Genomic DNA, 57,671 nt, shown 5'->3' on the forward strand with positions numbered 1-57,671 from the left:
TGAGCCTTTTCCATCCTCACTCTGAGCTGGCCAGATGCAGGGCGAGGACGGCCCGGACGAGGCTGGTGACGCGGGCGGTCGAGCACCGGAGCTTGCGGAGGAGCCGCCAGGATTTGAGGGTGGCCATGGCCTGCTCGACGAGTGCGCGAATCTTCGCGTGGGACCGGTTGACGGCCTGCTGACCGGTGGAAAGGGTTTCCCAGCGGCCCCAGTAGGGGGTGCGAACGGTCCCGCTGGCACCCCGATATGCCTTGTCCGCCCAGCACTTGATGTCGGCTGCGGCAAGGGCGTCGACGATGCCGTGCTCGCGGGCCGCGCGGACATCGTGGACGGCGCCGGGCAGGGCCGGCGAGGCCCACAGCAGCCGGCCGAAGGGATCCGTGAGGACCTGCAGGTTCATCCCGTGTTTCTTGTGTTTCCCGGAGTAGAAGGGCCGGTCCGCGGCGATGCGGTCGGTCGGCAGGAGTGTGCCGTCGAGGATCACGAACGCCTTCGTCGACGCGACCCGGATCGCGTCGGCCAGGGTGGGCGCGAGGCCTGCCAGGAGTTCGACAGCCTCGGTGGCATACCGGTAGGCGGTCGTGGTTCCGATACCGAATCCGGCCGCGAGCGTGTTTCCCATCCGCAGGTGGGCGAGTGCGAGCAGGGCCTGGCGGCCGGGGTTCAGACGCCTCCAGCGGGAGCCGATCGCGCGACGGTGCTGCCGCAGACGGGCGGACAGAAAGCGCAGGGCAGAGCTGGACACGTCGACGCCCGAAGGGTAGACAAGCATGCGAAGCCTCTGGTGGAGACGGTTCTCTTGGTCGAAAACCCATCTACCAGGGGCTTCACCACGTTGTCATCCCAACTGGCTCGCTGCTGCCACAAGTTGGAAAGGTCTCACTGAGAAGCTGTAGACGGCGAGTGCTCTGATCTGCGTATATGCGGGAGACGATGGTAAGGGGGCCGAGGGAGTCACCCTCGCTATGCTCGTCCAGCGGTACGTGGAATTATCCCCGCTTGCGCGGGACGGACCCGACCACCACCGGTATGCCCGGCATCGGGCACGGACCACCCCCAGCTTGCGCGGATCACACCCGCTCGCGCGGGCCGGAGGGATCGTCGGCATGTACGGCCTTGGCAAAGGCGGAGTCACCCCCGCTCGCGCAGGTTGGAGCCGATCTGCGAACACGCCGCCTTGGTGCTGCTCAGGCTCGGGACTACCAACGAAGCTGGGCCACCAGCGGTGCTGATGCTCCTATTGATCGTCAAGCATGGGGGCGCTCACCGGAGCGAGGTACCTTCACTCCATGTCACTCACTCCCGACAGCGAGGTCCGCAGCCGGGACGAGCTGGTCGCCTTCATCCGAGAATTGCACCAGGACTACCTCCGCCGGGGGCACGAATGGGAGAACCAGTGCCTCGATCACTTCCTTGAAGCTCTCGCGGCGTGGATGGAGGACTCGCGGGCTGGTATCGAAACTTCGGGAAGGAGCTTCCGGAAGACGGGGATTGGACCTTCCTGGCCAGGGCACTTCAGGCCGCCAGCGTCTATGAGTGAATCCGCTCCTGGAGCGGTCAAGCCGCGGTGAGCCAGTCCCGGTAAGCGCGGGCCACCAAGACCGCCGAGATCGCCATGACGAGCTCTATCGAGGTCGCACCCCACGGCCTCCGCATCAACGCCGTGTGCCCCGGACTCGGTCAGCTCCGGGGTGTACCGGACGTCCTTGAGGGGCGCTGTGGGCTGTGCGCCGAACGTTTCCACCACGGTGCCGCTGGTGTCGACGTGCACGATCTGGAGGGCGACGCGGGTGTCCTGTTCGTGCAGGTCGATCCGCACGCCGGGGGAGCCGCCTTCGGGCTTCATGTCCACGATCCGCTCGTCGGGTATCCGGCGCGCTTGAGTGCGGCTCGCACATCGGCGGCGTTTTCGCCCGTGTCCTTGAGACGTGCGCTTGCCGGGCGAAGCGTGTGTTTTACGTTTGCAAGCCAAGAGCTTCGGGGACCTCGTTGGCTATGGCTGAATACAGCGACAGCATTACCGTGCACGTGCCGTCGGCCCGGCTCTTTGCCTATCTGGCTGATGTGGAGCACCTGCCCTCCTACATGCCGCGGCTGACTTCCGTGCACCCTCATGAAGGCGACCAAGTCACCGTCACCGCCCATATCGAACCCGCCGACGCCCCGGAGCAGGACGTGACCAGCGAGGCGTGGGTGCATGTGGTCGAGGAGGGCAAGAGCCTGGAATGGGCCGCGCCCAGCCCGCACGACTACCGGGGTAGGGCGCACGTGGACGAAGGTGAGGACGCCGGCACCTGCCGCCTGACGGTGGAGTTGCACACCAGGCACACGGGCGAGCAGGTCGAGCACCGCCTCAAGGAGGCACTGAGCGGTATCAAGCAGGCGGTGGAAAAAGTTGAACGATGAACTGGGTGTCAGCGTGGAGGGTTTGGTCGACCCCTTTGCGCGAGTGCCGGTTTGCCACTGGGGCGCCGGGCGTAGCCGGGGCCCTGGGCATTCTTCCGGCTGCGCGGGGCGCGGGCCGGGAGGCGTGTCGCATTCTTCAACGCTGCCGATGGTGATGTGGCACGGTCGTACGTCGCACCAGCAGACGAGCCGGTCCGTCTCGGCGGGCGACTGCGTTCCGGCTGACCTGACGTCGGCCGCCGGCTTCGTAGCTGCGGTCACTCGGAGGTTTTGCGACGTACGGGAGAGGGCCTGTGCGTGCAGGCCGGGCGGTAGGGGCTGGTGTGCCAGCTTGCTGCGGCACACGCACGGGGTTGTGGGCACGACCCGACCGCCGTCAAGAGTGTTCTCGGACCGGGCATCATGTCGGGCCTTCGCGCTCACGACGTTTCAGTCCCCACCCGCCCGTCCCGACGGGCGTCCCGGGCCACTGCCTCCTGGCACGGGGCGCTTGCGGTCGTCGCGGCGTAGCGAGCCCGACACGCATCGGTAGCGGGCACTGTGGCTGCCGTCCAGTGGGCCTGCGGAGACTCTTCCCTGCGCAGCATGGGAAGAACGGGCTGGGCCCGGCCTGCCACGAGTGAACCCACGGCGGCCGGGCTCACCAGTCCGGCGAAGCGCTCATGGTGTACCGACACGCCCACTACGTTGTCGACTGGGGCCGCAACGAGCAGGTCCCGGTCAGCGGGGGCACTCGATGAGCTGTTCGGACCAGATCGTTTTGCGGTCCTGGCCATGGCGGCAGCCCCAGCGCTCGGCGATCTGGGCGACGAGAAACAAACCGCGTCCTCCCTCGTCGGTGGTGTGGGCGCGCCGTAGACGAGGCTGGGTGCTGCTGGAGTCGGTGACCTCGCACACCAGGACGTTGTGGCGGATGAGCCGCAGCTCCGCCGGTGCACGACCGTAGCGGATGGCGTTGGTGACCAGTTCGCTGACGATGAGTTCGGTGGTGAAGAGGAGATCCTCCAGCCCCCACGTGGTGAGTTGGCGGGTTGTCCATTCTCGGGCCTTGGAGACGGCGGCAGGGTCGGCCGGGATTTCCCAGTGAGCGGTGTTCTCCGCCGGGACGGCGCGGGTGCGGGCCAGGAGCAGCGTCGCGTCGTCGCGCGGCGCTTGGTCTGTCAGGTCGGCCAGGAGAGCCCAGCCGGTTTCGTCCAGAGCGCGATCCGGACGGCAGGACGCGGCGAGGGCATCCGTCAGGCCCCGCAGGCCTTGGTCGATGTCGCGGTCGCGGTGTTCGACCAGGCCGTCGGTGTAGAGGGCAAGGACGCTGCCCGGCTCGAGGTCGATCGTGGTGGTCTCGTACGGCATGCCGCAGATGGCGAGTGGTGGCCCCGGGGAGATCCGGACGACTTCGGCGGTCCCGTCGGGCCGGACCAGGACGGGTGGCGGGTGCCCGGCACTGGCTATGGCGCATCGTCGGGTGACCGGGTCGTAGACCGCGTACAGGCATGTGCCGCCGACGATGTGGTGGTCGCCGAGCGGTGCTTCGGCCGCGAGGCGCTGGACCAGGTCCGCGATCCGGGTGAGCAACTCGTCCGGCTCCAGTTCCAGGTCCGCGAGCGTCTGCATGGCGGCGCGCAGGCGGCCCATGGTGGCGCTTGCGGGCATACCGTGACCGACGACATCGCCGGCGACGAGAGCCAGCCGGAGAGAGGGCAGGGCAATGGCGTCGTACCAGTCGCCGCTGATCTCGGCTCCGCCGCCTGCGGGCAGGTAGACGCCGGCGGTCTCGGCTGCCGGAGTGTCGGTCGTGGCCGGTGGAAGGAGGAGCTGCTGCAGAGACACGGCCGCCCTGTGCTCGCGCGTGTAACGGCGGGCGTTGTCGATGGCGAGCGCACCCCGTGAGGCGATCTGCGTCATGAGATCGGTTTCGTCCTCGGTGAAGGGGTCGGCTCGGCCGCAGCGCCAGGCCGATATGGCGCCGAGCGTGAGCCCGCGGGCATGCAAAGGTGCCACCATCACCGAATGGGCGTCTTTCGGGACGAGATACTCGACGAGCTGCGGGTCGCTGACCATGGCGATGAAGTCGTCGAGGCCGAGGACGACTGTCTCGCCGTGCCGGAAGCTTCGCACCATGGGGTGGTCGGCAATGGGCGGGATGGGATCGCCGCGTTTGATACCGGCCGGCCACACTGCGGTGGCCGGAGCGAGGGCCGCGTTGCCCATGTTTCCACCGCCCAGCTGTTTCGAGGGTTCTTCACCGTCGAAAACGGAGTGTGCGAGGTCGACTGCGGCGAGATCTCCGAACGCGGGTGCGAGAACGTCCGCGAGGTCCTGTGCAGTACGCACGACATCCAGGGATCCTCCCACCCGCTCGGCCACCTCGCGGGCGAGATCCAGATGACGGCGGGCACGATGGTCGGTGCTGTCGATGTACAGGGCAGCGACCCCTGTCGGGAGTCCTCGCGCGTCTTCCAGACGGAAGGCGGACAGCGACAGCGCGTGCTGCCGTGCCGGATCGTGCCGCCAGCTCACCTGCTGGTTCCTGCGGACCACCGGGACACCTGTCTCGAGCACCTGGCGCAGTACTGCATCGAGGCTCTCGGCGTCCTCGGCGCACAGCACGTCGCCCAACCGCGTGCCGGGCTGTACCGGACGGCCGCCGGGAGTGTCCGGCGTGGCGTTCGTCTGCACAGTGGTGAGATCCGTGTCGTGCAGAGCGATCGTGATCCGGTTCTGTGCGGACAGCGCGCGCAGGAGCGCTGCGCCCTGCTCGTGGTCGTAGACGTGGTGCGTAGGGGCGGCCAGGACGAGGACCTCCGCCGAGCCCTCGACCCTCGTGGTTCGGAAAGTGACATCGATGGTGTCGCCGCGCTGGTGCCACAGCCGCACCCTGCCGGACTCCGGCATCTTCGTGGCGCCGCGCAGGTCGTCCGGGAGGTCGGCCACCAGTTCCTGCACGGGCCGGCCGCAGACCTCCTCGGCGGGAAACCCCGTCAGCTCCTGCGCTGTCCCGGTCCACCGCACCACCGCGCCTCGCTTGTCGAGCACGGCGGCTGCCAGGCCGTAGAAGGCGTGCAACCGGCCGCTGGGAACGGAACCGGAGATGCCCGCCGCTTCCTGGGAGGCGCCTGCCGAGCAGGCGTTCTTGACATTTTCTGTATCCATGTCTCTGGCTTCCTTGCGAGAGCTCGCGGCTCTGGAGATATCGGAATGCGGTGGCGGCCGACGGCCGCCCGGTCGGCAGCGAGTCACATCGCGGCCGTGGAGGGTAGGTCCTGTTCGGCCCAGACGACCTTGCCGTCCACGCCGGAGCGTGATCCCCACCTACGGGACAACTGCGAGACGAGGAAAAGACCGCGGCCGTTCTCGTCGAGGGTGTCGGGATGACGAGGACGTGGGTGGCTGGTGCTGCCATCGGAGACTTCGCAGGTCAAAACCTGGTGCTGGATGAGCCGTAGGTGGCTCGGTCCCTCGCCGTGGCGGATGGCGTTGGTGACGAGTTCACTGACGATCAGCTCCACATTGGTCACCAGATGCTCAAGCCCCCATTCGCTGAGCTGGCAGGCGGCCACCTGCCGGGCGGTACGGACGGCGGCCGGCTCGTCGACCAGGTCCCACGAGGCGACCTGGGCCGGTTCGAGTGCGCGAGTTCGTGCAAGGAGCAAGGTGACATCGTCGGCCGGGGGCTGAGCCGGCAAGGTCTCGATCACCTGCGAGCACAGGTCTTCCAGGGATCCACCGGTCTGCGCCAGGGCGGCGCCCAGGCGATCCAGGCCCGCGTCGATGTCGTCGTCACGGGCCTCGACCAGACCATCGGTGTAGAGCGCGAGGAGTGTTCCCTCGGGCAGTTCCAGTTCCACGGACTCGAAGGGGACCAGACCGAGGCCGAGGCCGAGCGGGGCTCCGGCGGGCATGTCGGGGAAAACGACATGGCCCTGCGGGTCGATGATCGCAGGCGGCGGATGTCCGGCCCGCGCCATCGTGCACCGTCGGGTGACCGGGTCGTAGACGGCATACAGACAGGTGGCACCCACCGCCGCGGGGACATGGTCCGGAGCGTCCGCGTCTTCCTCGCTCAGCCGCTTGACCGTGTCGTCGAGGCGCGTCAGGAGTTCATGGGGAGGCAGTTCCATGTCCGCGAGCGTGCGGACGGCGGTGCGCAGTCGGCCCATCGTCGCCGCGGCGTTGATGCCGTGTCCGACCACATCTCCGACGACCAGAGCCACCCGGGCGCCAGACAGCTTGATCACGTCGAACCAGTCGCCCCCCACGCCGTGCTCCGTGTCAGCCGGCACATAGTGCGAGGCCACGTCGAGGGCGGCACCACCATGTACACGGTGGGGCAGCAGGTCGCGTTGAAGCGTCAGGGCCGCGGTGCGTTGGCGAGCGTACTGGAGAGCGTTGTCCAGGCTGAGCGCGGCCCGGGTGACGAGCTCCTCGGCCAGGAGCAGGTCATCGTCCTGGAACGGTGTCAGTTCCGCGGAGCGGCCGAACAGCGCCAGTCCCAGCACGCAACGCCGCGCACGGATGGGCACGACCATCAGAGAATGGATGCCGCTGTCACGGACCTTCTGCGCCCGCGTCGGGTCGTGGTCGATCCATGGGCCGGCGTGGGTGTCCAGCACCGGTTCCAGGTGAGATTTGCCCGTGCGCAAGGCGGCCCCGAATGACGAGCCCGGGGGAACGTGGATCACCTCTTCGCGCACTGCCGGCAACTCGAGGACACCCAGGTCGACGGAAGCCACCCCGGCACGGCGCAACACAGGGCGGCGGCCGCTCGTGGCGGCGATCCGTGCCGAGGGCTCGAGTCCGAACGGAACCGACTCCAACAGGTCGACGACGGCGGTGTCGGCCAGCAGGGGTACGGCAAGGTCGGCCAGTTCCTGACCGGTCTTCATGAAATCAAGGGTGCTGCCGATGCGTGTGCCGGCCTCGCTGAGGATGGCCAGGCGCTCCCGGGCCCGCCGATTGCCGGTGACGTCCACGCTCATGGCGCACACCCCCATCGCCAGGCCGCTTGCATCCTGAAGGCAGAAGAACGAGGCCGAGAACGCGTGTTCCCGACGCCTGTCCGCCGACGACCACACCCGGTACTCGTGGACCATGGTGCTGCCGCTGTTCAGTACCTGCCGCATCACCACCTCGAGGGCCTCGGCTTCGACGGCGGGCAGTGCATCCCGCAGCCTGCGTCCGAACCGTCGGCGACGAGGAGTGCCGTCGTGGCGCTCCATGACGTCGTTCACCCAGGTACAGCGCAGCTCGGGGTCGTAGACGGCGATGCCTACCGGTGCGTGGGCAAGAAGGGACTCCCGCACAGGTCCGTTGGACGCCTCCGAGGACAGGGTGCCAATGTCGGTCACGGACACCAGCCACCGGGTACCGGCGTCCTGACCCCACAGGAGTGAGATCCGCAGCGTCATTTTGATGGTGTGGCCGTCGCGGTGGCGGACCATCACGGTGCCCGACCAGCCATCCTGGGCATGGCGCCGCTCGGCGAACGCTGAAGCACGCGAAGCGTCCTCGGCGGGCGGCAGCACGTGTACGGCGGAGCGGCCCACCACTTCCCCGGCCGTGTACCCGACAAGCTGCTCGGCGGCGTGCGTCCACCCCACCACGATCCCCTCCGCATCGAGCATCGCAATTGCGGCGTCGGGTATCTCTCGGGGGTTCACCGGCCCGGCGAGCGGCGTGCGGTCGGTGTTGGTCATCGCGTTTCATCCCATCGGTGCGGAGGTGTGAGGGAGCGTCGGCCTGCGGCGTGGGGGTCGATCTCGAGCCGTGGTGGCCGGGGTGAGGCTCGCCCCGTGGGACCGGTTCAGCGGCTCACCAGCACGGCAGCTGTCAGGTGGGCCGCTTTGCCCATATCTGACGAAAGTGTCAGATATGGTCGCTCCATCGTCAAGCCCCCCACTGCTGATTGATTCATCAAGTTTGATCGCGCAGGGGAGGTGGGGTGGACACGATGGGTCGGCTAGTGCAATGATGAATCCATCAGAAATGCTGCTCTTATTCACGGAGCATGCCGATGTCAGCCTCACGCAGGAACCGATTCGAACGCCGTCGTGCCGAGACCCGGCAGGCGCTCGTCCGCGCCGCGCGGCAGATCCTGGCCGAGTCCGGCCACACCAGCGCCAGCATCCATGCCATCGCGGAGCGCGCTGACGTTGGCTTCGGCTCCTTCTGCAACCACTTCGCAGGCAAGCCGGACCTGTTCGACGCAGCCGTGGCCGATGCACTTGAGGAGTACGGCCAAGCCGTTGACGAGCGCCTGCAGAGCGTCGACGATCCGGCCGAGCGCGTCGCCTGGGGCCTGCGGCTCAGCGCACGCATGGCCGAGTCGTACCCGGAGATCATGCGGATCCTGTGCCACAGCGAGCTCGGTCGCCTATGCGCCGGCCGGGGACTCGCTCCGCGTGCGAAGCGTGACGTGGCTCAGGGCATTGCCTCGGGCCGATTCACGGTGGTCGACCCCATGATCGCCTTGACCGCTCTGAACGGCAGCCTGCTGGCGCTCCTGGAGCTGTGGTTCAGCCGGCCCGAGGCGGACAGCGACCAGGCTGCAGGCGTAATGGCCGAGATGCTTCTGCACATGCTCGGCCTCTCCCCGGATGAGGCCCGTGACCTCGCCCGGCGGCCTCTTCCCGCTGCAGCGTGAAGAGGAATCCTGCAACCTCAGAGCCGGATCGGCAAATGACGGGGGCCACGAAGCATGGCGTTCTGCCGGTAGGGAGGCGGGTCCTGGACCAGACTTGCTGTGCCGAGGTGGGGGAGCAGCGCGCCGAGCGCTGAGAGGGCCTCAACACGGGCGAGGGGTCCGCCGTAGCACAGGTGAATCCCGCTGCCGAAGCCGAGGTGCTGGTTGTCCGGGCGGGTGGGGTCGAACCGGTCGGGCTCGTGAAACCGCTCGGGGTCGCGGTTGCCCGATGCCAGCACCAGAACGACGGACGTGCCTTCGGGGATCGTGGTGCCGGCGACGCGGATGTCGGCGAGCGGGATGCGCTCGCGCATGTGGACCGGGGGCTCGAAGCGCAGCAGCTCCTCCACCGCTTGCGGCAGCAGGCCGGGATCGCGGCGCAGCTGGTCCAGATGCTCGGGTTGGCGCAGCAGGGTGAGGACGCCGTTGGTGATCAGGTTGACCGTGGTCTCATGGCCGGCGATGAGCAGTAGCACGGCGGTTTCCGCGAGTTCTTCCTGGCTGAGCCGCAGGGTCGGATCCGGCTCGTTGACGAAGGCGGAGAGCATGTCGTCGCCCGGCCGGCCGCGGCGCTGCTCGGCGAGGTTCACCAGGTACCCGCCCATCTCGATCCGCGCCTGATCGCCGGCCTTGTCCGTCTCGGTGGAGTCCTCTCCGGGCCTGACGTCGGCGGCTGCCACCAGAGCATCGGACCAGGCCCGGAACAGCGGCTCGTCCTCGGGCGGCACCCCGAGCAGGCGGCAGATCACCGTGACGGGCAGCGGGTAGGCGAAATCGTCGACCACGTCGATCTGCCGGCCCGCCTCGAAGGACTTCATCAGTTCCTTGGTGATCTCGTCGATCTCGCCGCGCATCGCGTCGACCCGGCCCGGGCTGTGCGGGGGGCCGAAGGGCCGCATGGCCAGGGTGCGCAGCCTGTGGTGCTCGGGGTCGTCGAGCCGCAGGAACGGCGGCTTGTGAGTCACCTCGCCGCGGGCGCGGGGATCGACACTCATTCGCGGGTCATGGAGCAGATCGGCGATCGCGTGGTACGTGCCGACCAGGTAGCTGCCGTCCGTCTGACGCACCATGGGACCGGACTCGCGGAGTTCCGCGTACAGCGGGTAGGGGTTGGGGCGACTGGCGTAGTCGGTGATCCGTGCCAGCAAGGTCTCGGAGGCCATGATGGCTCCTCGTGGTTGAGCGGGCGGTGGGTCAGTCTGGGCTACACCACCATCAGCCGTCGATCGGGCAGGTGACCGGTGAGCGCGACGGTGGGGCCGTGAGACAGGCCCTTCGGATCGGGCACGTCGGACGGAATCGGGATGTCGGCCGCGATCGCACGGTCCTGGGCGCCGGCCGGGGGTGGGAACGGTGCTGCTGTCTCGATCAGGTGCCGGTAGTAGTCGAGCGACTTGGCCATGTCGACGGTGACCGCCGCGGTGACCCGGCCCTGGTAGCCGTAGACCATCGCCAGACGGCGCGCCTCCAGGGAGCCCTGGGCGATGACCACGTGGTCGGAGTAGGTGGGAACACCCACCGATTTGATGTTGAGCCCGAACTGGGTCGACCAGAACGACGGGACGGCCAGGTGCGGGCGCTGCAGGGGCCCCGGATTGACCATGTTGTGGGCCGCCACCTCGGCCTGCCCGACGGCGTTTCCCCAGTGCTCCAGCGAGAGCATCTGGTAGCCGAACAGCGGGTGGGGGAAGCGGGAGACGTCCCCGGCCACGAAGACGTCGTCGGTGACGATTCCGTACATGTTGAAGGCCCGGCATCCGGCGTCGCAGGCGATCCCGCGCGGGCCCGCCGCCAGACCGGACTCGGCCAGCCACTCGACGTTGCGGATCGCGCCCAACGCCACGACGCAGACGTCGGCGTCGACGCGGCTGCCGTCGGACAGTTCCGCACCGGTGAAGCTGCCGTTCCCGTGCAGGGCGGTGACTGTCACCCCAGTGCGCAGGTCCACGCCGTGGTTGCGCTGCATGACGGCCGCGAGCTTCGACAGAGTGCCACCGAGCGCGCCCACCAGGGGTGCGGGACCGCGTTCGGCGACCGTGACATCAAGGCCCCGTTCCCGGCAGGCCGAGGCGATCTCCGAACCGGTGAAGCCGCCGCCGATCACCAGCACGCGCTGCGGCCGGCGGCCAGCTGCTGGGCCAGTCCCCCGGCGTCCTCACGGGTGCGCAGGGTGAACACGCCGTCCAGGGCGGCTTCCTCCGGGTTGGGCCAGGGCCGCGCGCGGGTCCCCGTGGCGATCAGCAGCCGGTCGTAGGGCAGTGACTCGCCGTCCTCCAGCAGCACCTGCTTCCCGAGCAGGTCCACGCCGGTGGCACGTACACCCAGCCGCCAGTCGGCGTCCGGGTCCCGGCGCATCGGCAGCCCGGTGGTGTCCGCCGTCGCCTGGCCGAGCAGCACCTGCTTGGACAGCGGCGGCCGGTCGTAGGGCGGGTGGGGCTCGTCCCCCACCACGGTCAGTGAGCCGGCGAAGCCCTCCTCGCGCAGCGCCTCGGCAGTCCTCAGCCCGGCGAGCGACGCGCCGACGATGACGATACGGCCGTCCTTGAGGTCACCGGGCACCGCCGTTCACCTCCTCACCGAGGAGGATTGCCTGCACCGGGCATGCCGCCGCGGCCTGGCGCACACGCCCGACCTGGTCGTCGGGGACAGCGGTCGCGTACAGCAGTCCCTCCTCCCCGTGCAGCTCGAACACCTCCGGCGCGAGGAACACGCACTGCGCATAGCCCTGGCAGCGCGTGAGGTCGACAACGGTCCGCATCCTCATCACTTCCTCCGTTGTCTCACCCCCTCGTTTCCAGCATGGAGGCAGATGTGGACGCCCGCACGGCGCGCGGCTGCGAGGGCTTCGGACGTGTGGAGGTCCCGCCACGGGAGGGCGGTGGTCAGCCCAGTGCGCGGTCGTGGTTGAAGGCGGCGCTGACAAGGGCGAGATGAGTGAATGCCCGTGAAAGGTGCCCAGTTGCTCGCCGATGTGGCTGATCTCCTCGGCGTACAGGCCGAGATGGTTGGCGTGGGTGAGCATCTTCTCGACGGCCGAACGGCTTCGTCCAGGCGCCCGGTACGGGTGAGGGCCTCGACACACCCGAACGAGCAGACCGCTGCGCAGGCCATGCGGGTGGCGCGTTCGACGGCCACTGGGCACACCGGATGCTACGGCTGATCGCGGCGAGGACCTCGAACAGTTCGACGGGGCCCCGTCGGCGACGCAGTGGCTTGGGCCTGCTGAGCGTCGTCCGGGCAGTCCCGACGTGTGTTCTCGCGGTCGCCGTCGGCCGTGCGGGCCACCGTCCGCCGCCTCGATATTTCCATACAATGTATGGTAACCCTGGAGAGGGCCTTCCGTGCGCCGCATGGAAAGGCCTGCTCCCATCAACGCCAGGCGCCTCACCTCGCCTGCACAACCCGCCGCCGGTGCAGATCGCACCAGCTGGGAAGGAAACACCTTGAAGAAGCACACGAACCGCATCGCCGTCACCGCTTCCTCCGTGGTGGCCGCGGGTGTCGCCGCTCTCGGTGCCGGGGGCACCGCTTCGGCCGCGACTCCTGCCTCCGCGTACGTCCAGCGTCCGGCCGTCAGTGTCAATGCCGACGACTACCGCTGGGACCACGGTGTCGGCTACCTGCTCGAGCAGGGGTACTCCTGGGACGAAAGCCGTGGCCTGCACAAGGACGGCCCCTTCAGCGATTCGGCCCGCCATGGACGCGATGGCCACTTCTGCCGCTGGGACGGCGAGGAGCGTGGCTGGAAGTGCGACAGGTCGTACCGGCACGACGGGAACCGCTACGAGCACGACAGTCGGGACCGGCACCACAACGACGGGAACCACGGTGACCGGTGAGCCGGATGCCGCTGTCGCCCTTGGGCCCGGGCCGTGCACCTGCCGACCGGGACACCGAAGTCGCGAACCCGCTCGCGGAAAGCTGAGAGAGGGCCTCCCAACTTGCCTGCGGAATAGATCTGTTGTATGCCCGTTCGTCCGCTGTTGCCGGACGAAGGATTCGGGCACGGTCTCCACCGCGGCACGCCGACCTCTGACCACCATGCACCGAAGAAGAGGAACCCATGTCCCAGTACCAGCTTCGTGTCTACACACTGTGCAGCGCCAAGGCGCTCATCGCCTACGGGAACGTCTGGGCCAAGCACATTCCCGGTCTGGCCAAGCACCGGATCACCACACACGGCGTCTGGACGGTGGCAGCGGCTCCCGGGAGTGGGGCACCCCAGCTGTGCGCCCTCGTTTCCTACAGGGACACCGACGACATACAGGAGCGGCTGCAGGCGTACCTGGCCAGCCCTGAGTTCCACGCTGACATGGAAGGCTTCGACGTCAGCCAGATCGTCGACGTCTCCGAGTCCGTACTGACGCCCACCCCCGACTCACCCTTGCGGTGACAGGGGGCCGAGCCTCGAAACGACTCGCCCGGGGAAAGCCTCGCCGAAGCCCCGAATGCACCAAGGAGGCCGGTCCCCGGCCGGGCCGTTGCCGCGCAAGAGCCCTCGACGCTCCACGGCTGGCCGGCAGCTTCGGGCGTGCCGCCGGTACGGTCCACATCACCTATTCTCCCGGCGCGGTCCCCAGCTCGGTGGTCAGTGATCCCGACGGCACGGAGCGGTCCGGGCGCGCAGGCCGTGAGGGCGCCCGGGGCTCGGTCCCGAGCATCCCGTCGACCGACTGCCCATGCGTGAACCGGACGGCTGCGGTTCCTGGGACCGTACGAAGCCGGGAACCGCGCAGACCACCCAGGCGAGCGAACCGGCGGCAAGGGTGAGCGCGAGGCGGCCTGGGATGTCGGCGAAGGCGCGGCGACGGCGACGAACGCGACGGGACGACGTGGCCCGGAGCGCCTGTCCGGATGGCCTCGCGCACGAGTGTGTGGGCAGCGGCGAGGTGGGCCGTCACAGCACCCCGGACCGCGTTGCTGCTGGGGGCCGCGGTCCCCGGAGCCACCGCTCAGGACCATGCCGAGCACCGCACGGGCCAGGGCACGGGGCCGGCCGTGCCCGTGGAGCGCGTACGTGGATCTGCCCACGTCGTACGCCATCAGGTCGACTCGGCGCACAGCCGGCAGGACGGGGCCGGGCCCGGCCATCGCGAGCCGGACACTGATTGCTGCCTGGGGACAAAGACCGGCTCGCCCGACCGCGGGCCTGCCTCAGCCGCAACGCCTCGGCCGGCGCCCTGGCGGTCACCATCGGTGAGGCGGCTGTCCAGGCCCGTGATGATCGTGTCCAGCACCAGGCGGAACATGCGGTCCTCCTCCTCGGGGCCTGTGTTCGGGGGCCCTTCCTCGCCGGCGGCGGGGGCGGTGGGCTCGAGGTTCGACCACTGGTGGAGCGCGCCGTTGAGCTCGGCGATGAGGACACCGATGACGACGGCGCACATGAGAGCAGCGACCTGCCGGACCTCCGAGTGCGGTACCCCTGCGGCGTCCAGCGTCCTGGTGAGCGCCGCCCAGAACGGGTCTTCGGGCTGGATGAAGTCCGGCTGGCTGAACGAGTAGGCCATGAGGTTGGGGTGGCGGTGCGCCAGCGTCCGGAAATCCGTCGCGAGCAGACGTATGCGCTCCTGCCAGGGAGCGTCCTCCAGAGTCACGGTGCGGAACTGGGCGCCGACCATCCTCGCCACGCCGCGTAGCAGGGCCTCCTTGTTCGGGAGGTGGTGGTACAGCGACATCGGGTTCGCGTCCAGGGCGGTCGCGAGTCTGCGCATGGTGAGCGCCTCGACCCCCTCCGCGTCGATGAGCCGCAGGGCGGCGGCATGGATTCCGGCCTCGGTCAGAGGCACGTCCCTCTTCCTTGTGCCCCGTGGGGGACGCTTCTCCTTTGACATACGACGTACGGTATCGGTTTCGTACGGCGTACGGAAATGAGCTCCGCCACACGGCGACGGAGTGGCCGCTTCGGCCGGTCGGGGTTGCGCTCGCTTTCCGTACGGCGTACGGTATCAATTCCATACGGCGTATGTTTCTGTGGGGCAGCACGGCATCGACCGGCGCCCTTGCTCATCCCTCCACAAAGGAGCAAGCCATGACCACGTCATCCGCGAACGACCTCCGCCCCATCCGGTCCCCGCGCGGGATACCCCTGCTCGGCCACACGCCGCAGATCCCCGGCACCAATCCGGTGGAGTACTTCGGCGAGCTGTCCAAGCAATTCCCCGAGGGCCTGTACGGCATGGACATCGCCGGCATCGAGCAGGTCTTCGTCTACGACCCGGACCTGGTGGCCGAGGTCTGCGACGAGACACGGTTCTTCAAGCAGATCGAGAAGACGCCGCTGGAGCACGTCCGGGACTACACGGGGGCGGGCCTGTTCACGGCCCACCAGCGCGAGGAGGAGTGGGCCATGGCACATCGGATCCTCCTTCCGGCCTTCAGCCAGCGCGCCATGAAGAACTACTACGGGCAGATGCTGGAGATCGCCCAGAACCTGGTGGGCAAGTGGGAGCACAGGGAGGGGCAGCCGGTCAATATCACCGACGACTACACCCGGCTCACCCTGGACACCATCGCCCTTACGGGGTTCGGCTACCGGTTCGACTCTTTCGCCGACGAGGAGCTGCACCCCTTCCTCAACGCGCTTCTGGAGGCGCTGATCGAGTCGCTGCGGCGCTCCCAGGAGCTGCCGGTGATGACCAAGCTCCGCAAGGCCGACGCCAAGAGGTACGGCGAGAACATCCGGCTGATGCAGGACCTGGTCGGCAGTGTGATCAAGGAGCGCCACGAGGGCAGGGGCAGCGCCGAGGAAGACCTGCTGGGTCTGATGCTTGAAGCGACCGACCCGGAGACCGGCGAACGGCTGTACGACGACAATGTCCGTGACCAGGTGGTGACGTTCCTGATCGCCGGTCACGAGACCACCAGCGGCCTGCTGTCGTTCGCCACGTACTCGCTGATGCGCAACCCGCACGTGCTGGCCCAGGCCTACGCCGAGGTGGACCGCCTGCTGCCCGGCGACACCGTCCCGGACTACGACACGATCATGCAGCTGGATGTCATCCCGCGCATCCTGGAGGAGACCCTGCGCCTGTGGGCTCCCATCCCGGCGATCTCCAAGGCGCCGCTGGAGGACACCGTCATCGGTGACCGCTACGAGCTGAAGAAGGGAACACGGGTCAACCTCCTCATGGGCCCGCTGCACACCCACCCCAAGGCGTGGGACCGGCCGCACGAGTTCGACATCGACCGGTGGCTGCCTGAGAACCGGGTCCAGCAGCACCCGCACGCCTACAAGCCGTTCGGCAACGGCGTGCGTGCTTGCATCGGCCGGCAGTTCGCGCTGACCGAGGCCCGCCTGGCCCTCGCGCTGGCGCTGCAGAAGTTCAAGTTCTCCGACCCGAACGACTACAAGATGGACGTGCGGGAAGCGCTGACCCGCAAGCCCGGCGACTTCAACCTCGTTGTGCGGACCCGCCAGGATCACGAGCGGACCGTGTTCGGCCCGATGGACCTGAAAGGCGACGACGACCAGCGATCGGCCACGGTCAGCGGTGTCGGGGTGAACCTGACCATCGCGTACGGCTCCAGCCTGGGCAGCTGTGAGGACCTGGCGCGCACCATCGCCGACCGCAGTGAGCGCTCCGGTTTCGGCACCACGCTGACCAGCCTGGACGAGCTGGGCGACAATCTGCCCACCGAGGGTCTGCTCGTCGTCGTGGCCGCCAGTTACAACGGCAAGGCCCCCGACAACGCCCAGCGCTTCGACGATCTGCTCGCCGCCGGACTGCCCGAGGGCTCACTGGCGAACGTGCGGTACGCGCTGCTGGGTGCCGGCAACACTCAGTGGGTGGCCACCTATCAGGCCTTCCCCAAGCGGATCGAGGAAGGCCTGCTGGCCGCCGGCGCCACCCCCGTCGTCGAGCGCGGCATCGCGGACGCCGCCGGTGACTTCGACGGCATGGCCACGCGGTGGATGGACACCCTGTGGGCCACTCTGGCCGAGGAGTACGCCGCCGACACCTCCCAGGCCAGCGGCCCCCGCTACCAGGTCCAGCTGCTCACCGAGGCGGACGTGCGCCCCGCCATCGTCTCCGAGCAGGCGTACCCGCTCACCGTGGTGACCAACGACGAGCTCGTGGCCGACGCGACCGGCCTGTGGGACTTCAGCATCGAGCCGCCGCGCCCGTCCGCGAAGTCCATAACCTTCGAGCTGCCCGAGGGCGTCACCTACGACACCGGCAACCACCTGGCCGTCTTCGCCAAGAACGAACTCGCTCTGGTGGAGCGCGCCCTGAGGCGGCTCGGCGTCGACTACGACCAGGTGCTCCGGCTCGACCAGCCAGCCGGTGGCCGCACCCACCTGCCGGTCGGCACCCCGGTCACCGCCGGCCTGCTGCTCACCGAGTTCCTGGAGCTGCAGGACGTGGCCACCCGCTCCCAGATACAGACGCTCGCCGAGCACACCGAGTGCCCGTGGACCCGGCCGCAGCTGCAGGCGTACACGGCCGACACCCAGGAGGCCGAGGAGCGCTACCAGAAGGAGATCCTCGGCAAGCGCATCTCGGTGCTGGGCCTGCTGGAGCGCTTCGCGGCAGTCGAACTGCCGCTGGCGGTCTTCCTGGAGATGATGGGCCCCATCCGTCCCCGCTTCTACTCCATCTCCTCCGCCCCGTCGGCCAACCCGCGCCACGTACGCCTGACCGTCGGCCTGCTGGAGGGCCCGGCCCTGTCCGGCGACGGCCAGTACCGCGGCACCTGCTCCTCCTACATCGCAGGCCTCGAGCCCGGTGACGTCGTCTACGGCTACGTCCGCGTGCCCTCCCCGACCTTCGCCCCGCCCGCCGACCCTGCCACGCCGCTGATCCTCATCGGCCCCGGCACCGGCATCGCGCCACTGCGCGGCTTCCTGGAAGAGCGGGCGACACAGCACGCGAACGGCACCCGGGTGGGCCTGTCCCAGGTCTTCGTCGGCTGCCGCCACCCGGAGCACGACTACTTCTACCGCCAGGAGATGCAGGACTGGCAGCAGGTCGGCATCGCCCAGGTGCACACCGCCTACTCCGCGGTGACCGGCCACCCCGCCCGGTTCGTGCAGAACGCCATCGCGAACGCCGCAGACACCGTGTGGCAGGCCATCCAGGACGGCGCGTACATCTACGTCTGCGGTGACGGCCGCCGCATGGCCCCCGCCGTCCGCGAGGCCCTCGCCGCCATCTACCGCCAGAACACCGGCAGCGACGACGAGACCGCCCAGCAGTGGCTCGCCCAGCTCGAAGCGGACGAGCGCTACCAGCAGGACGTCTTCGCCTGACCGTCGCACGCCGTCAAGGCGCGCCGACCCCAGCCGCCGGGAGGCGTGCGGACGTCCTGCCTCCCCCGCACGTCTCCCGGCCCCACCAGCCATTCAGACACCCCATGGCACCCATGGCCCGAACCACCGGGCCGTGCCGCTCACAGAAAGCAGATCACCATGGACACCATGCTCGCCGGACGCTTCCACCTGGACAGCAAGAAGTTCGCCGTGGAAGAGGTCCCGATCCCCGTGCCGGGCCCGGGCGAGGTCCTCATCGAGGTCAAGGCCGCCGGCGTCTGCCTCTCCGACGTCCACCTGCTCGACGGCTCCCTCGTCCCGCTGTTCGCCACCTCCGACACGGTCACCGTCGGCCACGAGGTCTCCGGTGTGATCCACACGCTCGGCCCCGACCTCAAGCGCGGCCTGGCCGTCGGCGCCCGCGTCACCCTGGAGGCCGGCAAGACCTGCGGTAAGTGCGCCGGATGCGTGCGCCACCGCCCCTGCACCCAGATGCTCACCGCCGGCATCGACTACGACGGCGGCTGGGCCGAGTATGTGATCGCCCGCGAGGACACCCTCATCCCCATTCCCGACAGTCTCCCCTTCGACCAGGCCGCGATCATCCCCGACGCGGTCTCCACCCCCTACGCCGCCGTCGTCGCCACCGCGGGCGTCCGTGCCGCCCAGTCCGTCGGTGTCTGGGGCGTGGGCGGAGTCGGTGCGCACAACGTACGCCTCGCCCGCCTGGTCGGCGCCGCCCCGATCATCGCCGTCGACCCGCTGCCCAGCGCCCGCGAGCGCGCGCTGGCGTTCGGCGCGGATCTCGCCCTCGACCCGACGGCCGAGGACTTCGCCGACCAGGTGTACGCGGCCACCGCTGGACGAGGCCTCGACTTCGCCTTCGACTGCGCAGGCGTTCCCGCCGTCCGCGAGCAGGCCGCCTCCGTGCTCGGCCTGGGCGGCTCCCTCATCCTGGTCGGCATCTCGCCCAGGCCCCTCACCATCACCGAGGGCCTGACCTTCAACTACATGGAGAAGCAGGTGCGCGGCCACTACGGCGGCACCCCCGAGTCCGTCTCCGAGCTGGTGCAGCTGACCGCAGCAGGCCGCCTGGACCTCGCCCCCTCCATCACCGACCACATCCCGCTCGCCGACGCGGCCGACGCCGTCCACCGACTGGAGAACAAGATCGGCGACCCGATCCGCCTCATCCTCGTCCCCTGACAGCTGTCCAGCGGGACATCAAAGCCACCTCGGGCAGGGGTGAGTGGGCGCCGGTGCTTGAGGGAGCGCCGGTGCCCACGGCTTTCCGAGGAGGCGTGGGCGCGGCAACTGGAGGACGGCGGTCAGCCCACTGCGCGGGCCAGGTCGAACATGGCACTGATGAGGTCGAGATGAGTGAATGCCTGGCGAAAGGTGCCCAGTTGCTCGCCGGAGCGGCTGATCGCCTCGGCGTACAGGCCGAGATGGTTGGCGCCACTGAGGCGGTGAGGTCGAGTGCGTCAGCCGAGCCCACGGCGGCCGCTCCGCTCCGTCACGGCTCCTCGCGGGTTCGTGCTACGTGGCTCTCCAGGCCGACGATCGTGGCGTCGAGCGCACAGTTGAACATCGCGTCGATCACGTTCTTCGCGGGAGCGGGGGGGTGTTCCCCGTCGGCGCCGACCGGCGCCGGCGGCAGGGTGGTCCACCGCTGCAGCGCTCCGGTGAGTTCGCTGAGCAGCAGCCCCGTGAAAACCGCGCACAGGGAGGCGGCGACGCGCGGGATCTCCGAGGCCGGCAGTTTCGCGGCGGCCAGGATGTCGATGAGCCCCTGCCAAAAGGGGTCCTCCGGCTGGACGTAGTCGGCTCGCGCGAAGGAGTACGCCATCAGTTTCGGATGGCGGTGCGACAGTTCACGGAAGTCGAGAGCCAGTCGGCGAAGACGGTCCTGCCAGGGGATGTCCTCCCGCTCTCCCGCGCGGAACCGCGAGCCGACGCTCTCGGCCACGCCACGCAGCACTGCGTCCTTGTTCGGCACGTGGTGGTACAGCGACATCGGATTCGCATCCAGCGCGGTCGCGAGCTTACGCATGGTGAGCGCCTCGACCCCATCGGCGTCGATGAGCTGCAGCGCCATGGCGTGGATGCCGTCCTTGGTGAGGGGGACGGCCCTCTTCCTGGTCCCCCGGGGAGCCTTCCTTGACTTTTCCATACATCGTATGGTATCAGTGAGCCGCCGCAGGCGGCTTCTCACATCCGGCGGCACCCTCGGTCAGGGCATCAGGTGAGGTTCGGCAGGGGGCGCCGGGTGACCTCACGGGCGTCGTCCGGGGGGACGCCGAGCATGCGAAGGACCATTTCGGCCAGGTCGGAGGCGGTCTCGTCGCCGTCGAGGTCGGGGCGGGCCAGCCTCAGCGCCACGAGGGACAGCAGGGTCCCGCCCATGGCGGACAGCGCCGTGGTCGCATCGGTGCAGGCGAAGCGGCCCGAGGCGATGCCGCGCTCCAGGTCACGCAGGGCTCTCGGGGCGAGTCCGCGTTCTGAGTGAATCTGGGCCAGACCGCGATCACGCAGGATCCGCATGAGTTCCGGGTGCGAGTCGGCCATCCGGGCCGTGAGCCGGAAGCCCGCCGCGACAAGCTCGGCCGGGTCCTCGATCCCCTCCACGCGCTCGTCGATGACCTGGCCGAACTCCTCCAGGGCGTCCGTCACGGCGGCGTCGAACAGGTCCGTCTTCGACTCGAAGTGGTTGTAGAAGGAGCCGAAACCGACGTCCGCGCGCTCGGCGATGGCCTGGATGCTGGCGCTGGTGTCCCCGGTCTCCGCGAGGATCTGCCGGGCCGCACGGACGAGTGCCTGACGAGTCTCGGCGCGGCGCCGCTCGAAGCGGTTCTTGGGAGGGGCTGACGTCGGCATGCGGCGAGTGTAACAACGCCACGATGAGTCTCGCATCACTGATGAAGTCATCAATTCTTTGGCCTCACCCTATTGACGATGAGTCTCAGCAAAGTTGATGATTTTCTCATTACGGCAATGTTGCTTGGAGGGCACCATGTTCGAAACCCCCGTTGACAGGGCCGATCCCCGGACGCCCCACCAAGATCTCCACAGCGAGCAGGGCGCCCTGCGCGGAGAGCACCCCGGACGAGCCCGCAATCCCGTGATCAAGGTGGCTGACCTGGCCTGGCTGGAGTTCGAGAAGCCGGATCTGGACCGGGCCGAGGTCTTCGCCCGTGACTTCGGGTTCGCGATCGCCGCCCGCACCGAGGGGGAGCTGTGGCTGCGGGGCACGTTCGCCGGCTCGCCGTGCATGGTGATCCGCAAGGGGATTGCGTCCCGCTTCATCGGGCCTGCGTTCCGTGCGGCCGAGCGTGTCGATCTGGACCGTCTGGCCCGTGACACCGGCGGGGACGTGCGGGACCTGGACGCACCCGGCGGCGGAAAGGCCGTCGGCCTGCTCGACCCCTCGGGCTTGCCGGTCCGGGTCGTGCACTGCGCCGAGCAGCTGCCCGCGCTGCCCCATCAGCAGCCGCTGATTCTCAACTTCGGTACTGATCACCGTCGGACGAACGCCACCCAGCGCCCGCCCCGTGAGCCGTCCCGCATCCAGCGGCTGGGCCATGTGGTGCTGGAGACACCGTTGTTCGCCCGCACCTTGGACTGGTACCTGGACACCCTCGGGATGATCGTGTCCGACTTCCTGTTCCTGGACGGTCAGCGCGGGCGCGGGCCGACGATGGCGTTCATCCGGTGCGACCAGGGCAGCCTGGCCGTGGATCACCACACGCTGGCCCTGCACCTGGGACCCGCAACCGGCTATGTCCATTCCGCCTACCAGGTCACCGACCTCGACGCGATCGCCGCCGGTGGGGAGTACCTGGCCGAACGCGGCTACCAGCGCAGCTGGGGCATCGGCCGGCACATCCAGGGCAGCCAGCTCTTCGACTACTGGCGCGACCCCGACCGCTTCATGCTGGAGCACTTCGCCGACGGCGACCTCTTCTCCTGTGACCTGGAGCCCGGCTGGGCGCCGATGTCGGCGAGCGGCCTCGCCCAGTGGGGCCCGCCGGTCACCCGTGACTTCCTGGGCACGAACCCGTCCCCCGCCAAGCTGCGCGAGGTCATGACGGCCCTGCGCGGCGACAACGAACTCGACCCCGCACGCCTGCTGGGCCTGATGAAAGCGATGAGCTCATGAGCACCAACGTTCTGCGCACCACCGACGGCTGGTGGGCTGTCCGGGGCGAGCGCGCCGTCCGCGTCGAGACCAAGGCGGTCACCACCGCCGAGCTGCTCGCCGACCGGGACGCGGTCCGCGAGGCCGCCGCCTCCGCCGGGAGCGGCACGCCCGTCGCCGACCTGGTGGCGCTGCCTCCGGTCACCACCCCGTGCCGGGTGGTCGCCCAGATGGTCAACTACCGCAGCCACGCCAAGGATTCGGGCTTCACCGGCGACATCCCGGCCACCTTCTTCCGCAAGGCGTCCGGCTCGGTCAGCGGCCCGCACGAGGAGATCGTCCGGCCCGCGCACGTGAAGTTCCTCGACTACGAGGTGGAACTCGGCCTCGTCATGGGCGCCCCCCTGCCCGTGGGCACCGTCGTCGAGGAGCGGGACCTGCCCCGTTACGTTGCCGGCCTTGTGCTGACCAACGACGTCAGTGCCCGCGACGTCCAGCTGACCAAGACCCAGTTCTACGAGAGCAAGTCCTATCCGACCTTCACGCCGACGGGGCCCTACCTCGCCCTGCTGGAGCCCGAGGACTTCGCCCACCTGCTCGACCTGCGGCTGCGGCTGTCGGTCAACGGCGTACCGCGTCAGGACCGCACGCTCGCCGACATGATCGTAAGGCCCGCCCAGGCGCTCACCCTGCTCGCCCGCTTTCAGACCCTCGACCCGGGCGACCTGCTGCTGACCGGCACTCCCGGCGGCACGGCCCTGAAAGCCCCGCTCAAGCCGATCGCCAAGATCAGTGCCTTGCTGCCCCCCTCGGTGAGGTGGAAGGCGTTCTTCAAGGGCCAGGCCAGGAACCCCCGTTACCTGCGCGACGGTGACCTCGTCACCGCCACGATCGCCACCGGGGACGGACGAATCGACCTCGGCGAGCAGCGGACCTCTGTGACGGGCGCCCCATGAGCGCCGCATCCCGGACACCGGTCGTGATCATTGGTGCGGGACCCGTGGGGGTCACGGCCGCTCTCCTGCTCGCCCGACGCGGAGTGCGCAGCGTCGTCATGGAACGACACCAGGACGTCTACCCCTTGCCGCGGGCCGTCGTCGTGGACGACGAGGTCCGCCGGATCCTGCAGAGTGTCGGCGTCCATGAGGAGTTCGCCGCCCTCGCCCGCCCGGCACGCGGGCTGCGGCTGCTGGACGCCCGGCACCGCGTGATCGCCGAGTTCGCGCGGTCCCCGCAAGGGCATCACGGCTTCCCGCAGACCAGCATGTTCGACCAGCCCGAGCTGGAACGCCTGCTGCGCGACGCCCTGGCGAACCGCCCCGAGTGCGAGCTGCGGGGCGGGGTGGAGGTCGTGTCCGTCACCCAGGACACCAATGGACCCAACGATGCGACCGGTCCGGTCCGGGTCACCTTCCGTCGCGACGGCAGCGATGAGGAGGAGCACCTGTGGACCGATGCCGTCCTCGGCTGCGACGGCGCGGGCAGCATCACCCGCGACGCCGTCGGCGCCGTATGGGAGGACCTGCACTTTCAGGAGAGCTGGCGGGTCATCGACGTGCGTACCAGCCGCCAGGTGCGCACCTGGGAAGGCGCCGAGCAGATCTGCTGCCCCACCCGGCCCGCCACGTTCATGCGCGTCGGCGAAGACCGCTACCGCTGGGAGTTCCGGCTGCCCGACGACCAGCCCCTGGACGGCCCGGACGGATGGGAGCGCCTGCGGAATCTGGTCGCCCCCTGGGCGGACCTGCCGTCCGACCCCTCCCTGGGCGACGACTTCGAGGTGATCCGGCAGGCGCAGTACACCTTCCGCGCCCGTCTCGCCGACCGGTGGCGCAGGGGGCGTGTCTTCCTGCTGGGCGACGCCGCCCACCTGACCCCGCCCTTCGTCGGGCAGGGTCTGTGCGCGGGCCTGCGCGACGCCCGCAATCTCACCTGGAAACTCGCTCGCGTCCTCCGTCAGGGCGCGGACGAGGGGCTGCTGGACACCTACGAACGTGAGCGCAAGCCACACGCTCGCCGCGTGATCCGCGTCGCGGTCGCCGTCGGCTGGGCCATGACAGGTGGGCAGGACCGCGGTGCTGCGGTTCGCCGGGCCGTCGTGGGCGCGGTCTGCCGTCTTCCCGGCGTGACCGCGGCGGTGAGCCGTGACCTCAGCCCCGCCCTGACCGCCGGCCCGCTGGTACGGCGCCGCCCCGGGCTCATCCGCCGCATGCCGGCAGGCACCTTCTGCCCACAGCCCTGGGTGCTGCACGACGGCAGGCGAGTGCGCCTCGACGACCTCCTGGGTGACTCCTTCGCCGTCCTGACCGCTGTGCCGCCCACTGCGCAGATGACGGCCGTGGCCACGGCGCTCGGCGCACGCACCATCCGCGTCGACGACCTGGGCGACGACGGCGCCCTGGCCGCCTGGCTGGCACGCGGCCGGGCCGACGCCGTCCTGCTGCGCCCCGACCGCGTCGTGATGGACACGGTCCCGGCCGGCACCGGCGACTTCACGGACACCGCCGCCTGGGCTCCCCTGCTGCACACGGCCCGCCGTCCCGCCGATGTCCGGCACGTCCCCTGACGAGGAGCACCACACCATGAGCACCCTGCACCCCACGCCGTATCCGGAACCCTTCTTCACTCCCGACCCGAAGACGGCCGCCCGCAGCCGCATCGCGGACTTCGCCCGATGGGCGGCCCGGCACCAGGGCGCCGAAGGAATCCAGGACCCCACCGACTACCAGGCCCTGTACCGCTGGTCCATCACCGACCTGGAAGGGTTCTGGGCCGCGGTGTGGGAGTACTTCGCCGTCGATGCGACGACTCCGTACGAGCGGGTACTGGCAGAGGAGACCATGCCCGGCGCCCGCTGGTTTCCCGGCGCCACCCTCAACTACGCCCACCACGCGCTGCGCAACCTGCAGCCGGACTCCCCCGCGATCACCGCGCTGAACGAGACCGGATCCGGCTACGAGATCACGGGTCAGCAGTTGCGCGCCCGGGTGGCTTCCGTCGCAGCCACCCTGCGCGACCTGGGCGTCGGACAGGGCGACCGGGTGGTGGGCTACCTCCCCCACACGCCCCACGCCGTCATCGCCTTCCTCGCCACCGCCAGCCTGGGCGCGGTGTGGTCGGTGTGCGGCCAGGACTACGCGCCCAAGGCCGCCGCCGACCGCTTCGCCCAGCTCGAACCCACGGTGCTGATCACCGCGGACGGCTACCTCTTCAACGGCACCACACACGACTGCCGGACCGCCTCACTCGAACTGGCCCGCGCCCTGCCCACGTTGAAGGCCACAGTGCGCGTGGACCACGTGGGGCTCGCCTGGCCCGAGGGCGGGCATCCGGGGCTGACGGTGCCCTGGGAAGACGCCGCCGCCCGCACCGAGCACCTCACTGTTGCCCCGGTGCCGTTCGACCACCCTCTGTGGGTCGTCTTCTCCTCTGGCACCACCGGCCTGCCCAAGGGCATCGTCCACGGGCACGGCGGCGTCCTGCTCGAACACCTCAAGATGCTCGGCCTGCACACCGACCTCGGCCCCGGGGACCGCCTGCTGTGGTACACCACCACCCACTGGATGATGTGGAACCTGGTCGTCTCCGCCCTGCTGACCGGTGCCGCCACCTGCACCTACGACGGCAGCCCGGCGCCGGTCGCGCGACCGGGCATCCTGTGGGAGCTGGCGGCCCGCCACAAGGTCACCGTCTTCGGCACCAGTCCGCAGTACCTGCTGGCCATGAGCAAGCTGGGCATCGAACCCGCCGTGCACGACCTGTCGGCGATCCGCGTCATCGGCTCCACCGGCTCCGCGCTGCCCGCCTCCGCCTATCCCTGGGTCCGCGACCACGTGGGCGCCGGCGTCCAGCTGGCCTCCACCAGCGGCGGCACGGACGTCGTCTCCGGCTTCGCCGGCAGCGCCCCGACGACCCCGGTCTGGGCGGGCGAGCTGTCCACTCCCGGCCTGGGCGTGGCGCTGGCCGCGTACGACGCGACGGGCACCCCGGTCCTCGACCGGCTCGGCGAGCTGGTCGTCACCCGGCCGATGCCGTCCATGCCGTTGCACTTCTGGAACGACCCCGACGGCAGCCGCTACCGTGCCGCCTACTTCGACGCCTACCCCGGTGTGTGGCGGCACGGCGACTGGATCACCCACACCTCCCACGGCTCGGTGATCGTCCACGGCCGATCCGACGCCACCCTGAACCGCAACGGCGTACGCCTGGGCAGTGCGGACATCCACGACATCGTCGAACGCCTCCCCGAGATCACCGAGGCCCTCGTCATCGGCGCGGAGGAACCCGACGGCGGCTACTGGATGCCGCTCTTCGTCGTCCTCGCCGACGGGGTCGGCCTGGACGACTCCCTGCGCGAGAAGATCCGCGACGCGATCCGCACCGGCGCCTCACCCCGCCACGTCCCCGACGAAATCCTGGGCGTACCGGCCCTCCCGCACACGAAGACCGGAAAGAAGCTCGAGGTTCCCGTCAAGCGCCTGCTCCAGGGCACCCCCGCCGAGCAGGTCCTGAACCCCTCGGCGGTCGACAACCCCGAACTGATCTCCTACTTCGCCCGCCTGGGCACCGAGCGGAGCAAGCGATCGACCCGGCCCACATGACGTCGACGGGCCGCAAGGCCACGTGACAGCCACCAGATCCCTGTGCCGCCCGGCTCCGCAGACCCCCGTCCCCACCGGGCGGTGCCGGGGCGGTCAACCCGCCCCGGCACCGCATCATCCACACAACGGAAGCAAGAGAGAAACCATGAGCACGACCGACCGCGAACCGCAGGCCCTCGACGCCCTCGACGACGCAGGGCGAAAGGTGCTGTTCACCGAGGCCCGCACCGCGAACACCTTTGCCGAGGTGGCCGTTGCCGACGACGAACTCGCCATGATCTGGGAACTCGCCCGCTGGTCACCGAGCGCCGCCAACGGCCAGCCTCTGCGCGTGCTCTTCGTGCGCACCCGCGAGGGCAAGGAGCGACTGGCCGAGCATCTCGACGAGGGCAACAGGGCCAAGACGCTTCAAGCGCCGGCCGTGGCGATCCTGGCGTACGACGTCGACTTCCACGAGCAGATGCCGACAGTCTTCCCGGCCCGCGGCGAGATGCTGCGAGCGGCGTTCGCCGACCAGATCCAGACGCGCGAGAGCCTTGCCGCCTACAACTCGGCACTGCAGACCGGGGTCTTCCTGCTTGCGGTGCGCGCAGCGGGGCTGGCGGCTGGTCCGATGGCGGGCTTCGACCGGGCCGGCGTGGACGAGGAGTTCTTCGCCGGTACCAGCTGGCGCTCGCATCTAGTGGTCAACATCGGTCACCCCGGTGCCGACCCGTGGTTCCCGCGGCTGCCCCGCGTGCCCGTCGAGGACGCCGTCGCCTGGGCCTGACGGCACTGTCGCCGCCTGGTTGCGCGGAATCGGGATCCGAAGTCCGAGCACCCGAGCGCGGTCGGCGTAGAGGTGAGAGGCGCCATGCCGTGGGCGCCGGTGCTCTCCTGAGCGTCGGCGCCCGGTTCGCCCCTGCCTGAGTGGCTGTGATGGACCGCCCCCGGCCGCGGACCACCGCGCGCGTGATCCGCTACGGGCGCAGAACAAGCGCCATCGTGTTCTGCAGCCTCTTCTCGACCGCGCCGGCGCGGATCCCGTCGCCCACTGGCCGGCACCGGCTCCGAGGCAGTCTTCGAGTTCTTCGTGGACGACGTCGCGCTCGCGTTCCCGTACCCCCTCGCTCGGCATGCCGGACCGTTCGAGGGCAAGGCCATCGCCGTTCCCTTATCTGCGGCAGATGCCCAGTTCACGGGGCCTGCACACAGCCCTCGCCGAAGCCGAGCGGGCCCTCACGGCATTCCCGCACCGGAAGCGGAACAATCGAAGCGCTCGGCACCGCCGGGCGGTGGAGTAGGTCGCCACCACGCTGCATCCCAAGGTGCGTCGGCAGCGCACCGATCACGCGCACAAACCGCTCTGGCAATGGTCCGACCCTACGACCAGATTGCGCACGAGCGGTTGAGCATCGCGAACATGGTCCGCGCCCCCTGGCCCAAGCCCGACCCCGAGACGCCCGGCGGCTTCATGCCGAACGGGCCGCAGCCAAAACCGGGTTGAACGAGAGTGTTCATGAGGCGGGTTGGGGGTTCTCCTGGGCATCCTCGCGCACAAGGCTGAAAGCGCCGGTCGCAAGCTGATCCCGATGGACCCCGCAGCACCTCCCGCACCTGCCCTGCCGGCGGGCCCGTGTCCGGCGAGAACCGCACCACTCAAGCAAAGTTCGAGTGCACCAGTTGCGGCCATACCGCCAACGCCGACCCGGTCGGCGCACTCAACGTCGCCAACAGGGCCGGGCTGGTCCTTCCCGACGTGGCCTCACCACCGACAGGACATGCCCCCGGATTCATCCGGGGGAGGAGTCACAGATGCCCCAACCGGTGGCTGCCGGCACCGGCGACGCCGTGCGGCCTCGGGGTCGCAGCCCGCCGCGGTGCTCCAGGGCTGGGGAACTCCCGGCCTCCTGCGTGCCTACGAGCGGGAGCGGCGGCCCATGCCCCTGTCAACCGTACGTCGCCCGACACAGCGTCGTGCGGGGAAAGCCGTCTACCGGGCCGCCGTGCACAGCGAATGGTGGCTCGGGCCGCGCCCGCCCAAGACTCGGCTCGGACATTGCCCGGGCGCGCGGCCACCGACGTGCTGCTGCGGGACGGCCGCGCCCTGTTCGACCTCTTGCACTACGGCTTCCCCTGCTGCGATTCGCCGACCCCGGCGTCGCACCCGCCTCCGAACGCTGCGTGCACCTGGCTAGCACGACGGAACTTCCCACTAGCATTTCCATACGTCGTATGGTTAACTCGGGGAGTGGTTCCGTACGGCGTACGGAACCTTGAGGCTTGCTGTAACAGCAAACTCTCGCGCTCGGTGACGCGAACGCAGGGCCAGCCGAAGCCGGCAAACGCTGTTGCATTCGCGCAGCGCCCCACGAAATGCACCAGTGACAGGAGCGCCGTCGCGTCGGCGGATCGCTCTCTAATTCGAAGGAGAAACCCGTGAGCAGCTTCAAGAAGCGCGTGTGTGTCGCCATCGCCTCCATTGCCGTGGCAGGCGGAGCCGTTGTCGGTGCCGGGGGTGCCGCGGCGGCCGCAACAGCGACGTCTGGGCATGCCCAGCGCCCGACCGTCAATGTCGAGGCCGACGACCGTTACTCGGGCTGCGACGGCGAGCACAGCCGGGATCGGAGCGACGACCGTTACGACGGCGAGAGCAGCTGGGATCGTAGTGACGGCCACCGCCGGGATCAGGGCACCAGGTCGTCGTGGGGCGGTCATGGTGGGGACCGCGACGGCGGGAGCCGCACCAACCACGACCGGCACGGCAGTGGCCGCTGACACGAACACGGCTCTCGTCTGGCAACCGAGGTTGCCTGCATCCCTGTGATGCCCCCGGCCGTGCGGTGGCTTCGTCAGCTCCTGCCGACCGGTCGGAAACCTGGCGACGGGCACGAGATGCAGCTCCTGTGAGCGTTCTCGTGCCGTCCGCCACCGGTCCCGCCGCAGCCGTCCTCGTGTGGTCAAGGCACCAGGAGCGAATCCATGAAGTCAATGAGAACCGTGATACAGGGTCTATCTGTCCGGCTTGTCGTCTCGCAGGAGATGTCCCTGTCCATGTGCATGAGGCTGCGGTACGAGCCCAGTGATCCTTATGCCGTTCGTGTCGCGTTCACCGCAGACGGAAGCGACGAGGCGGTGGAATGGATCATCGGACGCGATCTGCTGATCGATGGCCTGAAAGGCCCCGTCGGCGAGGGAGACGTCCAGATATGGCCAGCTGGCGAGCGCGACCGCGGTGCTGTGTACATCGTCCTCAAGCCGCCAGACGGTGTGGCGTTGCTCGAAGCTACGGCGCAGGACATCAAGAGGTTCTTGCACGAGACGGAGGCACTCGTGCCCAGAGGATCCGAGTCCGAGCGCATCGACTCGGACGCGATGCTGAGGCACCTCCTCGCCGAAGGCTGAGGTTCTCCTGCCCAGAACCAGGCTCTAGCTGCGATTGCAGCAAACGTGCCGTTGCAGGCCGAGACCGCCCTGACCAGCTGCCGTTTCCCCATGGGCGACGTTTAGCGTGTCCACCCTGAGGCTGGCACACTGAACTTGTGCTTCCGCTGATGGCCGCTGCTGATCAGAATGCGTCCTCATCGCTTTCTGCGGCCAGCGTTGTGTCGGTCAGTGCGTTGGTCTTCACCGTTGCCTCATTCTGGTGGATCAACGCCAGACAGGGGCGCCTGGAGACATGGGAGCCTCATTCCTTTGCAGCGATTTGCCACGGCTCCATGATTCGCCTGCGGCTTCCGCTCGTCTTTCACAACACCGGTGCCAAGCCGATAGTCGTGCACGACCTCATGCTGAGCTTCCCCGATGAGCCGGCCTCTCATCTTCCGCTCCTGTGGAAGTCTTCACCATCCCGTCTCCAACCCGGGCCAGACGAGGAACCGAAGTTGCCGGCCGGATTCGTTGTGGCCGGCAGAGAAGCGCAACAACTCTTCATCGAGTTCGAGGCACCGTTTTCCGGGTTGGTACCGGAGGCCCGTGACTACAAGGTCCGAATCCAAGTGAGGGTTGGCCACCGCAAGGGTTGGCGCTCGCTTCTGACGTTCACCTTGAGGACCACCAACATCATCTATCCCGACCGGTACACCGTCTACAACAACGTCCCTGTCGAACTGACGAAGGACGACCAGAGAAAGGCAGACGCTGCGCTCCTAGAGCTGCTGGAGGGGCATGAGAAGGGTTCTTCCGCCAAGGGCGAGACCAAACGGCGAGACTCTTCGAACGACGAGGGCAACGCCGGTACGGACCTGTAGATCGGGAAGATGGTCGTGAGCTCGCCAAGGGCGGACGCGTTGGTGCACTGCACGTACGGCACGTCGTGACGGCGTTGCGCCCGTCCGGTGCCCAGTCGCCGTTGCTCACTGCGCCCACGCCAGGCGCAGGTGATACATGGCGTTGGCGAAGGGCGCGCATCCCCTGCTTGTCTCCCAGCACACCCACCGGCCGCAGGCTCCCGGGTATGCAGCACTCTGCTGCCCGTCAAAGAGACCATCGGGCGTCGGAGAGGTCACTTGGACGGCGAGCGATCATGCCTTGAGGCCCGACTGCACACCCTCACCCGGCTCGCCGCCCACCGGGCTGCCGCCCGCGAGGCGCTCCAGGCCGCCGACGCCGCCTTCACTCACCTGCCCGCCCCCGTCACCACACCCGACGGCCACACCCCTCCCGCCTGGGACCATCGACCCAAGGGCGAGCTCACCCGCCGCGACCTCGCCGCCCGAATGGCTGCCGTACGAGCCCAGAATCGCCGCGCTCAGGCGAACAAGACCCCGCTGTCCGACACCGCCCGGCGTGTGATCGCCGCCCTCACCCGCGAGTCCCGGCTGCGCCGCGCCCTGCACTGGCGCGACGCCGCACGCGAGGACTTCCAGCGCGAGCGGGCCACCAACAGCGTCACCTCACTGGGCCAGGTCCGCAGCACCCTCTCGACGCGGCGTACCGCCGTGGCCGACCGCCGGCGTCGGCGCGCGCGGCGCTGGCCCGCGCCGACGCCGTCACCGACAAAATCAGTGCCGAGCTCCGCTTCCGTGAGCGCCTGCCCGACCACGCCCCGCACCGCCCCAACCACCGCGCACAGATTCCCGCCTGGGTCGCCGACTCCCCACGCCCTCACCCATCCCGACACCCCGGGCACTGGGCCGGCCACCTCGCCGAGCGCCACCGCATCCTGGCCAACTTCCCGCCCGCCTGGGCCCGCCCCCTCGGGGGGTCCGCCGCCCACCAGCGCTCCTCGGCGCCGTCACGCGTGGGCCACCACCGCCGCGCTGGTGGAACTGTGGCGCACCCGCCATGCCATCACCCATGTGCCCGGGCTGGGCCCGCGCCCCGCCGACCCCGCCACTGCGGCGGCCTGGGACGGCCTGGACGCCCGGATGCGGGCCTTGACCGGACGGCGCCGCCCGATGCCCCCGTCATGATCGGGGGCTCTCGGCCACCTCGATGCGCCACCGCCCGGCGGCCCCCTGCCCGACCATCCGGCCCTGCGCGACCCTTTCGGCATCGCACCTCTGTCCCACGGCGCCCTGGATGCACGCCTCGCGAGACGCGGCCTGGCCGCTGTGCTCGCCGGCGAACCCCTGCCGGATGCGTGGATGGAGTAGATCACCATCCCCGGCGACGACGAGGACGAGCAGCGCACCTGTGTATCCTCGCAGGTCAACGGCACCTTTCTGCTATCGAGGCGTCAGATCCCTTAATTTCGCCGAATACTCGGGGTTAGGCCTCGCGGGCGCCCTCATACATTTCGTCGATGACCCGGGCGTACTCGCGCTCCACGACGGGCCGTTTGACCTTGAGGCTCGGGGTGAGTTCGCCGTGCTCGATATCGAGATCGCGCGGGAGCACAGCGAACTTCTTGATCGTCTGCCACCGCTGCAGGTCGCCGTTGACCCGCTGGACGAAGCCATCGATCAGCTCGCGGATCTGCGGCGAGGAGACGGTCTCGGCATACGAGCGGTCGCCGTGGCCCTGGGACGCTGCCCACGACATGATCGCGGACTCGTCCAGGGCGATCAGGGCGGAGCAGAAGTTGCGGCCGTCGCCGATGACCAGGATGTTGCTGACGAACGGGCAGATGGCCTTGAAGCGGCCCTCGATCTCGGTGGGCGCCACGTACTTGCCGCCCGAGGTCTTGAACACGTCCTTCTTGCGGTCGGTGATCCGGACGTAACCGTCCTTGTCCACCTCCCCGATGTCGCCGGTGCGGAACCATCCGTCGCTCTCCAACACCTCCGCGGTCTTCTCCGGAAGGTTGTGGTAACCGCGCATGACACCGGGGCCTCGCAACAGGACCTCGCCGTCCTCGGCAATGCGCACCTCGGTACCGGGCAGCGGTCTGCCGACCGTGCCGACCCGGTAGTCGTCTACGGGGTTGACGGTGCAGGCCGCACTGGTCTCGGTCAGTCCATAGCCCTCAAGGATGTGCACACCGGCACCGGCGAAGAAGTAGCCGATGTCCGGGGCGAGGGCGGCACTGCCCGAGACGCTGCCGCGCAGGTTGCCCCCGAAGGCCGCGCGGATCTTGCCGTACACCAGCCGGTCGGCGACGGCGTGCTGCACGGCGAGCGACAGGGGCACCCTGCGCCGTCCGGTCGCCGCCCTGCTCTCCTGTTCCGTCCGGGCATAGGCGCGGGCGACCTTCGCCGCCCAGAGGAAGATCTTGTACTTGGCACCCCCCTCGGCTCTCGCCTTTCCCGCGATGCCGTTGTAGACCTTCTCGAAGATCCGCGGCGCCGACGCCATCAGAGTGGGCCGGACGGCGGGCAGGTTGGTGATGATCCGGTCGATCCTCCCGTCCACCGCCATCACGTGGCCGGTCCTGACCTGACCGGAGATCAGGGCCTTGCCGAAGACATGGGACAGTGGCAGCCACAGGAACTGCACGTCGTCGGAGCGCAGCAGCCCGCTCGCCTCCTGAGCGACCCCCTGGTATGACCAGCAGTCGTGCACCAGGCGTACGCCCTTGGGGCGGCCCGTCGTGCCCGAGGTGTAGATCAGGGTGGCGAGCTGTTCCCGCTCGATGGCCCGGACCGTCTCCTCGACCGCATCCGGATGCTGATCCAGGTACGCCGTACCCCGCTTCTCCAACTCGGCGAGGGAGAGCACCTCCAGCCCCTCCACCCGGGGGAGGTCCGCCCCGGGGTCGAAGAGGATCGCGTGGCCGAGCCCGGGCAGGCGTTCGATGTCGGAGGCGAACTTGTCCAGCTGGACCGCGTTCTCGACGAAAATCGCCCGACTGCCGGAGTCGGCGAGGATGTACACCGTCTCGTCGGCATGGGTACTGGGGTAGACGGCGGTGGTGGCGGCGCCCGCGCACATCGCCCCCAGGTCGGCCAGGATCCACTCGACCCGGGTGGAGGAGGAGATCGCCACCCGCTCCTCGGGCCGCACCCCCAGGGCCAGCAGGCCGGCTGCGATCGCCCTCACGCGTTCGGCGGTCTGCGCCCAGGTCAGCGAGTGCCACTGCTCGGCGTCGGCAGCGCCGTCGCCGGCCGGCACGGGATAGCGGTATGCCTCCCGGTCGGGTGTGGCTTCGACTCGTGAGAGGAAGAGATGCGCCACGGAAACCGGGCGGTTGTCGACAAGGGACTGCGCGGAACTCACATTGACCTCCGGGCCCGGGGGCGCCGTTTTCGAGCGGTTTACTGACAGGTAACTCGCAAGCGATGGTCACACTAGGGGGAAGTCTGCCTGCGCGTAAGGGGCTGGGAGCCGGCCTGATCGCAGCCGGAGTCGCCACGATCCCGTTCAGAGGCTGAGCACGAGCTTGCCGCGGACCTGGCCGGTCCTGCTGATCAGCTGCGCTTCTGCGGCCTTCTCCAGGGGCAGGACGTCCTGGACCTCGACGCGGACTGCTCCTGAGTCGATGAGCTGCCCGATGCGGCGCAGCGCCTCGCCGTCCGGAGCGACGATGACGCGCCGCCCCGTGATACCCGGCACGCGGTACGTCTCGTCGATCGGTTCCGGCAGGGTGATGAGCACGCCGCCCGGACGCAACAGCCGCCACGACTCCTGCTGCGTGCGGCCGCCGACGGTGTCGATGACGACGTCGACCGGTTCGATGTCGAGCGGGTGGTCTTCCGTGCGATCCAGGGGCTCGTCGACGCCGAGCCGGCGCAGAAAGCCGAGATTGCGCGGCGAGGCGGTGGCCGCGACACGCGCCCCGCAAGCCTTGGCGAGCTGAACGGCGAAGTGACCGACCCCGCCCGCGCCACCGTGAACCAGGACGCGCTGACCCGCGGTCACCTGGGCGGCGACGAGCGACTGCCAGGCGGTCAGGGCCGCCAGCGGGACGGCCGCCGCCTGGGCGAACGACAGCTCGACGGGCTTGGGGGCCACGGCGGAGACCGGCAGCACGGCGAACTCCTGATAGGCGCCGGCGTACGGCAGGGGCAGCATGCCGCACACCTCGTCACCGACAGCCGGGCCGTCGGCCGCCGTCGTCGCGACGACCGTCCCCGCCACATCCCAGCCCATGCCCAGGGGGAAGGGGCGGTCCGTGCCGACCGCTCCCTCACGGAACTTCCAGTCGACGGGGTTCACCCCGGCGGCCCGCACCTTGATCAGGAGCTGCCCGTCCGCGAGGGCCGGTACCGGCTGCTCGGTCAGTTCCAGGACGCTTTCGTCGCCGTGGCGGGAGAAGGTTACTGCTCGCATGACCGGTGCTCCAGGGGGCGGGAACGAGCCGACACCGCTGGCGGCGACGGCCGTGCGCGGTGCGCACTGAGCTCAACCGTGGACCGGGGGGACCCTGCCGGCCAGTACCCCGTCAGTACCCCCCTTTCGCGGTGAGGAGGGGGTACTGACGAGATTCAGGGCAGCGTGCTCCGGGCAGGGCATACTGACGCTGGAGGCGCGGGGCAGACGGCGTCCCACTGTGCCGAGAGGATCCGGGGAGCCGTGAAGCAGCCACGTGAGCTGGGCAGATTTCTTCGTTCACGGCGATCGCACGTGACGCCTGAGGCCGCGGGCGTTCCGGCGCTGGGCCGGCGGCGGGTGCCGGGACTCCGCCGCGAGGAGGTGGCGGGACTCGCGGGAGTGAGCACCGTCTACTACACGCGCCTGGAGCAGGGGCGAGCGACCAATCCCTCGGACGCCGTGCTGGATGCCTTGGCCCGTGTACTGCGGCTGGACGCGACCGAGCGGGCCCATCTGCACGACTTGGCGCACCCTCCGCAGCGTCGGCCGGCACAGTCGCCCCCCGGGGCCCGGAGGGTCCGTGCGGACGTCCGTCGGCTGCTGGATGCGGTGGGTGCCGTGCCCGCCTACGTCCTCGACCCCGGGATGGACGTTCTCGCCGCCAACGAGCTTGCTCTGGCCCTGGTCCCCGGCCTGGCCGGTGCGCCGGCAGGCGGACCGAACCTCGCCCGTCACATCTTCCTGGACACGGCGGCACGCAGCCTGTACCCGCAGTGGGATCAGGTCGCCCGTCAGACCATCGGCTACCTGCGATTCTCCGCCGCGCGTCACGCGCACCATTCCCGTCTGGGGCACCTCGTCGCCGAGCTCAGTGCGCACAGCCCCGAGTTCCGTATCCTGTGGGCGGCCCAGGACGTCCGGGAGAAGACGTACGGCACCAAGAGCTTCAACCACCCCCTGGCCGGGAGGTTCGACCTCGCGTACGAAACCCTCTCCCTCCCCGGCGACGAGGGCCAGTCGCTGGTCGTCTTCACGGCTGTCCACGGCACTGCGGAGAGCGCGTTGAAGCGGCTGAGCGGTTCGCCGATGGCATGCCCCCAGCGGTAAGAGGCTTTCAGGGCTGTCCCGTAACTGCTGGTCACGGGTGAGATGATCTTGCCGTGTCTGGTGTGATCACGGCGTCGGAGCCCTCCTGGATTGCCCCGTTCACCGGGCTGAGCTCGCGCCAGTTCGGGAAGCTGATCACCGCGCTTGGGCGCGAGGGTGCGGACCCGGTGCGCAAGGGCCGTCCCTGGAGCCTGCCGCTGGAGGCCGCGTGCTCTTGGTCGCCGCGTACTGGCGGACGAACCTGACCCTGCGCCAACTGGCCCCGCTGTTCGGGGTGTCCGAGTCGGCCGCCGACAGCATCTTCGACCACCTCGGCACTGCGCTCGCGCTCCAGCAGCGCAAGCGGTTCCGCAAGGACACCGTGCTGATCGTGGACGGCACCCTGGCTCCCACCCGCGACCACGGCATCGCCGCGCAGTCGAAGAACTAGAGGTGGTAGTCCGCCAACCGCCAGGTCGTCATCGACGCCGACAATCGGCTCGTCGTCGCCGTCGGCCGACCAGTCGCGGGCAACCGCAACGACTGCAAGGCGTGGGAGCAGTCCGGCGCGAAAGACGCCGTTGGCAAGGCCACGGTCGTCGCCGACGGCGGTACCGCGGCACCGGCCCGGTCATCCCGCACCGCCGTGCGAGAGGCCAGGCCGACCTCCCGGCCTGGAAGGAAGAACACAACGCCTCTCACCGCAAGGTCCGTGCCCGCGTGGAGCACGTCTTCGGGCGGATGAAGGGCTGGAAGATCCTTCGCGACTGTCGGCTGAAAGGCGACGGCGTCCACCATGCCATGCTCGGCATCGCCCGCCTGCACACCTCGTCCTTTTCGGGTTACGCAGAAACCAGCAGACCAACAGGCACGTCAGAGATCATTTACGGGACAGCCCTCAGGGATCCGATGATCGCCCTCACCACCCTTACCGAACTGTGCCCACCCCCCGCCGCTGCACCCCCCGCCCCTGACTGGTCCGAGGTCGAGAACACCCTGGGCACGCGCCTGCCTCAGGACTACAAGCAGCTCGTCACCACCTACGGCCCCGGACAGTTCTGCGACTTCCTCACCCTGTACCAGCCCCGTACCCCCAGCGAGTGGGCTGATCTGACCGGCCCCATGCCGGCGCGACTGCGTACACAGATCGAAGAAGTCCGGCAGGCCGCCCGCCGACCCTGGCCGCTGCCGCACCCCCCTGAGGACCTCCTCGCCATGGGGGTCACCGGCAACGGCGACTACCTCTTCTGGGTCACCCAACCTTCCGGGGCACCGGACCACTGGACGATCGCCGTCAACGAGGCCTTGCGCGCCCCCTGGTTCACCTACAACGGGACCGTGACCGAGTTCCTCGTCGACGTGCTGAGCGCAACCGTGCGTATCCCGATGTTCCCCCAGACCTTCTCGACGGCGGCATCACCTTCACCCCGGCGCAACTCCACAGCACCGCACCGACCACAGCCCCCCGGGCATCTGTCAGCACCCACGCGATCCGGGAATGGGCGAGGGCCAACGGCTATGACCTCCCCGATCGCGGACGCATCCCCATCGAGATCCTTAAAGCCTGGGAACGAGTGAACCCTCACTGAACCTCCTTCGTCCTGAATAGTCGCCGGTCAGAAAGGGTGTGCACCGCTTGGACGGCGGTGCCGATGCGCTCGAGGATCCGAACCCCGTGGCGGAGTCTGATTCGGGAGACGGACGTGCTTCGGCGCCCGTGCTGCTGTGCAACGCGGGGGCCGAAGGGGTGCCGTCCTCACAGGCTCGGGTTACGGGATTCCGGTGGCTCTGGTCACCATGCTGTGATGACCGGCGCGTTGGTTCGTGCTGCCGCCAGGCCGCGTTGAGGTGCGAGCCGGTCCGCGGCGGCGATACCGCGCAGGGACGCGACCTTGCCGTGGCTGACTTCGAACGCCACGGCGCCCACGACTCGGTCGTCGACCACGGCGAGGACAACCGGGGAGCCGTTGACCAGCGCGATATGGATCGCGGCCGAGCCGCCGGCCAGCCGCCGTTTCACCGGCGTGGGCTTGAAGCCGGCCCGCTCGGCCGGCGGCGAATACGGAAGCATCCGGTCTGGGCCTACCTCACCCCGCTGGAGATCCGGCAGCGACACGAGCAGGGACACGCCCTCGCGGCGTAAGCATCGAGTGTCCAACATCACGGGGCAGATTCAGGGAGATGTGGCGAGCGCGATAGATTTGGCATGTTCCGGTAAGGGGTGGCGGACGGACGTGGCCGTCCGCCCGTGCTGGGGGCCTGCACGGCTCCGAGGGATGGGGGCTGTGCCATGACGGCTGATCAGTTCGAGACTGCCTCGAGACCTAATGCAGACAGGACACCGAAGCGGCGGGGCAAACTCGTCGCCGTGCTCATCGCAGTAGTGGCCATCGTGGTCATCGCCGTGGGCGGGTGGGCCGGGTGGTCCTTCCTCATGCCCATGTACCAGGGGCGAGACGACCCGTACACCGTGCTGCCCCGAAGCGAGGCCCTCCTCAGCAGTGGCGACCAGGACGTCGGCAGACTGAACCGCGTCGTGAGCAAGCAGACCGACCTTCACCTGTCCGAGAGCAGTTGGACGCGGTGGACCTCGAACGACGTGGGCGCCAACGTCCAGCTGGACGTGAAGTACGAGCTGCACACTGCGACTCCCCGCGCCTCGGGGCAGGCGGCCGCCGCGGCCTGGCTGGACGGCCGGATCGCCCATGCCGAGCGCCGTCTCGTAAGAGATACCAAGGTTCGTGACATCGGGGACGAGGCGGTGGAGGTCGGGGTGCCGTCAGGGTATGAGGTGTCCGTCCGCGCCGGGAACACGACGATCACAGTCGATTACTCCGTCAACGGGACGGAGGGCACCAAGGAAGAGGAGCAGGTCCAGAAGACGGCCCGCCGGTTGGCCGCGCTCGCCGTCGAGCACATCGAGAAGGCGAACCCCGGGGCAGCGTGACGACTCACCCCGCCTTGCCACAACGGCCACCCCTGCCGGAACACGCGTCCATGCTGCAGCGGCACATGCTCCGAGAATCTGCTTCAGACGTCGGGCTGACGACGTGTGGGCTGCCCGCGCCGCCCTTGGCGTACACGAAGGCAACCGAGTCGGGTGTGCGTTGTCCGCCGATGCGACCCCCGCCCCTGCCCTGCCCGTACCCCCCGGCGCTCTCCGCCGATGATCGAGAAGGAGACAGAGAATTGGACGCGAGCCCGAACACGCCTCCTCAGAGTCCGTACACGGAGCCGCCTCGGCGCAGACCGGTGACGATTGTCCTCGCAGCGGTCCTGATGGTGCCTGTCTTCGCGACGTGGCTGACAGCCGGGATCGCCTGGATGGTCGTCACGTACCGGATGGAGGGCGACGGGCTCGGCAAGGGCCTCTTCTGGATCCTCGCCGTCCTGATCCTGCTGCTGTGCCTGTTCCTGGGGTACATGAGCGCGACGGGTGCCATGGGGGCCTGGCGCGGAAAGGACGCCAGGCTGATCATTCCGGCGCGGTTCACCGCGTTCCTGTTCGTCATCGCGCTGATCAACCTGGTGGTCAACGGAAGGATCAGCTACTCACCGACGCAGATCGTTCCGTTGGTGGTCGGGGCCTTGGCGATCCTCGCCGACTCCATGGTGCGCTCGAAGAGCGCACTGGCCTGGCTGGCCCAGGGCGCCCGACGCTGAGCGACCCTACGCTACTGGCTCCCGCCCGGTGCGCCGGGTTTGCCGAGCGGGAGCATGCGAACGACCGACAAAGCCACCGTGTTCCCCTTGGATCGAACTGGCCGTTCACAACAACAGCTGCACTGTGGCCTTCCCCGTTCTCAGCTTGACGTTTAACCCCGCAGGTCACTCGACCTGCTGATCTGCGGTTCTTTCCGGGACAGCGGAGGCGGCGTTCTCCACGCTTCGAGATGTCGAGTCACGAAGCAAACGAGACAACGGCCGCTGCCTATGAGTCTGTCTGTCGACGCACCCGCAGGCGAGGCGTTGGACGTGTTGCCTCGCTTTCGGGTCGAGTTCCCCGGCTTGTGCACCTGGAAGAAGGACGGCGCTGGAGACCCACGACGGGGTCGCCCGTGACGAGCGGCTGGGACGCCGGTTCGGCGACGTGCTGCCCGTGCCGAGGGAGAAGCGACGGAGGTGTTGATGCGCCAGGTGCTCCGGAGTTCCCCGCGTCCACGCAGCGCACGCACCGTCGCTGAGATCGGGTGCGGTCTCCTCCTCGTCTCCCAACTGTCCTGCAGACGGAGCTCGCGCCGGGTGCCCGGCGGCGAGATCGTCTGGGCCGAGGCGGACCTCGCCCCCGCGTAGGCGCCCCACCGCGCGCTGCCGGCCGGCGCCGGGCCGTGAGGACCGTCCCAGGCGCGCGTGAAGGGTCGCTCCGGTCGGACGGCGGCGACGCCCGGACACCTCGCGGGAGCGGTCTCAGCGCAGGCGGAACACCGGCCCGCGGGGTGTGAACGGGAGCGAGGCCCCTTCCGGGACGAGGTAGGCGTGTTCGGGCCGTACACGGAGCACGTCGCAGTGGCCGTCCGTGATGACGAGGACGGGCGCCGTCGCGGGGAAGTCCTCCGCGCGACGGAGGAGGTCGATCCCCGGCTGGAGGACGGTGCCCCCGCGCCCACGCACCCGCACCCGGCCCGCGATCTCCGCCGGCGGCAGGTATCCGGCGTCGTACGCGGCGGCGTCGCAGAAGACCACCCGGGCCGCCGGGACGTCGCGGGCCTCGGCGTACGAGGCGATGGCGCCGAGCGCCTTGCCGAGCAGCCGCGCGTTCATGGAACCGGACGTGTCCAGGACGACGCCGAAGGTGCACCGGGCGACCTGCTCGGGCGGGAAACAGCGTCCGGCGCGGGGGATGCCGGGTGTGGAGGCCTGGCGGCGTGCGGGCCGCGCGAAGCTGCGCACGGGCTCCGGGCGCGGCACGAACTCGTCGAACCAGCGGGCCAGTCGGGCGTCCCAGGGAACCGGCGGATGGGCCAGTGCCCTGATCTCCTGGACCAGCCCGGCGGGCAGCAGGCCCCGTTCGCCGCCGAGGTGTAGATCGAGCCCCTGGACGAGGCCGCGCCGATAGAACTCGTCGAGATCGACCCAGTCGCCCGGGCGTCCGCCGAGCGGTTCGCCGAGGATGTCGCCGACGCCCTTGCCGCGGAGGGTGGCGAGGCGCCGGACGCGGCGGGCGTCCGTGACGATCCGGTCGTACACCTCCTCCGCAGACAGCCCTTTCAACGCCGGGTCGTACAGGAGCCCTTCGGGCATGGAGCCGACCGCCATCTCCACGAGCCAGCCGTTGATGACGTAGTCGGCGGCCACGTTGAACAGGTACGGGTCGCGGGCGCCGCGTCGGTCACCGTGGCGCAGGGCGGCGTGCAGCATCTCGTGGGCGAGGACGAAGCGCCATTCCTCGTCCTCGTAGCGGCGCAGCGGGTTGACGTAGATCTCTCCGAGCGTGGCGTCCACGGCGGCGACGGCGATGCCGTGGGCGCGGGCCAGTTCGGCGTCCGCGACGAGCTTCATGCCCGCCGCGATGCCGCCGAGCAGCGGGTAGGAGGAGATGAACCAGCTGAGCGCGCGGACCCAGGGCCGTGCGGGGTGCCGTTCGCCGGTGAGCGTGTCGCGCCGGCCGCCTGCGACGTCCATGGCGGCGGACACGGTGCGGGTCAGCGCATGGGCGAACGCGAGCTGCCAGTCGGCCGGGGTGTGCCACCGCGACCACGGCACCAGGATCTGGTCGGCGCCGTCGCCGCCCGTGCCGCAGTGCACGTAGGCGGCCGGGACGCCGTTGCGGCGCCAGCGGGCGGTGAGCTGCTCCTCGTCGCCGTCGGGGTACGAGGCCGGGAGGTTCTCGGGGGCACGGCCGACGGGGTAGGTGAGCAGGAAGCGGTTGACGACGGCGCAGCGGGCGGCGAGTTCGGGCCGGTCCGGCTGAGGGCGGTCGCCCTTCGCGGCGGGGACGTGGCCGAAGCCGAGATGGATGAGGCAGTGGGCGACGGCCCACGCCCACTCGGCCGGCTCGGCACGGCGGTCGGGGTGGACGTGGATCCGGCCGTTGGAGTCGACGGCGGCCAGTCCGTGGCGCGGGCTCAGACCGCAGTCGCGGCTGCGGCAGACATCGGCCTCCAGCGCGGCGAGGGCCGGGTTGCGCCGGACGAGGGCCAGCCCGGCGAGGAACGCCTCGGTGGCGGCGTCGTTCCGCGCCTTCTTCTTCCCGTGCGTCGCGTGATTGGTCGCCCGGCTCACCGGCGGGCCTCAACCAGCCGCGGCATGTCGCGGGCGGCCTCGACGAGGAACCAGGCGGGCAGCACGGGCTGCCCGTCCTCGTCGTCGCGGATGACGGTCTGGGCGACCTCTACGGAGATCTCGGCGAGCTGGACGAGCAGCGCCTTGGCGCGGTGCGCGGTCTGCCGCAGCGCGGGCGGGATCTGCTCCTTGACGGCGGGAAGTTCCTTCACGAGGCGCCCCCGGAACGCGTCGGCGAGGTAGTACAGCAGGTCGCGGTCCTCGATCCGGCGGGGCCAGGGAGCGTCGCCCTTGATGATGGCGTCGATGCCGTACGCGTGCCGCACGATCTTGACGTAGCCGCAGAAGGACACGGCGTGCGCCGGCGTGAGCGTGCCGTGGGCGACGATCCTGAGGGTGTCCTCGTCCAGCGTCGGCCCGAAGGAGTGCAGCGCGTCGGAGAGCATGTGCCAGGAACGGGGAGTGGAGAACGGCTCCTCGGTCTTCGGCGGCTGCGACCAGAGGTGGTCGGGCCGGTCGCCGAGGTAGTCCACGACCCATGGGTGGACGCCGTTGTCGCCCGCCCACACGAGCCAGTCGGTGGCGGAGGCGCGCAGATGGACATGCGTGAGCCGGTTGACCAGCGCGGAAGCGATGGGCCTGGCCAGCGCGTTGTCGGTGGCGCGGTTGCCGGCGCCGATGACGACGGACCCGGCGGGAAGCTGGTACGTGCCGATGCGCCGGTCGAGGATCAGGGAGTAGAACGCCTTCTGCACATCGGGAGTGGCGGCGTTCAGCTCGTCGAGGAAGAGGCAGTAGGGCTCGTCCCGGGCGATGGCCTCGGGCGGGCAGAAGACGGATCTGCCGTCGCGGATCTGCGGTACGCCGATGAGGTCCTCGGGGGCCAGCTGGGTGCCGAGGAGACTGACACACTCGAGGCCCAGCAACTCGGCGAAGTTCCGTACGAGGGACGACTTGCCGATGCCGGGGGCGCCCCACAGGAAGACGGGCCGCACGGTGGCGAGGCCGAGCAGCAACTCGGGGACACGGGCGGGCGTGACGGTGACGGCTGCCTGCAAGCTGACGACTCCTGAGAACGGGCGATGTCCGGTGCGCCCGGACTGTTCGATGCGTCCGAACAGTCTGGGCGTCCCGGACCCCGCCACGCAGCCGATTTATCGCCGGGTGCGGTGGTGTGCCCGGTGCGGTACGGCCCGGCGCCGGGGCGCGCGACCGGCGCCCGGTCTGCGGACGACCGCCGACCCGCTTTCCGTCGGATCCTGCCGCCGGCGTCCGCAGCGCCGACGCCGAGCCGGCTGGCCTGCGTCCATTCGGCGAACCACCAGGCACCCGTCACCACACCCGACCACAGGAGCCCGGCCGGCACCGCGGAGGTCCACGATGCCTTCTCCGCCCACCTCTCCACGGCCGCCCCGTGCCGCTGGCTCCGACTGGACGACGGAGCAAGGCACTTGGCCGTCATCACCGCCGAGTCCGGCAGCCTTCTCGAACACACCCCGGCGACCTGGCCGCCGCCCTGGTGCACGACCCGGCCAGCGACCAGGCCTGGCTCACCGGAATACTGGCCGACTGGTTCAACCGGCGATGTGCCGAGGCACCGCAGGGCCTGGAGCTCGGGTGGATTACCGCAGCCGTAGCCTGGCCTGTCACCTGCGCGCCCTGGCCGGCTACCCGCCGCCCTCCGTACTCACCCGGAGCCTGGAACGAGCCAGCGAAAACGATGAGGCCACCGCCGACCTTGTGGTCGACACCGCGCTGCAGATCACCAACCTCCTTGACCGGCTTGAGCGCGCCTACCGCCCGCGCGCCGAACTGATCGAGGACTGGCACGCTGTGGAGACCCTGTCCGCAGACGTTCCCGTGCTCAGGGCAATGGCCGACTGGCTGCTCGACCAGATCGCCTTGAGCGGCGCCCCCGCCCAGCGGCTACGGGCCGTCCTCGAGCCGGACCTCAACGACTACCTGTGCGATCGGCGGGCCGAAAGCCCCCTGCGGGGGAGCACCGTCCCCGCCCTCGACGCGCAGCGCGCCGCGCACTTGGCCCAGGCTCGTGAGACCGTCCGCGCCTACACCGCCGCCGCGCACTCAGGGCGCGAGCAGGAAGCGCAGCAACTCCTCGATGCCTTCCCGGCCCCGGCCCGCACCCTCGCCACCAGCGGCCCGGCCGCCGCCTGGCGGACCATTCGGCGACTGCGACCGACGCCGTCGAGGCTCTTGCATCGCAGCGCGCCGCGACCATTAGAGGTCCGTCCCACGCGCCAGGCGTGTTCGCTCAGCACCACGGTGGAAGCGGTGGCCAGCCAGATCGCCCATTGGACGGGGCTGAGGGGGACGGTGTCGAGGATGCCAGGGGCGATAAGGGCTTGGACGGCGACGTCCTGGAGGGTGAGGACGGCGGCGGGACAGATCCACCGGGTGCGGTTGTGTAGCTGGTGGCGGCCGAGGACGGGGTCCTTCCTCGCTGCGCGCGGCGAGGGTGTTGAAGAGCTGGTAGAGGACGAAGGTGGTGGAGGCCATGGTGGCGGCGGTCGCAGCGTCGGTGAGGTGCCCGGCGATGGCGAAGACGGCCACCGTGCTGGTGGCCATGACGGCGCCGGCGCGGGTGATCGCTGCCAGACGGCCGGCGTTCAGGATGCGCTCGGCGGGCAGTCCGGCCACGACGGTGGCGAGCAGGGTGAGGATGGCGCCGATGGCGGTGGACAGCTGGATGCGGACGAAGGTGATGATGTTGTCGTAGATGGAGCGGCATTCGCGCACGGTGCGGACGATGGCGGAGAAGTCGTCGTCGGTGAGGACCATGTCGGCGGCCTCTTGGGCCACGTCGGTGCCGGTGATGCCCATGGCGACGCCGATGTGGGCGGCACGCAGAGCGGCGGCGTCGTTGACGCCGTCACCGGTCATGGCCACGATGTGGCCGCGCTCGGACGGCGCGTGGACGATGGTGACCTTGTGCTCGGGCGCGACGCGGGTGAAGACGCCGATGTCCTTGATGCGGCCCGCCATCGCTCTCGCTCATCCGGGCCAATTCGGCGCCGGTGACAACATCCCCGCTGATGCCGAACTCACCGGCGATGGCGGCGGCGGTGTCGGCGTCCCCGCATTCCCACCACCCCTTCGTTCGGCCGGCTCGTTGTGGTGCCGGCGCCTTGGACGGTTGATGGGGCCGGGTAGCCCGAACCCCAAGGAGACCGCGCCGGCCTGAGCCTCTACCAGGTCGTCCGCTGGATGCAGTTACTCCTCATGGTCCGAACCGGCGCCTGCCCCATCTGTCACCGCAACATCCCCGCCCCAACCTGGCCGGTCCGCCCCTCGCCGCGTTGACATGCGCCTGTCGGCATGTTGCTATGAGGCGCTGCTCAGCCGGACCTGGCTCACATGGCATGCCGCTCGAGCACCGCATGGCGCCACTTGACGGGGGGTGGCGCCCCCGAACCAGAGCGAGGACCCATGCCGCAGCGCGCCGCGACCATCGTCGGCGGCGGGATCGGCGGGCTCGCGGCAGCCATCGCCCTCCATCGCCGGGGCTGGCGCGTCGAAGTGCTGGAACGGGCCCCGAAGTTCACTGAGATCGGAGCCGGCATCTCCCTGTGGCCGAACGCGCTGCACGCGCTCGAGGCGCTCGGCCTGGCCGACGCCGTCCGGGCACTCGGTACCGTCGAGGCCGCAGGCGGCGTACGCGACCGCCAGGGCCGCTGGCTGTCCCGCACGGACAACGCGGAGCTGGCAAGCCGCTTCGGCCATCCCCTGGTGGTCCTGCATCGCGCGGACCTGCTGCGGGCGCTCACCGAGGCCCTTCCCGGTGACAGTCTGCGGCCGGACAGTGAGGTGTCCGCGGTCCGCGACGGCGGCCGCTGCCCGGTCGTCGATCACCGCGGGGGCGAGTCCCGGCCCGATCTCGTGGTCGGCGCCGACGGGCTGCGCAGTGCGGTCCGCCGCACCCTGTGGCCCGACGCGGCCGGCCCCCGGTACGTCGGCTACACCGCCTGGCGCATGGTCACCGAGCCCCTCACCGACACGCCCGCCGAGGGCGCGGCGATCTGGGGCCGCGGGGCGAGGTTCGGCTACACGTCCCTACCGGGCGGGCGTATGTACTGCTTCGCGACCGCCTCACTCCCGGCGGGAGCGGCCTCCGGCCCGTCCGAGTACACAGAACTGCTGCACCGGTTCGAGCCCTGGCCGGATCCCGTCCCCGCCCTGCTGGCCGCAGTCCCCGCGGACACGGTGCTCCGACACGACCTGTACGACCTGCCACCGTTGCCCTCCTTCGTCCGTGGTCGGGTTGCGCTGCTGGGCGACGCGGCCCATGCCATGACCCCCAACCTGGGCCAGGGCGCATGCCAGGCACTGGAGGACGCGGTCACCCTCGCCCACTGCCTCGACGACACCCCGGACGTGGCCGCCGCGCTGCGCTCGTACGACCTGCTGCGCCGCCCGCGGACCCAGTCCATCGCGCGCCGCTCCGCCCGGCTGGGCGCAGTCGGCCAGTTGTCGTGGCCGCCCGCGGTGCTGCTGCGAGACACGGCCGCCCGGCTGATGCCCACGCGGGCGACGCTGCGTTCCATGACACCGGTGCTGGGCTGGACCGCGCCCGGTGACCGCTGACCGCGACGGAGAGCGAGAGCGACCGATGCCCGACTGGACGTATCACCCGCTGCGCGGCCTGGCCGCTGCCGTACTCGGTCGGCGCCGTTCGCAGCGAACCGCACTGCGGCTGCTGGCCTCGATCGGCTCCCGTCCCGCCGGCGCGCGGCTGATCGCCCGGGGGTTCGGCCACCGCCATCCGCCCAAGGGGCTCGCCGGCGACATCGCCGGGGTTCCCGTGACCGTCCGTCTCGGCATATCCGTCCCGCCCTCGCTCGCCCGCGAAGTGGTACGCGCCATGCCCCCGCTCGGGGCTGGTGTCGTCGAGGTGGCGCCCGTCTCGGCCGCCGACGCCGACACCGTACGTGAGGCCGCTGCCGGCCGTTCGATCCCGCTCGTTGTCCGCGCCTGCGACCCGGAGGCCGAGGCCGCCCTCAAACCCTATGTCGACGGGTTCACGAGCAGCGACGACCCGCACGTGGTCCACGTGTCCGACCCATCGGTCACCACCGCGTCCGCCGCGCTCGAGGAGCCGGGCGCCGTCGTGCTCGCCCGGCCCCGGGTGCTCGTCGCGGCCGGACCCGGCTGGTTCCAGCGGGTCACCGAGGCAGCCACGCCCACCGCGCCCGCTCCGGGGCTGCGGGACGTCGGCCGCGATCCACGCCGTTGGCCCACCTGGTGGTGGGCGCTACTGGTCGGGCTCGGTATGACGGGCGCCGGACTCGGCGCCGCGGCGATCACGCTCGGGCCGGTCCTGCTCTGGTACGACCGCGAGTACCTCCGCATGACGGTGCACGAACTGCATGCCGCCAACCCCCACCTCGTGCACTTCCTCCAGCACGACCGGATCACCATGGCCGGCACGATGGTAGCGATCGGCGCCCTCTACACCGGCCTCGCCTTGGGCGGGATCAGACGCGGCTGGCCCTGGGCCCGCGAGGTGTATCTGCTCTCGGGGGCGATCGGCTTTCCCACCGTGTTCTACTTTCTGGCCACCGGCTTCGTGGAACCCCTGCACACGGCCACCACCATCGTCCTGTTCCCGATGTTCGTGGCCGCGGTCCGTCGGACCCCGCCTGCGCCGCGGTGGCGCCCGGCGCACGAGGGACCGGAGCCGGAACGCCGGCGGTCGCTGGTCGGCCAGCTGCTGCTGATCGGCACGGGAGCGGGGCTGTTCGTCGGCGGAGCGGTGATCTCGGTCGTCGGTCTGACCGGTGTCTTCGTGCCGACCGACCTGGCCTTCCTCGGCGCCAGCACGCAGATGCTGGAATCCGTGAACCCCCGGCTCGTGCCGTTCGTCGCCCACGACCGGGCAGGGTTCGGCGGCGCCCTGATGGCCGCCGCGGTGGCCATCATCCTGCTCAGCGCGTGGGGTTGGCGGCGGGGGGAGGCCTGGGTGTTCTGGACCCTGGCCGCGGCGGCGGTCGCCGGCTTCCTGCCGGCTGTCGTGGTGCACGCCGCGATCCACTACACCGACTTCATCCACCTCGCGCCGGTCTACTTCGGCATCGCCATGACCGGCATCGGTCTGCTGCTCGCGCGTCCGTACCTCTGTGCCAAGGCGCCGGCGAGGCCGAAGGACTGACGGGCCGCACCTCCGCATTGCCCTGCCCTGGGCCGACGTGCTCGCCTGGTCGCAACGCCACCACCCCCAGCAGACCGACGAGACTCCGCTCGGGCGCGCAAGGCGCTGCACGACCGGCTGCGCCGCAGCCTCGGGGACGACAGGGCCGAGCAGCTCGTCTTCGACAGCGGCTGTGCGCGCCGCGAGTGCGTCCGCCTCCTTCAGGCTGAACTCGGCGTCGGCGACTCGGCTGGAAGCAGTCGCCCGCGGTGATCTTCTTGCCCTGTGAGGGGCTCCCCTCAGGAGCGGCCACTGACGGCCTTCCGACCGCCGACCACTACCAGTAGCACGGCGCGGTCCCGCCTGCGCTGGTCGGTTGCCCTGCGGCAGCGTCCTTTGCTTGACGGTGACAGGGGAAGCGGGGTGTACTCACGGTTCTTCAGTGATCTTGTATGGGTGGGGTGGCCATGGGGTGGGGGCAGAGACGTCCGTGGTACGGACGCAGAGCGGCACTGGCGTGCGTGACAAGCATGCTGTTCGCGGCGGGTTGCGCGGGGGAGGCCAAGGAGCCCCGGGCGAATGAGAAGCCGGCACGCTCGGCTGCCCTGGCTGTCCCGGCTGCGGGCGGTAAGGCGCTCGGGCAGCAGGCTCTGCAGCGGGCGACGGTCACGGGGAAGGATCTGCCTGGGCGTGACTTTGATGCGCTGCTCGGACCGGCCCGGGCGGACAGCGCACCGGTCATGCCGGCGGTGTGCCGACCGGTCGCGGACGCGGTCGCTCTGGCCAGTCCACTTACGCCCAAGGCCCGGCTCAGGCAGGTGATGAGCGCCCTCGAGGGCGACCACGGGGGCTCCATGGCACTGGCCTCCTACACGCCGGACCAGGCCGCGGAAATCATCGCCACGCTGCGGACCGCGCTGCGTTCCTGCACGGCCTTCACCCCGGTGTACGGCTTCGCCTACGAGGGCGTCACTGCGCTGCCGGATCCCGGACTCGGCAATGAGTCGGTCTCCTTCCGACTGCTTCAACTGGTCTCCTTGGACGGTGAGGAACCGCTGAAGGTACCGGTCACGGTCACCGCAGTGCGGGTGGGCACGACCCTGGCGACTTTCCAGTCGGCGAACACAAGGCGCGACGGCCAGGCCGTCGTCCCGTCCGACGTCGTCTCCAAACAGGTCACCAAACTCACTGATGCGACCCCCTGACCGACCGCCGCAACAGTTGTCCGGTCTCAGGCCCGGCAGTCGCTTCCCGGGGCCGGCGGGTGCGCCTGCTGGTGGCCGGAGGGGCGGCCAGCGCGAGCGGGCCACCAACAGCGCGGTCCCCGGCGCGACCTCCCTGGGCCAGGTCCGCCGCACCCTCACGACGCGGCGTACCACCACCGACCAGCGCGGGCGCTCGGCGCGCGCGGCGCTGGCCCGCGCCGACGCCGTCACCGACAAGCTCAATGCCGAACTCCGCTTCCGTGAGCGCCTGCCCGACCACGCCCCGCACCGCCCCCACCACCGCGGGGCAATTCCCGACTGGGTCGCCGACTCCCACGCTCTCGTCCACCCCGCCACCCCCGGGGCACTGGGCCGGCCACCTCGCCGAGCGCCACCGCATCCTGGCCCGCTCGCTCGCCGACCGCGGCCACACCCTGGCCAACTTCCCGCCCGCCTGGGCCCGCCCCCTCGGGAACCCGCCGCCGACCAGCGCTCCTCGGCGCCGTCACGCGTGGGCCGCCACGGCTGCGCTGGTGGAACTGTGGCGCACCCGCCACATCATCACGGGTACCCCGGGGCTGGGTCCGCGCCCCAACGACCCGAACGACGCGGCGGCCTGGGACGGCCTGGCGCCCGGATGCGCGCCTTGACCGGACGGCGCCGCCCAGCCCACCTTGCGCCGTCCGACGCCCCCGCCTCCGTCATGATCGAGGCGGCCCTCGGCCACCTCGACACACCACCCCCCGGCGGCCCACTGCCCGACCATCCGGCCCTGCGCGACCCTTTTCGGTATCGCACCGCTGTCTCACGCAGCGCTGGATGCGTGCCTCGCGAGGCACGCCTGGCCGCCGCGCTCGCCGGCGAACCCCTGCCCGAAGCCTGGATGGAGGAGATCACCGCCCCCGGCGACGACGAGGACGAACAGCGCACCTGCACCCGGCTGCTGACCGCCATCGGCGACTACCGGCGCCGCCACCACCGTGCCGGCCCCGACGTCCTCGGCCCGCGCCCGGCGGGCCTGGAGGCAGGGGACTGGAACCACCTCACCGACGCGATCGACCTCTACACCCACGCCCGCATCCAGCGCCGCCTGGAACAGCTGCGAGCCCGTACCACCGCCGAACGCGCCACCCTCCTTCCGCCGACCTCACCGCTGCGACGGCAGCACCCGCCCGATACCGACCGGCCCGGCCACCGGCCCCCGATCCGGTGAACACGGTGCGCCGGATCCCCTCTTTGGGAGGATGTCCCGGGTGCCTTCGAGGACTGGTGCCGCAGGTACGTCGCTCTCTTGCCGAGGTAGCCCGTCATGACGCTGGTTGAGATGCTCCGGCCCGGTGGCCCTGCGAAGCGGCCACTGTTCCCGGACCAGGCCGAGGCGGTTCAGCGGGCGGTCAGGCAGCTGCGCAGGCGGGGTGTCGGCGTACCCCTGTGAGTGCTCCACCAAGTACGGAGATACGTGCACCAGCAGGGAGGCTGTGAGCCAGTCACGTCACCCTGCGGGTATGGCGGTGGCAGGGCTGATGGCGATTCTTGAAATCGGCCGGGGCCGCTCGCCGCCTCACTTGGTTGGTGCTTGAAGCGAGTGAGGACGGTGGGGAGCGAGGAGCACGTCTTGATCACTCATGGGTAGGCTCGGTCCATGAGCGGTGACTGGCGGACGGACCGGATCGGGGCTGCTCTGCGGGGCGAGAACCCGACCGTGTTGCGGCGACTTGCGTCCGGCTTCGCGGCGATCGGCGACGTTCAGTTCCTGCCCGGGTACTCGGTTCTCCTCGCGGACGAGCTGGGTGTTCAGCGGCTATCTGACCTGCCGAAGGCCAAGCGGCTGTCGTTTCTGTCCGACATGGACCAGCTGGGAGAAGCGGTTGAGCGGGCCTGTCGCCGGCTGGACACCGGCTTTCGCCGGGTCAATTTGGAGATCCTCGGCAACACGGCCCCGTTCCTTCATGCCCACGTCTGGCCGCGGTTCGAGTGGGAGCCTGCCGAGCTGGTGGGCAAGCCGGTGTGGCTGTATCCGGGTGACCGCTGGAGTGACGAGCGATTCAGGCTCGGCTCCCAGCACGATGTGCTGCGGGATGCGATCGGCAGCGAACTGGACCGGCTGGGCTCGATGGCCTGATGGTCTGGGCCCGCCGACCGTCAGGTCGGCGGGCCCGGTGATCAATCACGGTCAGTGGACGTCAGGGAGCCCGTCGCAGCGGGACGATGTCGGGGATGGCGGTGGGGACGGAGGGGCGGGCCGCTTAGGAAATCGGGCTGCGTCTCGATGGGCTGCCGGGCAGCATGGCGGAGTGTCTGATCTGCTGTGGGCTGACGTTGCGTACTTCTTCGACCCTGACCTGATGGGTGCGCTGCCCGACGCACGTGTCCCGGATGCCTCAGTCGAGGACTGGCAGGCACTCCTTGACCTTGTCGCTGAACGCGGCTGGAAGTACCAGTACTCCGAGGGCGAGACCGTGCTGCCAGTGCCCCCAGCGCAGACAGTGCTCTCCCGTCCAACCGACGCCGAGTGCCCCGAGCTACGGGTCTGGCCGTCAACCGATGTACTGGCGATCTTCCGTTTCCATGCAGCCGAGGAGATCGACTTCGATGTGGACCTGCGAGAGCTTCAGGGCCAGGAGCGGCTCGATGTCTTCTGCCGTTTCCTTCGCGACATCGGTCGACGGCTGGACAAGCCGGTACTGATGGATCCAGAGGGCGATTACGGCCATCCAGTGCTCGGATTCGATGTTGAAGCCGATCGCGTCGTACTTCTGGCTGAACCGCCGGTTATGTGAACGCCTGCCGCACTAGGTCCGGGAGGCTGCAGCCACGCAGGCAACGGTCCGCTACCTGGGGAAGTAGAACGAGCAGGTCTGGCGAACGCCTGAGCACAGGGTGGGGAGATTCAGATATCGCCATCAGGGCGATGAACCTCCAGGACGACTGCCGTGCCGGCCACGGTTCGGTCCTCGTGCATCGCGATCTGCTGGCCGGGCTGGAGGCGCGTCCAGTGGGAGGGAGTGAGGGGCACGAGTCGAACCGTGGCTCGCCCGCCGGGCTCCAGATAGGGCATGTCCTCAACCCAAAGCGCGGCGATGCTGACCGCACGCCCACCGGTGGGCGAGAGATGTCCGATGTCCCACATGGGTCGCAGAACGCCAGCGCCGGAGATTGCCGTGGTGCGTCGCGCCTCAGCGGCAGGACGGAGCGTCAGATCCGCCCGGATCACGCCATGACGAATCTCGGAGCACCGCCAATGGCACCAGGCCGCGCTCCGCTCAAGCCGGAGCTGATCAGCCGCGTCGGCGAGCTTCTCCCAAAACGCCAGCGGGAGCGAGCGACCGTCCCCAAGTTCCTCCAGCAGGCCCAGGGCGATCTCCCACTCGTCGTGGACGAGGTAGTCCCAGATGTCTCGCACCGTGATGTCGTTCTCGGTGGCGGTCTCTTCCGGAACAAGCAGAGAAGCTGATTCGAGCAGCTCAGGGACGTCCATGCGCTCATTGTCGACCAATGAACGATTAGGCTGCGCTGACAGCGGCCTGACCGGTGCGCCCGCCCCGTACCCGGCCGCGGCCGATGACGGGTGCCGCCGGAGCTGCTGGCGCTGGTCACCTACCACTGCCGCCAGATCAACGCCTACCTTGACCGCGCCCAGAGCCTGGGCAGCCACCATCAGGACTGCATGCGCGAGCGGCAGCGCCTGGTCCTGTACGCCCTGACCGACGCCCTCGCCCACAACCATCTCCTGGTCGGCACAATCGCCGCCTACCTCCAGCGCCAGGACCTCGACCCGGATCTCCTGCGCCGCCACCTGCAGTCTTCCGACCCCGACCGCTACATCACCCGCCACGCCGTCGAGCACCTCGCCGGCCTGACGGGCGCCGCCACACCTGAGCAACCCGCCGAACCGACGGGGACCGCGGTCGGCCGGTGGGTCGCCCGCGCCGCCCCCTGACGGCCTGGCCGCGCACCCGTTGTCACTTGCCCCGTCGCTGGATGGCCGGGGTGGGTGGCGAGCTGCCAGCTGGAAGGGCTCCCCGCTCCGGTTACAGGTCTGACGACGGGCGCGTTTCGGCGTCCTGGTCGGATGGGTGGGCTGGCCGACTGGAGGTGAGTTGTTCTTCCAGTGCGAGGAGTTGGCTGAGGCCGAGTTGCGGTGGCTGCCAGTTGGAGTTGGCGGCGTGGGTGAGGAAGCGGTCGTCGAGTGCGAGGTGATAGGTCTCGATGTAGTAGGGCAGGTCGGAGTACCAGAACCATGTCCCGTCGGTCTGGAGCGTCAGGGCGCCGATCGCGGTGCCGTCGCCGCGCAGTACATCGCAGGTGGTGGAAGGGGAAGCGGCCAGGATCGAACCGGCGCGCAGGTAGGCGGCCACCTGGGTTTCGTGGGGGCGTGGCTCGAGTCCGGCGGCGTCGTGGATGCTCGGCGCACCGGGATCGTCGGCCAGCAGTTCGCGGAAGTCGCCTACGAAGCGTGTCCCGCAGCACTGGACGGTTTGCTGGCGCACCGGTGCGGGGCAAGGCCCGGTAGCCCGGACAGCGGCCGAAGTGCTTCTGTCGGGGTGTTCGGGCCGGTGATGGTCGCTATGCCGTGGGAGATGAGCTCCGCGGGCCGGGGGAGGGCTTCGGTGGCCGCTGCGACAAGCTCGGCGGGCGGGTCTGCATCGGCCAGCAGCGCGGCCACATAGACCTTGGCGTCGCTGATACGGAGCGCGGGCACGCGCCGGCGCAGCAGCCGCAAGGCATCAACCCTGCCCTGCGCCAAAGCTGCGGCCCGTACCTCTTCGTGCAGCGCGTCGACCGGCCCGGGTGCGGCCTGTCTCTTGATCCGTGCGAGGTATTCGCGCTCCCAGGCTCCGGTCACCGCGTCCACTACCCCGATCTGGTGCAGACTGCCGTCGGCCTTGTCCACCAGATAGGGGCCGTTGCCCACCAGGGCATGACGATGGTCTCTCGTGCGCAGGTACTCGTCGGACTGCCAGGAGACGATCCAGCACAGATCATGCTCCTCGACATGGGCGACGGACACACCCACTGACCTGCCGTACACCGCCATCTCGTTGCGGTACTCGCGCTCGAGCTGCGCTGCGACCAGCTTGATGGCGAACTCACGCTCGATCATCCCGACAGCATCGGTCATCAAGCCCGCACCCACCAGCGAATTCTCACTCGGGTGCTCCTGGCTTGCTCAGCCGGCACAACAGAGCAACGTTATGGGTGGTCTTCTCCGCCTCGATGAACGCGTACACGTCGTTCATCGATCGCTCTCCTTCGCGAAGAAGACCGCCGCTTTTCGCAGCACCTCGATCGTCTCGGCCTGCTCACGGTTCTGCCTCCGCAGCCGACGCAGTTCCTCCCGCTCCGTGCTTGTGAGCTCGCCCGTCGCCCCCTGACCGCGGTCGATCGTATCCTGCTTGACCCAGTTGCGAAGTCCCTCGGCGCTGACCCCGATCTCCCGGGCCACCTCGGTGACGGTCTTGCCGGAGGACCGGACCAACGCGACCGCGTCGCGCGCTTGAACTCCTCCAAGTCCGGCCTGCTGCGGTTGCTCTTGCCTCCCACCTGGCACTACTTCCTCTGGAACCTCATGTCCCAGTCTCCAGGTGTCCAACAGCAAGGGGAAGCTTCAAGTACAGCATGTGCAGCAGATTGGACAGCGTGGTGATGGTGCCGACCGTCGAGCGCGAGCTGGGCGACCCGCGCCGCTGCTGAAGGGCCACGGCCGGCGGCAGCCCGGTGATTTCCTAAACGTGCGGTGCGCCGACCTGCTGCAACAGCCTTCGGGCGTAGGGTGCTACGGACTCGAAGTAGCGCCGCTGGGCCTTCGCGTAGAGCGTGCCGAACGCGAGCGAGGACTTGCCCGAACCGGAGACGCCGGTGAAGGCGACCAGCGCGTCCCGCGGAACGTCGACATCGATGTTCCGCAGGTTGTTCTCACCGGCGCCCTGGACATGCACGAAGGCGTCGGTCGCGTCCTTGTTCACCGTTTCTGATTACCTGATCGCGCCGGGAACCGCGCGACAGGCGCCGTCACCGGGCCCCGCTCCCAGGGAGCATCCGGGAGTGCTGACGTGCCACCGCGGGAGCGCGGCCTGCGGTGCCGGCCGGGGCGCGGAGCTGGTGCACGTGGTGGCGCACGCAACCCGTGTGGCCGGTGGTGGGGCAGGTCCTGCACGGGGGAGCACGAGGAGGTCTGACTGTATCGCCTGCGCCTGCTGGTGGTCATCAACCTGGTGTGGGCGCTGTCCATCCTCAACGACCGGGTGTTCGCTTCCGGATCCGCTCGACGTGCGACCGCGAGACGCCCGTCAGCGTGCCCTCACGGGCGAGGTATGCGCGTGCCGCAGCCACGCCCCGCTCCCATGCTGCCGCTCGGCCGCCGGCCTTGGGAGCGGGGCGTAGGCTCGGGCTCGGTGACTACGAGTGCGGCCAGCCGTTCACGCTGCGCCTCTGGCAGCTCGGCAACAGGTCTCGCGCTGCCGTACGAGCCACCGGCCGACGTCCGCGCCGTGCACGGTGACGCCGAGCAGGGCGCTGAGCCCGCCGACGAACATGGGCGCGTCGCCATGGACACGCTGGATCGGCTCACCCGGCGCGAACCACCGCGGGCCGGGGCGCTGGTGGATGCGCACCCGGTGGCCGGGGCCCGGAGGGCCCCGCCACCCGGCTGAACAGCGCGTCCCCCACCCGCTCGCGCACCCGCGGCGCGAGCCCGAGCCGTCCGGCCGTACGTTCCACACGTCCAGTGTGACGCGCCCCTGCGCCGCGACGTCCCCCGCCCAGCACCACCCCCCGCCCCCCGGCGGTCGCCGACAGCCCCCACGATGATGGGATGCCGGAGGCGGATGCCCGATGCCGGACCGAAGCGAGGAGGGTGCTGTGCGGAGACGACATGCGGTGGTGGTCGGGGCCGGAATCGGCGGCCTGACCGCTGCGATCGCGCTGCACCGGCGCGGCTGGGACGTGACGGTATGCGAACGCGCCCCCGAGCCGCCCACCACGGGTGCCGGTATCGGTCTCGCCCCCAACGCCTTGCGAGCCCTTCAGGCCATCGGTGTGGGCGCCGCCCACGCGGTGGGCACCGCCGTACCCGCGACGATGGGTGCGCGCCGTCGTGACGGCCGGTGGCTCACCCGGGTCGGCACCGCGGCCATGGCGGCCCGTTACGGCCTGGCGCCGCTCGCGGTCCCGCGCCCGGCCTTCACGGCCGCCCTGGCCGCCGCCCTGCCACCCGAGGCCTTGCGGTACGGCACCGCCGTGACGGCCGTGGACGATCCCGCGGGCTGGCCGGCCGTCCGCACGGCGGCCGGCGAGGACCTCCCGGCCGATCTGGTCGTCAGCGCC

46 protein-coding genes and 8 pseudogenes (1 of these 54 running past the window's edge) are annotated in these 57,671 nt (G+C 69.8%); 32 read left to right on the forward strand and 22 right to left on the reverse strand.

Annotated features, from left to right (window positions below; all coding sequences use genetic code 11):
• Window positions 1–16 precede the first annotated feature (16 nt).
• Window positions 17–772 carry a transposase family protein gene (locus BLT82_RS34090; protein ID WP_093662013.1) on the reverse strand — a complete coding sequence of 252 codons (756 nt, stop codon included), beginning with the start codon at window positions 770–772 and terminating at the stop codon, window positions 17–19.
• A 517-nt stretch (window positions 773–1,289) separates the two neighbouring features.
• Between BLT82_RS34090 and BLT82_RS38980 the strand changes: the two are divergent.
• Window positions 1,290–1,391: pseudogene (locus BLT82_RS38980) on the forward strand (hypothetical protein); the annotation flags it as partial.
• Between the two features lie 14 nt (window positions 1,392–1,405).
• Here BLT82_RS38980 and BLT82_RS38370 read toward each other — a convergent pair.
• Window positions 1,406–1,852, reverse strand: coding sequence for a hypothetical protein (locus BLT82_RS38370; RefSeq protein ID WP_244529872.1), 447 nt, complete (start codon window positions 1,850–1,852; stop codon window positions 1,406–1,408).
• Window positions 1,853–1,995: 143 nt separating this feature from the next.
• On the opposite strand from BLT82_RS38370, the gene BLT82_RS34100 reads away from it, so the two are divergent.
• A complete protein-coding gene (locus BLT82_RS34100) occupies window positions 1,996–2,406 on the forward strand; it encodes an SRPBCC family protein (protein ID WP_093662093.1) in 411 nt (136 codons plus the stop codon).
• A gap of 720 nt (window positions 2,407–3,126) precedes the next feature.
• On the opposite strand, the gene BLT82_RS34105 is transcribed toward BLT82_RS34100, so the two are convergent.
• Both BLT82_RS34105 and BLT82_RS34110 read right to left on the reverse strand, forming a co-directional pair.
• On the reverse strand, window positions 3,127–5,556 hold the full coding sequence (locus tag BLT82_RS34105) for an ATP-binding SpoIIE family protein phosphatase (RefSeq protein ID WP_093662015.1): 2,430 nt from the start codon (window positions 5,554–5,556) through the stop codon (window positions 3,127–3,129).
• Between the two features lie 83 nt (window positions 5,557–5,639).
• Complete coding sequence (locus tag BLT82_RS34110) at window positions 5,640–8,099, reverse strand: SpoIIE family protein phosphatase (protein ID WP_093662017.1); 2,460 nt, start codon at window positions 8,097–8,099, stop codon at window positions 5,640–5,642.
• A 311-nt stretch (window positions 8,100–8,410) separates the two neighbouring features.
• On the opposite strand from BLT82_RS34110, the gene BLT82_RS34115 reads away from it, so the two are divergent.
• Window positions 8,411–9,046: a TetR/AcrR family transcriptional regulator gene (locus tag BLT82_RS34115; protein WP_093662019.1), complete on the forward strand. Its 636-nt coding sequence runs from the start codon at window positions 8,411–8,413 to the stop codon at window positions 9,044–9,046.
• A 17-nt stretch (window positions 9,047–9,063) separates the two neighbouring features.
• Here BLT82_RS34115 and BLT82_RS34120 read toward each other — a convergent pair whose 3' ends face one another.
• From BLT82_RS34120 to BLT82_RS34130, 3 genes and pseudogenes are all read right to left on the reverse strand, one after another.
• Complete coding sequence (locus BLT82_RS34120; protein WP_093662021.1) at window positions 9,064–10,248, reverse strand: cytochrome P450; 1,185 nt, start codon at window positions 10,246–10,248, stop codon at window positions 9,064–9,066.
• Window positions 10,249–10,289: 41 nt separating this feature from the next.
• A pseudogene (locus BLT82_RS34125) lies at window positions 10,290–11,644 on the reverse strand (NAD(P)/FAD-dependent oxidoreductase).
• On the reverse strand, window positions 11,634–11,843 hold the full coding sequence (locus BLT82_RS34130) for a ferredoxin (protein ID WP_093662095.1): 210 nt from the start codon (window positions 11,841–11,843) through the stop codon (window positions 11,634–11,636). The pseudogene BLT82_RS34125 and the gene BLT82_RS34130 overlap by 11 nt, the downstream one beginning before the upstream one ends.
• Window positions 11,844–12,528: 685 nt before the next feature.
• Here BLT82_RS34130 and BLT82_RS34135 point away from each other — a divergent pair.
• Both BLT82_RS34135 and BLT82_RS34140 read left to right on the forward strand, forming a co-directional pair.
• On the forward strand, window positions 12,529–12,924 hold the full coding sequence (locus BLT82_RS34135; RefSeq protein ID WP_093662023.1) for a hypothetical protein: 396 nt from the start codon (window positions 12,529–12,531) through the stop codon (window positions 12,922–12,924).
• Window positions 12,925–13,148: 224 nt separating this feature from the next.
• Complete coding sequence (locus BLT82_RS34140) at window positions 13,149–13,478, forward strand: NIPSNAP family protein (protein ID WP_093662025.1); 330 nt, start codon at window positions 13,149–13,151, stop codon at window positions 13,476–13,478.
• 649 nt (window positions 13,479–14,127) lie between these two features.
• Here BLT82_RS34140 and BLT82_RS34145 read toward each other — a convergent pair.
• A complete protein-coding gene (locus tag BLT82_RS34145) occupies window positions 14,128–14,871 on the reverse strand; it encodes a TetR/AcrR family transcriptional regulator (RefSeq protein ID WP_244529873.1) in 744 nt (247 codons plus the stop codon).
• Window positions 14,872–15,113: 242 nt separating this feature from the next.
• Between BLT82_RS34145 and BLT82_RS34150 the strand changes: the two genes are divergently transcribed.
• On the forward strand, window positions 15,114–18,335 hold the full coding sequence (locus BLT82_RS34150) for a bifunctional cytochrome P450/NADPH--P450 reductase (RefSeq protein WP_093662029.1): 3,222 nt from the start codon (window positions 15,114–15,116) through the stop codon (window positions 18,333–18,335).
• 159 nt (window positions 18,336–18,494) lie between these two features.
• Window positions 18,495–19,541, forward strand: a complete 1,047-nt coding sequence (locus tag BLT82_RS34155) for a zinc-binding dehydrogenase (protein WP_093662031.1) — start codon at window positions 18,495–18,497, stop codon at window positions 19,539–19,541.
• 310 nt (window positions 19,542–19,851) lie between these two features.
• Here BLT82_RS34155 and BLT82_RS34160 read toward each other — a convergent pair whose 3' ends face one another.
• Both BLT82_RS34160 and BLT82_RS34165 read right to left on the reverse strand, forming a co-directional pair.
• A complete protein-coding gene (locus tag BLT82_RS34160) occupies window positions 19,852–20,508 on the reverse strand; it encodes a TetR/AcrR family transcriptional regulator (protein ID WP_093662033.1) in 657 nt (218 codons plus the stop codon).
• Window positions 20,509–20,576: 68 nt separating this feature from the next.
• Window positions 20,577–21,212 (reverse strand): TetR/AcrR family transcriptional regulator, encoded by a 636-nt coding sequence (locus BLT82_RS34165; RefSeq protein ID WP_093662035.1) that lies wholly within the window; start codon window positions 21,210–21,212, stop codon window positions 20,577–20,579.
• Window positions 21,213–21,348: 136 nt separating this feature from the next.
• Between BLT82_RS34165 and BLT82_RS34170 the strand changes: the two genes are divergently transcribed.
• From BLT82_RS34170 to BLT82_RS34215, 10 genes and pseudogenes are all read left to right on the forward strand, one after another.
• Complete coding sequence (locus tag BLT82_RS34170) at window positions 21,349–22,494, forward strand: VOC family protein (protein WP_093662037.1); 1,146 nt, start codon at window positions 21,349–21,351, stop codon at window positions 22,492–22,494.
• Window positions 22,491–23,429, forward strand: a complete 939-nt coding sequence (locus tag BLT82_RS34175) for a fumarylacetoacetate hydrolase family protein (RefSeq protein WP_093662039.1) — start codon at window positions 22,491–22,493, stop codon at window positions 23,427–23,429. Before BLT82_RS34170 ends, BLT82_RS34175 begins: the two co-directional genes overlap by 4 nt.
• Complete coding sequence (mhpA, locus tag BLT82_RS34180; protein WP_093662041.1) at window positions 23,426–25,039, forward strand: bifunctional 3-(3-hydroxy-phenyl)propionate/3-hydroxycinnamic acid hydroxylase MhpA; 1,614 nt, start codon at window positions 23,426–23,428, stop codon at window positions 25,037–25,039. Before BLT82_RS34175 ends, mhpA begins: the two co-directional genes overlap by 4 nt.
• A gap of 16 nt (window positions 25,040–25,055) precedes the next feature.
• Window positions 25,056–27,074 carry an acetoacetate--CoA ligase gene (locus tag BLT82_RS34185; protein ID WP_093662043.1) on the forward strand — a complete coding sequence of 673 codons (2,019 nt, stop codon included), beginning with the start codon at window positions 25,056–25,058 and terminating at the stop codon, window positions 27,072–27,074.
• A gap of 145 nt (window positions 27,075–27,219) precedes the next feature.
• Window positions 27,220–27,843, forward strand: a complete 624-nt coding sequence (locus BLT82_RS34190; protein ID WP_093662045.1) for a malonic semialdehyde reductase — start codon at window positions 27,220–27,222, stop codon at window positions 27,841–27,843.
• A 427-nt stretch (window positions 27,844–28,270) separates the two neighbouring features.
• A pseudogene (locus BLT82_RS34195) lies at window positions 28,271–28,806 on the forward strand (RNA-guided endonuclease InsQ/TnpB family protein); the annotation flags it as partial.
• A gap of 686 nt (window positions 28,807–29,492) precedes the next feature.
• On the forward strand, window positions 29,493–29,831 hold the full coding sequence (locus BLT82_RS34200; RefSeq protein ID WP_093662047.1) for a hypothetical protein: 339 nt from the start codon (window positions 29,493–29,495) through the stop codon (window positions 29,829–29,831).
• 204 nt (window positions 29,832–30,035) lie between these two features.
• Entirely contained in the window at window positions 30,036–30,458 is a 423-nt protein-coding gene (locus BLT82_RS34205; protein WP_093662049.1) for an SsgA family sporulation/cell division regulator, read from the forward strand.
• Between the two features lie 137 nt (window positions 30,459–30,595).
• A complete protein-coding gene (locus BLT82_RS36955) occupies window positions 30,596–31,303 on the forward strand; it encodes a hypothetical protein (protein WP_143041577.1) in 708 nt (235 codons plus the stop codon).
• A gap of 258 nt (window positions 31,304–31,561) precedes the next feature.
• The gene (locus BLT82_RS34215) at window positions 31,562–32,467 is read left to right on the forward strand and encodes a hypothetical protein (RefSeq protein WP_244529874.1); all 906 of its coding nucleotides are present in this window, start codon (window positions 31,562–31,564) and stop codon (window positions 32,465–32,467) included.
• Window positions 32,468–32,765: 298 nt separating this feature from the next.
• On the opposite strand, the gene BLT82_RS34220 is transcribed toward BLT82_RS34215, so the two are convergent.
• Both BLT82_RS34220 and BLT82_RS34225 read right to left on the reverse strand, forming a co-directional pair.
• The gene (locus BLT82_RS34220; RefSeq protein ID WP_093662053.1) at window positions 32,766–34,652 is read right to left on the reverse strand and encodes an AMP-dependent synthetase/ligase; all 1,887 of its coding nucleotides are present in this window, start codon (window positions 34,650–34,652) and stop codon (window positions 32,766–32,768) included.
• A 144-nt stretch (window positions 34,653–34,796) separates the two neighbouring features.
• Window positions 34,797–35,705 (reverse strand): NADP-dependent oxidoreductase, encoded by a 909-nt coding sequence (locus tag BLT82_RS34225; RefSeq protein WP_093662055.1) that lies wholly within the window; start codon window positions 35,703–35,705, stop codon window positions 34,797–34,799.
• A 294-nt stretch (window positions 35,706–35,999) separates the two neighbouring features.
• Between BLT82_RS34225 and BLT82_RS34230 the strand changes: the two genes are divergently transcribed.
• The 4 genes and pseudogenes from BLT82_RS34230 to BLT82_RS38380 all read left to right on the forward strand — a co-directional run bounded on the left by BLT82_RS34230 (window position 36,000) and on the right by BLT82_RS38380 (window position 38,362).
• Window positions 36,000–36,794 carry a helix-turn-helix transcriptional regulator gene (locus BLT82_RS34230; protein WP_244529875.1) on the forward strand — a complete coding sequence of 265 codons (795 nt, stop codon included), beginning with the start codon at window positions 36,000–36,002 and terminating at the stop codon, window positions 36,792–36,794.
• Window positions 36,795–36,847: 53 nt separating this feature from the next.
• A pseudogene (locus BLT82_RS34235) lies at window positions 36,848–37,616 on the forward strand (transposase); the annotation flags it as partial.
• Window positions 37,617–37,682: 66 nt separating this feature from the next.
• Window positions 37,683–38,012 (forward strand): annotated as a pseudogene (locus BLT82_RS38375) (SMI1/KNR4 family protein); the annotation flags it as partial.
• Between the two features lie 251 nt (window positions 38,013–38,263).
• A complete protein-coding gene (locus BLT82_RS38380; RefSeq protein WP_244529883.1) occupies window positions 38,264–38,362 on the forward strand; it encodes an Lsr2 family DNA-binding protein in 99 nt (32 codons plus the stop codon).
• Window positions 38,363–38,565: 203 nt separating this feature from the next.
• Here the strand turns inward: BLT82_RS38380 and BLT82_RS34245 are convergent.
• A pseudogene (locus tag BLT82_RS34245) lies at window positions 38,566–38,817 on the reverse strand (RNA polymerase subunit sigma-70); the annotation flags it as partial.
• 324 nt (window positions 38,818–39,141) lie between these two features.
• Between BLT82_RS34245 and BLT82_RS34250 the strand changes: the two are divergent.
• Both BLT82_RS34250 and BLT82_RS34255 read left to right on the forward strand, forming a co-directional pair.
• Window positions 39,142–39,720 (forward strand): hypothetical protein, encoded by a 579-nt coding sequence (locus BLT82_RS34250; protein WP_093662057.1) that lies wholly within the window; start codon window positions 39,142–39,144, stop codon window positions 39,718–39,720.
• Between the two features lie 305 nt (window positions 39,721–40,025).
• Window positions 40,026–40,436, forward strand: coding sequence for a hypothetical protein (locus BLT82_RS34255; RefSeq protein WP_093662059.1), 411 nt, complete (start codon window positions 40,026–40,028; stop codon window positions 40,434–40,436).
• Window positions 40,437–41,180: 744 nt separating this feature from the next.
• Here the strand turns inward: BLT82_RS34255 and BLT82_RS34260 are convergent.
• The 3 genes from BLT82_RS34260 to BLT82_RS34275 all read right to left on the reverse strand — a co-directional run bounded on the left by BLT82_RS34260 (window position 41,181) and on the right by BLT82_RS34275 (window position 45,998).
• Window positions 41,181–42,995, reverse strand: coding sequence for a vWA domain-containing protein (locus BLT82_RS34260; RefSeq protein WP_093662061.1), 1,815 nt, complete (start codon window positions 42,993–42,995; stop codon window positions 41,181–41,183).
• Entirely contained in the window at window positions 42,992–44,053 is a 1,062-nt protein-coding gene (locus BLT82_RS34265; RefSeq protein ID WP_093662063.1) for an ATP-binding protein, read from the reverse strand. Before BLT82_RS34265 ends, BLT82_RS34260 begins: the two co-directional genes overlap by 4 nt.
• A gap of 1,180 nt (window positions 44,054–45,233) precedes the next feature.
• Window positions 45,234–45,998, reverse strand: a complete 765-nt coding sequence (locus BLT82_RS34275; RefSeq protein ID WP_143041578.1) for an HAD-IC family P-type ATPase — start codon at window positions 45,996–45,998, stop codon at window positions 45,234–45,236.
• 444 nt (window positions 45,999–46,442) lie between these two features.
• On the opposite strand from BLT82_RS34275, the gene BLT82_RS34280 reads away from it, so the two are divergent.
• The 7 genes from BLT82_RS34280 to BLT82_RS34305 all read left to right on the forward strand — a co-directional run bounded on the left by BLT82_RS34280 (window position 46,443) and on the right by BLT82_RS34305 (window position 53,125).
• Window positions 46,443–47,597 carry an FAD-dependent monooxygenase gene (locus BLT82_RS34280; protein ID WP_093662065.1) on the forward strand — a complete coding sequence of 385 codons (1,155 nt, stop codon included), beginning with the start codon at window positions 46,443–46,445 and terminating at the stop codon, window positions 47,595–47,597.
• Window positions 47,598–47,622: 25 nt separating this feature from the next.
• The gene (locus BLT82_RS34285; RefSeq protein ID WP_093662067.1) at window positions 47,623–49,161 is read left to right on the forward strand and encodes a hypothetical protein; all 1,539 of its coding nucleotides are present in this window, start codon (window positions 47,623–47,625) and stop codon (window positions 49,159–49,161) included.
• Window positions 49,162–49,961: 800 nt separating this feature from the next.
• A complete protein-coding gene (locus tag BLT82_RS37440) occupies window positions 49,962–50,345 on the forward strand; it encodes a hypothetical protein (protein ID WP_093662069.1) in 384 nt (127 codons plus the stop codon).
• A gap of 242 nt (window positions 50,346–50,587) precedes the next feature.
• Window positions 50,588–50,995 carry a hypothetical protein gene (locus BLT82_RS38385; protein ID WP_244529876.1) on the forward strand — a complete coding sequence of 136 codons (408 nt, stop codon included), beginning with the start codon at window positions 50,588–50,590 and terminating at the stop codon, window positions 50,993–50,995.
• Between the two features lie 173 nt (window positions 50,996–51,168).
• On the forward strand, window positions 51,169–51,558 hold the full coding sequence (locus BLT82_RS38390; protein ID WP_244529877.1) for a hypothetical protein: 390 nt from the start codon (window positions 51,169–51,171) through the stop codon (window positions 51,556–51,558).
• Window positions 51,559–51,987: 429 nt separating this feature from the next.
• On the forward strand, window positions 51,988–52,467 hold the full coding sequence (locus tag BLT82_RS34300) for a diadenosine tetraphosphate hydrolase (protein ID WP_093662071.1): 480 nt from the start codon (window positions 51,988–51,990) through the stop codon (window positions 52,465–52,467).
• Window positions 52,468–52,639: 172 nt separating this feature from the next.
• Window positions 52,640–53,125: a hypothetical protein gene (locus BLT82_RS34305; RefSeq protein ID WP_093662073.1), complete on the forward strand. Its 486-nt coding sequence runs from the start codon at window positions 52,640–52,642 to the stop codon at window positions 53,123–53,125.
• A gap of 110 nt (window positions 53,126–53,235) precedes the next feature.
• Here BLT82_RS34305 and BLT82_RS34310 read toward each other — a convergent pair whose 3' ends face one another.
• The gene (locus tag BLT82_RS34310) at window positions 53,236–53,823 is read right to left on the reverse strand and encodes a hypothetical protein (RefSeq protein WP_093662075.1); all 588 of its coding nucleotides are present in this window, start codon (window positions 53,821–53,823) and stop codon (window positions 53,236–53,238) included.
• Between the two features lie 90 nt (window positions 53,824–53,913).
• Between BLT82_RS34310 and BLT82_RS34315 the strand changes: the two genes are divergently transcribed.
• On the forward strand, window positions 53,914–54,285 hold the full coding sequence (locus BLT82_RS34315) for a hypothetical protein (RefSeq protein WP_244529879.1): 372 nt from the start codon (window positions 53,914–53,916) through the stop codon (window positions 54,283–54,285).
• Window positions 54,286–54,376: 91 nt separating this feature from the next.
• Here BLT82_RS34315 and BLT82_RS34320 read toward each other — a convergent pair whose 3' ends face one another.
• The 5 genes and pseudogenes from BLT82_RS34320 to BLT82_RS38395 form a co-directional block, all read right to left on the reverse strand.
• Window positions 54,377–54,835 (reverse strand): hypothetical protein, encoded by a 459-nt coding sequence (locus BLT82_RS34320; protein ID WP_143041580.1) that lies wholly within the window; start codon window positions 54,833–54,835, stop codon window positions 54,377–54,379.
• A complete protein-coding gene (locus BLT82_RS34325; RefSeq protein WP_167746162.1) occupies window positions 54,793–55,449 on the reverse strand; it encodes a YrhB domain-containing protein in 657 nt (218 codons plus the stop codon). The genes BLT82_RS34320 and BLT82_RS34325 overlap by 43 nt, the downstream gene beginning before the upstream one ends.
• A 132-nt stretch (window positions 55,450–55,581) precedes the next feature.
• Window positions 55,582–55,896: a transposase gene (locus BLT82_RS34330; protein ID WP_280142516.1), complete on the reverse strand. Its 315-nt coding sequence runs from the start codon at window positions 55,894–55,896 to the stop codon at window positions 55,582–55,584.
• A gap of 61 nt (window positions 55,897–55,957) precedes the next feature.
• Window positions 55,958–56,311 (reverse strand): annotated as a pseudogene (locus BLT82_RS34335) (ABC transporter); the annotation flags it as partial.
• A gap of 525 nt (window positions 56,312–56,836) precedes the next feature.
• Window positions 56,837–57,065, reverse strand: a pseudogene (locus BLT82_RS38395) (oxygenase MpaB family protein); the annotation flags it as partial.
• 141 nt (window positions 57,066–57,206) lie between these two features.
• On the opposite strand from BLT82_RS38395, the gene BLT82_RS34340 reads away from it, so the two are divergent.
• Window positions 57,207–57,671 carry the beginning of an FAD-dependent oxidoreductase gene (locus BLT82_RS34340; protein WP_093662083.1) on the forward strand. It continues 765 nt past the right edge of the window, so only the first 465 of its 1,230 coding nucleotides appear in the window; it begins with the start codon at window positions 57,207–57,209; the stop codon falls past the right edge of the window.

This window comes from Streptomyces wuyuanensis, from assembly GCF_900103455.1.
In the GTDB taxonomy this organism is placed as follows: domain Bacteria; phylum Actinomycetota; class Actinomycetes; order Streptomycetales; family Streptomycetaceae; genus Streptomyces; species Streptomyces wuyuanensis.

What these genes read in the sequence shown, in the direction of transcription:
- BLT82_RS34165 (WP_093662035.1), bottom strand. Translation starts at nt 21,212, where the DNA reads ATGCCGACGTCAGCCCCTCCCAAGAACCGCTTCGAGCGGCGCCGCGCC.
- BLT82_RS34285 (WP_093662067.1), top strand. Translation starts at nt 47,623, where the DNA reads ATGCCCGACTGGACGTATCACCCGCTGCGCGGCCTGGCCGCTGCCGTA.
- BLT82_RS34130 (WP_093662095.1), bottom strand. Translation starts at nt 11,843, where the DNA reads ATGCGGACCGTTGTCGACCTCACGCGCTGCCAGGGCTATGCGCAGTGC.
- BLT82_RS34185 (WP_093662043.1), top strand. Translation starts at nt 25,056, where the DNA reads ATGAGCACCCTGCACCCCACGCCGTATCCGGAACCCTTCTTCACTCCC.
- BLT82_RS34310 (WP_093662075.1), bottom strand. Translation starts at nt 53,823, where the DNA reads ATGGACGTCCCTGAGCTGCTCGAATCAGCTTCTCTGCTTGTTCCGGAA.
- BLT82_RS38385 (WP_244529876.1), top strand. Translation starts at nt 50,588, where the DNA reads ATGCCGAACTCCGCTTCCGTGAGCGCCTGCCCGACCACGCCCCGCACC.
- BLT82_RS34300 (WP_093662071.1), top strand. Translation starts at nt 51,988, where the DNA reads ATGAGCGGTGACTGGCGGACGGACCGGATCGGGGCTGCTCTGCGGGGC.
- BLT82_RS34105 (WP_093662015.1), bottom strand. Translation starts at nt 5,556, where the DNA reads ATGGATACAGAAAATGTCAAGAACGCCTGCTCGGCAGGCGCCTCCCAG.
- BLT82_RS34205 (WP_093662049.1), top strand. Translation starts at nt 30,036, where the DNA reads ATGAAGTCAATGAGAACCGTGATACAGGGTCTATCTGTCCGGCTTGTC.
- BLT82_RS34325 (WP_167746162.1), bottom strand. Translation starts at nt 55,449, where the DNA reads ATGATCGAGCGTGAGTTCGCCATCAAGCTGGTCGCAGCGCAGCTCGAG.
- BLT82_RS34280 (WP_093662065.1), top strand. Translation starts at nt 46,443, where the DNA reads ATGCCGCAGCGCGCCGCGACCATCGTCGGCGGCGGGATCGGCGGGCTC.
- BLT82_RS34140 (WP_093662025.1), top strand. Translation starts at nt 13,149, where the DNA reads ATGTCCCAGTACCAGCTTCGTGTCTACACACTGTGCAGCGCCAAGGCG.
- BLT82_RS34190 (WP_093662045.1), top strand. Translation starts at nt 27,220, where the DNA reads ATGAGCACGACCGACCGCGAACCGCAGGCCCTCGACGCCCTCGACGAC.
- BLT82_RS34275 (WP_143041578.1), bottom strand. Translation starts at nt 45,998, where the DNA reads ATGGCGGGCCGCATCAAGGACATCGGCGTCTTCACCCGCGTCGCGCCC.
- BLT82_RS34090 (WP_093662013.1), bottom strand. Translation starts at nt 772, where the DNA reads ATGCTTGTCTACCCTTCGGGCGTCGACGTGTCCAGCTCTGCCCTGCGC.
- BLT82_RS34150 (WP_093662029.1), top strand. Translation starts at nt 15,114, where the DNA reads ATGACCACGTCATCCGCGAACGACCTCCGCCCCATCCGGTCCCCGCGC.
- BLT82_RS34115 (WP_093662019.1), top strand. Translation starts at nt 8,411, where the DNA reads ATGCCGATGTCAGCCTCACGCAGGAACCGATTCGAACGCCGTCGTGCC.
- BLT82_RS34120 (WP_093662021.1), bottom strand. Translation starts at nt 10,248, where the DNA reads ATGGCCTCCGAGACCTTGCTGGCACGGATCACCGACTACGCCAGTCGC.
- BLT82_RS34155 (WP_093662031.1), top strand. Translation starts at nt 18,495, where the DNA reads ATGGACACCATGCTCGCCGGACGCTTCCACCTGGACAGCAAGAAGTTC.
- BLT82_RS37440 (WP_093662069.1), top strand. Translation starts at nt 49,962, where the DNA reads ATGAGCGCCCTCGAGGGCGACCACGGGGGCTCCATGGCACTGGCCTCC.
- mhpA (WP_093662041.1), top strand. Translation starts at nt 23,426, where the DNA reads ATGAGCGCCGCATCCCGGACACCGGTCGTGATCATTGGTGCGGGACCC.
- BLT82_RS34100 (WP_093662093.1), top strand. Translation starts at nt 1,996, where the DNA reads ATGGCTGAATACAGCGACAGCATTACCGTGCACGTGCCGTCGGCCCGG.
- BLT82_RS34170 (WP_093662037.1), top strand. Translation starts at nt 21,349, where the DNA reads ATGTTCGAAACCCCCGTTGACAGGGCCGATCCCCGGACGCCCCACCAA.
- BLT82_RS34160 (WP_093662033.1), bottom strand. Translation starts at nt 20,508, where the DNA reads ATGGAAAAGTCAAGGAAGGCTCCCCGGGGGACCAGGAAGAGGGCCGTC.
- BLT82_RS34225 (WP_093662055.1), bottom strand. Translation starts at nt 35,705, where the DNA reads ATGCGAGCAGTAACCTTCTCCCGCCACGGCGACGAAAGCGTCCTGGAA.
- BLT82_RS34110 (WP_093662017.1), bottom strand. Translation starts at nt 8,099, where the DNA reads ATGACCAACACCGACCGCACGCCGCTCGCCGGGCCGGTGAACCCCCGA.
- BLT82_RS34175 (WP_093662039.1), top strand. Translation starts at nt 22,491, where the DNA reads ATGAGCACCAACGTTCTGCGCACCACCGACGGCTGGTGGGCTGTCCGG.